This window comes from Lysobacter changpingensis (assembly GCF_017308985.1).
GTDB lineage: Bacteria > Pseudomonadota > Gammaproteobacteria > Xanthomonadales > Xanthomonadaceae > Lysobacter_J > Lysobacter_J changpingensis.
On record NZ_JADWPE010000008.1, the window covers coordinates 113,997 to 169,793 of the forward strand.

The 55,797-nt window shown below is 68.9% G+C and carries 56 protein-coding genes (2 of these 56 running past the window's edge); 31 read left to right on the forward strand and 25 right to left on the reverse strand.

Annotated features, from left to right (window positions below):
- Positions 1-85: the beginning of a DNA polymerase I gene (gene polA, locus I4U41_RS17890; protein WP_206862537.1), read on the reverse strand. 2,690 nt of this gene lie to the left of the window's left edge; the window shows 85 of its 2,775 coding nt (coding positions 1-85); the start codon lies at positions 83-85; its stop codon lies off the left edge, out of view.
- A 100-nt stretch (positions 86-185) separates the two neighbouring features.
- On the opposite strand from polA, the gene I4U41_RS17895 reads away from it, so the two are divergent.
- The 4 genes from I4U41_RS17895 to I4U41_RS17910 all read left to right on the forward strand — a co-directional run bounded on the left by I4U41_RS17895 (position 186) and on the right by I4U41_RS17910 (position 2,417).
- Positions 186-479, forward strand: coding sequence for a DUF2782 domain-containing protein (locus I4U41_RS17895; protein WP_206862538.1), 294 nt, complete (start codon positions 186-188; stop codon positions 477-479).
- A 91-nt stretch (positions 480-570) separates the two neighbouring features.
- Entirely contained in the window at positions 571-1,320 is a 750-nt protein-coding gene (locus I4U41_RS17900; protein WP_206862539.1) for a methylated-DNA--[protein]-cysteine S-methyltransferase, read from the forward strand.
- Entirely contained in the window at positions 1,317-2,057 is a 741-nt protein-coding gene (locus I4U41_RS17905; RefSeq protein ID WP_206862540.1) for a 2OG-Fe(II) oxygenase, read from the forward strand. Before I4U41_RS17900 ends, I4U41_RS17905 begins: the two co-directional genes overlap by 4 nt.
- Positions 2,058-2,174: 117 nt before the next feature.
- Positions 2,175-2,417, forward strand: coding sequence for a hypothetical protein (locus tag I4U41_RS17910; RefSeq protein WP_206862541.1), 243 nt, complete (start codon positions 2,175-2,177; stop codon positions 2,415-2,417).
- 144 nt (positions 2,418-2,561) lie between these two features.
- Here I4U41_RS17910 and uvrD read toward each other — a convergent pair whose 3' ends face one another.
- Entirely contained in the window at positions 2,562-4,754 is a 2,193-nt protein-coding gene (uvrD, locus tag I4U41_RS17915; protein WP_206862542.1) for a DNA helicase II, read from the reverse strand.
- 62 nt (positions 4,755-4,816) lie between these two features.
- Between uvrD and I4U41_RS17920 the strand changes: the two genes are divergently transcribed.
- Positions 4,817-5,797, forward strand: a complete 981-nt coding sequence (locus I4U41_RS17920; RefSeq protein WP_206862543.1) for a M61 family metallopeptidase — start codon at positions 4,817-4,819, stop codon at positions 5,795-5,797.
- 162 nt (positions 5,798-5,959) lie between these two features.
- On the opposite strand, the gene I4U41_RS17925 is transcribed toward I4U41_RS17920, so the two are convergent.
- Positions 5,960-6,514: a TIGR00645 family protein gene (locus I4U41_RS17925; protein ID WP_206862544.1), complete on the reverse strand. Its 555-nt coding sequence runs from the start codon at positions 6,512-6,514 to the stop codon at positions 5,960-5,962.
- Between the two features lie 166 nt (positions 6,515-6,680).
- Here I4U41_RS17925 and I4U41_RS17930 point away from each other — a divergent pair, with 166 nt between their 5' ends.
- From I4U41_RS17930 to I4U41_RS17955, 6 genes are all read left to right on the forward strand, one after another.
- Positions 6,681-7,379 carry a glutathione S-transferase N-terminal domain-containing protein gene (locus tag I4U41_RS17930; protein WP_206862545.1) on the forward strand — a complete coding sequence of 233 codons (699 nt, stop codon included), beginning with the start codon at positions 6,681-6,683 and terminating at the stop codon, positions 7,377-7,379.
- A 41-nt stretch (positions 7,380-7,420) separates the two neighbouring features.
- Positions 7,421-9,634: a S9 family peptidase gene (locus I4U41_RS17935; protein ID WP_206862595.1), complete on the forward strand. Its 2,214-nt coding sequence runs from the start codon at positions 7,421-7,423 to the stop codon at positions 9,632-9,634.
- A gap of 200 nt (positions 9,635-9,834) precedes the next feature.
- Positions 9,835-11,691 carry a DUF885 domain-containing protein gene (locus I4U41_RS17940; RefSeq protein WP_206862546.1) on the forward strand — a complete coding sequence of 619 codons (1,857 nt, stop codon included), beginning with the start codon at positions 9,835-9,837 and terminating at the stop codon, positions 11,689-11,691.
- 320 nt (positions 11,692-12,011) lie between these two features.
- A complete protein-coding gene (locus tag I4U41_RS17945; protein ID WP_206862596.1) occupies positions 12,012-13,205 on the forward strand; it encodes a beta-ketoacyl-[acyl-carrier-protein] synthase family protein in 1,194 nt (397 codons plus the stop codon).
- On the forward strand, positions 13,202-13,996 hold the full coding sequence (locus tag I4U41_RS17950) for a beta-ketoacyl synthase chain length factor (RefSeq protein ID WP_242525349.1): 795 nt from the start codon (positions 13,202-13,204) through the stop codon (positions 13,994-13,996). Before I4U41_RS17945 ends, I4U41_RS17950 begins: the two co-directional genes overlap by 4 nt.
- A gap of 23 nt (positions 13,997-14,019) precedes the next feature.
- A complete protein-coding gene (locus I4U41_RS17955) occupies positions 14,020-14,829 on the forward strand; it encodes a glycosyltransferase family 2 protein (RefSeq protein ID WP_206862547.1) in 810 nt (269 codons plus the stop codon).
- A gap of 143 nt (positions 14,830-14,972) precedes the next feature.
- Here the strand turns inward: I4U41_RS17955 and I4U41_RS17960 are convergent, their stop codons facing one another.
- The 9 genes from I4U41_RS17960 to I4U41_RS18000 form a co-directional block, all read right to left on the reverse strand.
- Complete coding sequence (locus tag I4U41_RS17960) at positions 14,973-15,476, reverse strand: DUF4156 domain-containing protein (protein WP_206862548.1); 504 nt, start codon at positions 15,474-15,476, stop codon at positions 14,973-14,975.
- Between the two features lie 77 nt (positions 15,477-15,553).
- On the reverse strand, positions 15,554-16,297 hold the full coding sequence (gene fabG / locus I4U41_RS17965) for a 3-oxoacyl-ACP reductase FabG (protein WP_206862549.1): 744 nt from the start codon (positions 16,295-16,297) through the stop codon (positions 15,554-15,556).
- Complete coding sequence (locus I4U41_RS17970) at positions 16,294-16,749, reverse strand: hotdog family protein (RefSeq protein ID WP_206862550.1); 456 nt, start codon at positions 16,747-16,749, stop codon at positions 16,294-16,296. Before I4U41_RS17970 ends, fabG begins: the two co-directional genes overlap by 4 nt.
- On the reverse strand, positions 16,746-19,118 hold the full coding sequence (locus I4U41_RS17975) for an MMPL family transporter (RefSeq protein WP_242525350.1): 2,373 nt from the start codon (positions 19,116-19,118) through the stop codon (positions 16,746-16,748). The genes I4U41_RS17970 and I4U41_RS17975 overlap by 4 nt, the downstream gene beginning before the upstream one ends.
- On the reverse strand, positions 19,115-19,777 hold the full coding sequence (locus I4U41_RS17980) for a LolA-related protein (RefSeq protein ID WP_425492644.1): 663 nt from the start codon (positions 19,775-19,777) through the stop codon (positions 19,115-19,117). The genes I4U41_RS17975 and I4U41_RS17980 overlap by 4 nt, the downstream gene beginning before the upstream one ends.
- Positions 19,695-20,687 (reverse strand): lysophospholipid acyltransferase family protein, encoded by a 993-nt coding sequence (locus tag I4U41_RS17985; RefSeq protein ID WP_206862551.1) that lies wholly within the window; start codon positions 20,685-20,687, stop codon positions 19,695-19,697. The genes I4U41_RS17980 and I4U41_RS17985 overlap by 83 nt, the downstream gene beginning before the upstream one ends.
- Positions 20,684-20,980, reverse strand: coding sequence for an ApeI family dehydratase (locus tag I4U41_RS17990; RefSeq protein WP_206862552.1), 297 nt, complete (start codon positions 20,978-20,980; stop codon positions 20,684-20,686). Before I4U41_RS17990 ends, I4U41_RS17985 begins: the two co-directional genes overlap by 4 nt.
- Before the next feature lie 108 nt (positions 20,981-21,088).
- A complete protein-coding gene (locus tag I4U41_RS17995; protein WP_206862553.1) occupies positions 21,089-21,790 on the reverse strand; it encodes a COG4648 family protein in 702 nt (233 codons plus the stop codon).
- 23 nt (positions 21,791-21,813) lie between these two features.
- Positions 21,814-22,083: a phosphopantetheine-binding protein gene (locus tag I4U41_RS18000; protein ID WP_115842728.1), complete on the reverse strand. Its 270-nt coding sequence runs from the start codon at positions 22,081-22,083 to the stop codon at positions 21,814-21,816.
- Positions 22,084-22,242: 159 nt separating this feature from the next.
- On the opposite strand from I4U41_RS18000, the gene I4U41_RS18005 reads away from it, so the two are divergent.
- From I4U41_RS18005 to I4U41_RS18065, 13 genes are all read left to right on the forward strand, one after another.
- Positions 22,243-23,694, forward strand: coding sequence for an NAD(P)/FAD-dependent oxidoreductase (locus tag I4U41_RS18005; RefSeq protein ID WP_206862554.1), 1,452 nt, complete (start codon positions 22,243-22,245; stop codon positions 23,692-23,694).
- A gap of 14 nt (positions 23,695-23,708) precedes the next feature.
- Positions 23,709-24,728: a chorismate transformation FkbO/Hyg5 family protein gene (locus tag I4U41_RS18010; RefSeq protein ID WP_206862600.1), complete on the forward strand. Its 1,020-nt coding sequence runs from the start codon at positions 23,709-23,711 to the stop codon at positions 24,726-24,728.
- Between the two features lie 552 nt (positions 24,729-25,280).
- Positions 25,281-25,529, forward strand: coding sequence for a hypothetical protein (locus I4U41_RS18015; protein WP_206862555.1), 249 nt, complete (start codon positions 25,281-25,283; stop codon positions 25,527-25,529).
- A 250-nt stretch (positions 25,530-25,779) separates the two neighbouring features.
- The gene (locus tag I4U41_RS18020; protein ID WP_206862556.1) at positions 25,780-26,217 is read left to right on the forward strand and encodes a post-PEP-CTERM-1 domain-containing protein; all 438 of its coding nucleotides are present in this window, start codon (positions 25,780-25,782) and stop codon (positions 26,215-26,217) included.
- Entirely contained in the window at positions 26,214-27,878 is a 1,665-nt protein-coding gene (locus I4U41_RS18025; protein WP_206862557.1) for a PA domain-containing protein, read from the forward strand. The genes I4U41_RS18020 and I4U41_RS18025 overlap by 4 nt, the downstream gene beginning before the upstream one ends.
- 355 nt (positions 27,879-28,233) lie before the next feature.
- A complete protein-coding gene (locus tag I4U41_RS18030) occupies positions 28,234-29,697 on the forward strand; it encodes an OprO/OprP family phosphate-selective porin (RefSeq protein ID WP_206862558.1) in 1,464 nt (487 codons plus the stop codon).
- Positions 29,698-29,719: 22 nt separating this feature from the next.
- Complete coding sequence (locus I4U41_RS18035) at positions 29,720-30,730, forward strand: sulfate ABC transporter substrate-binding protein (RefSeq protein WP_255542132.1); 1,011 nt, start codon at positions 29,720-29,722, stop codon at positions 30,728-30,730.
- Between the two features lie 28 nt (positions 30,731-30,758).
- Positions 30,759-31,628 carry a sulfate ABC transporter permease subunit CysT gene (gene cysT / locus I4U41_RS18040; RefSeq protein WP_206862559.1) on the forward strand — a complete coding sequence of 290 codons (870 nt, stop codon included), beginning with the start codon at positions 30,759-30,761 and terminating at the stop codon, positions 31,626-31,628.
- On the forward strand, positions 31,621-32,475 hold the full coding sequence (cysW, locus tag I4U41_RS18045) for a sulfate ABC transporter permease subunit CysW (RefSeq protein WP_242525351.1): 855 nt from the start codon (positions 31,621-31,623) through the stop codon (positions 32,473-32,475). The genes cysT and cysW overlap by 8 nt, the downstream gene beginning before the upstream one ends.
- 136 nt (positions 32,476-32,611) lie before the next feature.
- Positions 32,612-33,679: a sulfate/molybdate ABC transporter ATP-binding protein gene (locus tag I4U41_RS18050; RefSeq protein WP_206862602.1), complete on the forward strand. Its 1,068-nt coding sequence runs from the start codon at positions 32,612-32,614 to the stop codon at positions 33,677-33,679.
- A gap of 50 nt (positions 33,680-33,729) precedes the next feature.
- Complete coding sequence (gene hemB, locus I4U41_RS18055) at positions 33,730-34,728, forward strand: porphobilinogen synthase (RefSeq protein ID WP_206862561.1); 999 nt, start codon at positions 33,730-33,732, stop codon at positions 34,726-34,728.
- Positions 34,725-35,195, forward strand: coding sequence for a GNAT family N-acetyltransferase (locus I4U41_RS18060; RefSeq protein ID WP_206862562.1), 471 nt, complete (start codon positions 34,725-34,727; stop codon positions 35,193-35,195). The genes hemB and I4U41_RS18060 overlap by 4 nt, the downstream gene beginning before the upstream one ends.
- A 55-nt stretch (positions 35,196-35,250) precedes the next feature.
- The gene (locus I4U41_RS18065) at positions 35,251-36,003 is read left to right on the forward strand and encodes an SDR family oxidoreductase (RefSeq protein WP_206862563.1); all 753 of its coding nucleotides are present in this window, start codon (positions 35,251-35,253) and stop codon (positions 36,001-36,003) included.
- Positions 36,004-36,120: 117 nt separating this feature from the next.
- Here I4U41_RS18065 and I4U41_RS18070 read toward each other — a convergent pair whose 3' ends face one another.
- Complete coding sequence (locus I4U41_RS18070; RefSeq protein WP_206862564.1) at positions 36,121-37,053, reverse strand: TolB family protein; 933 nt, start codon at positions 37,051-37,053, stop codon at positions 36,121-36,123.
- A gap of 47 nt (positions 37,054-37,100) precedes the next feature.
- On the opposite strand from I4U41_RS18070, the gene aroE reads away from it, so the two are divergent.
- Together aroE and I4U41_RS18080 are read left to right on the forward strand one after the other, a co-directional pair.
- Positions 37,101-37,976, forward strand: a complete 876-nt coding sequence (gene aroE, locus I4U41_RS18075; protein WP_320415217.1) for a shikimate dehydrogenase — start codon at positions 37,101-37,103, stop codon at positions 37,974-37,976.
- Between the two features lie 10 nt (positions 37,977-37,986).
- Complete coding sequence (locus I4U41_RS18080) at positions 37,987-38,247, forward strand: YkgJ family cysteine cluster protein (RefSeq protein ID WP_206862566.1); 261 nt, start codon at positions 37,987-37,989, stop codon at positions 38,245-38,247.
- A gap of 248 nt (positions 38,248-38,495) precedes the next feature.
- Here I4U41_RS18080 and I4U41_RS18085 read toward each other — a convergent pair whose 3' ends face one another.
- The 9 genes from I4U41_RS18085 to I4U41_RS18125 all read right to left on the reverse strand — a co-directional run bounded on the left by I4U41_RS18085 (position 38,496) and on the right by I4U41_RS18125 (position 47,117).
- Positions 38,496-39,749, reverse strand: a complete 1,254-nt coding sequence (locus I4U41_RS18085; protein WP_206862603.1) for a DUF58 domain-containing protein — start codon at positions 39,747-39,749, stop codon at positions 38,496-38,498.
- A 50-nt stretch (positions 39,750-39,799) separates the two neighbouring features.
- The gene (locus I4U41_RS18090; RefSeq protein ID WP_320415218.1) at positions 39,800-40,234 is read right to left on the reverse strand and encodes a DUF2628 domain-containing protein; all 435 of its coding nucleotides are present in this window, start codon (positions 40,232-40,234) and stop codon (positions 39,800-39,802) included.
- Positions 40,235-40,267: 33 nt separating this feature from the next.
- Complete coding sequence (locus tag I4U41_RS18095; protein ID WP_206862567.1) at positions 40,268-41,263, reverse strand: AAA family ATPase; 996 nt, start codon at positions 41,261-41,263, stop codon at positions 40,268-40,270.
- A 22-nt stretch (positions 41,264-41,285) separates the two neighbouring features.
- Positions 41,286-42,422, reverse strand: coding sequence for a DUF4350 domain-containing protein (locus I4U41_RS18100; RefSeq protein WP_206862568.1), 1,137 nt, complete (start codon positions 42,420-42,422; stop codon positions 41,286-41,288).
- Complete coding sequence (locus tag I4U41_RS18105; protein ID WP_206862569.1) at positions 42,419-44,149, reverse strand: DUF4129 domain-containing protein; 1,731 nt, start codon at positions 44,147-44,149, stop codon at positions 42,419-42,421. The genes I4U41_RS18100 and I4U41_RS18105 overlap by 4 nt, the downstream gene beginning before the upstream one ends.
- Entirely contained in the window at positions 44,146-45,156 is a 1,011-nt protein-coding gene (locus I4U41_RS18110) for a stage II sporulation protein M (protein ID WP_206862570.1), read from the reverse strand. Before I4U41_RS18110 ends, I4U41_RS18105 begins: the two co-directional genes overlap by 4 nt.
- Before the next feature lie 148 nt (positions 45,157-45,304).
- Complete coding sequence (locus I4U41_RS18115; protein WP_206862571.1) at positions 45,305-45,985, reverse strand: RDD family protein; 681 nt, start codon at positions 45,983-45,985, stop codon at positions 45,305-45,307.
- On the reverse strand, positions 45,985-46,497 hold the full coding sequence (locus tag I4U41_RS18120; RefSeq protein WP_206862572.1) for an RDD family protein: 513 nt from the start codon (positions 46,495-46,497) through the stop codon (positions 45,985-45,987). Before I4U41_RS18120 ends, I4U41_RS18115 begins: the two co-directional genes overlap by 1 nt.
- Positions 46,498-46,577: 80 nt before the next feature.
- On the reverse strand, positions 46,578-47,117 hold the full coding sequence (locus tag I4U41_RS18125; protein ID WP_206862573.1) for a gamma carbonic anhydrase family protein: 540 nt from the start codon (positions 47,115-47,117) through the stop codon (positions 46,578-46,580).
- Positions 47,118-47,337: 220 nt separating this feature from the next.
- Between I4U41_RS18125 and I4U41_RS18130 the strand changes: the two genes are divergently transcribed.
- Positions 47,338-48,777, forward strand: a complete 1,440-nt coding sequence (locus tag I4U41_RS18130; protein WP_206862574.1) for a coniferyl aldehyde dehydrogenase — start codon at positions 47,338-47,340, stop codon at positions 48,775-48,777.
- A 132-nt stretch (positions 48,778-48,909) separates the two neighbouring features.
- Here the strand turns inward: I4U41_RS18130 and ltaE are convergent, their stop codons facing one another.
- The gene (ltaE, locus tag I4U41_RS18135) at positions 48,910-49,926 is read right to left on the reverse strand and encodes a low-specificity L-threonine aldolase (RefSeq protein ID WP_206862575.1); all 1,017 of its coding nucleotides are present in this window, start codon (positions 49,924-49,926) and stop codon (positions 48,910-48,912) included.
- Positions 49,927-50,226: 300 nt separating this feature from the next.
- On the opposite strand from ltaE, the gene I4U41_RS18140 reads away from it, so the two are divergent.
- From I4U41_RS18140 to I4U41_RS18155, 4 genes are all read left to right on the forward strand, one after another.
- The gene (locus I4U41_RS18140) at positions 50,227-51,504 is read left to right on the forward strand and encodes a tyrosine-type recombinase/integrase (protein WP_206862576.1); all 1,278 of its coding nucleotides are present in this window, start codon (positions 50,227-50,229) and stop codon (positions 51,502-51,504) included.
- A 48-nt stretch (positions 51,505-51,552) separates the two neighbouring features.
- The gene (locus tag I4U41_RS18145; protein WP_206862577.1) at positions 51,553-52,638 is read left to right on the forward strand and encodes a type ISP restriction/modification enzyme; all 1,086 of its coding nucleotides are present in this window, start codon (positions 51,553-51,555) and stop codon (positions 52,636-52,638) included.
- Positions 52,639-52,830: 192 nt separating this feature from the next.
- Positions 52,831-53,697 (forward strand): three-Cys-motif partner protein TcmP, encoded by an 867-nt coding sequence (gene tcmP, locus I4U41_RS18150; protein ID WP_206862578.1) that lies wholly within the window; start codon positions 52,831-52,833, stop codon positions 53,695-53,697.
- A gap of 49 nt (positions 53,698-53,746) precedes the next feature.
- Complete coding sequence (locus I4U41_RS18155; protein WP_206862579.1) at positions 53,747-54,493, forward strand: DUF5131 family protein; 747 nt, start codon at positions 53,747-53,749, stop codon at positions 54,491-54,493.
- A 2-nt stretch (positions 54,494-54,495) separates the two neighbouring features.
- Here the strand turns inward: I4U41_RS18155 and I4U41_RS18160 are convergent, their stop codons facing one another.
- Both I4U41_RS18160 and I4U41_RS18165 read right to left on the reverse strand, forming a co-directional pair.
- Entirely contained in the window at positions 54,496-55,086 is a 591-nt protein-coding gene (locus I4U41_RS18160) for a hypothetical protein (protein WP_206862580.1), read from the reverse strand.
- Positions 55,087-55,103: 17 nt separating this feature from the next.
- Positions 55,104-55,797, reverse strand: partial view of a hypothetical protein gene (locus I4U41_RS18165; protein ID WP_206862581.1) — the 3' portion only. The gene runs 179 nt beyond the window's last position; only the last 694 of its 873 coding nucleotides appear in the window; the start codon falls outside the window, past its right edge — the gene reads right to left on this strand; it ends in the stop codon at positions 55,104-55,106.

Here is a 55,797-nt window from a genome sequence, read left to right on the forward strand (position 1 = left end):
CGTTGGTGAGCGGCGGGAGCGCGTGGAAGGCGCGATAGAGATAACTGGAACCGTCGATGAGGACGAGGCGTGGCGTGTCGGTCATGTGGGAATTCTACGCTGCGCCCCTGCGGTAGCCGTCACCCCGGCCTGCGGCGGCGGCGCGTATCCTGTGGGCGACCCGCCCCGTCGGCCAGGAGACCGCCATGCGCCACGTTCTGTTCGCCCTGCTGCTCCCGTTGACCCTGTTCGGCTGCGCGACGATGGGCGGCGGCGATCCCACGGCCGGGCTGGAGAACCCCGAAGTGCGCTCGCGCACCGTCAGCGGCGGCGACACCATCGACGAGTACTACGTCGCCGGCCAGCTGCGCGTGGTGCGCATCACGCCGGCGCGCGGCCCGGTCTACTACCTGGTGGACAACAACGCCGACGGCATCCTCGACAGCAGCAAGGGCGAAGGCCCGATCTCGCCGGTGCAGTACAAGCTGCTGACCTGGTAAACGCCGCAGCGTGCTCGCCGCACGATCCGGATATCGGGCGCGCGGCACGGCGCGCAGACTCCATCGCGTTGCTTCCACGGGAGAAAACGCGATGACGCTTCCTCAGCTTTCCTTCGATACCGGACGCGACCCGCGCTGGGTCGCGTTGTGCGCGCGCGACCGCGCCAGCGATGGCCGCTTCGTCTATTCGGTGAAGACCACCGGCGTGTACTGCCGGCCCTCGTGCGCGGCGCGGCGTCCGCGTCCGGAGAACGTGCGCTTCCATGCCACGCCCGACGACGCCGAACGCGCCGGCTTCCGCGCGTGCCTGCGTTGCCATCCGCGACGTGAACCCGCGACCCGGCAGGCGGTCCGCTTCGCCATCGGCGAAAGCTCGCTGGGCCTGGTGCTGGTGGCCGAGAGCGACGCGGGCCTGCGCGCCGTGCTGTTCGGCGACGAGGCCGGCAAGCTGGTGCACGACCTGCAATCGCGGCTGCCGACGGCGGCGCTCGCGGTGGACGCGGGCGGCGTGCAGGCGGCGCTGGAGGCGGTGGTCGATTGCGTCGAGGCGCCGCATCTCGCGCTGGACCGGCCGCTCGATCTGCAGGGCACGCCATTCCAGACGAAGGTGTGGCGTGCATTGCGGCGAGTCCCGGCAGGAACGACGGTGAGTTACGGCGAACTGGCCCGGCGGCTGGGCGTGCCCGGGTCGGCCCGGGCGGTCGCGGCGGCCTGCGCGGCCAATCCGCTGGCGGTGGTGGTGCCATGCCATCGCGTGGTCGCGGCCGACGGCAGCCTGTCCGGCTACCGCTGGGGTGTTGGGCGAAAGCGCACGCTGCTGCAGCGCGAGGCACGCGCATGAGCGCCGCGTTGACCCTGCGACGGGACCGCAAGGCGCTCGCCGAGCGCATCGCCTGGCAGGACTGGGAAGGGACGGCCGCATCGCTCGACGCGTGCGGCCACGCGGTGCTGCCGGGCCTGCTCGACGAAGCCGAATGCCGCGCGATCGCCGCGCTGTACGACCGGCCCGACGGCTTCCGCAGCCGCGTGGTGATGGCGCGGCATGGGTTCGGCAGCGGCGAATACCGCTATTTCGCCTATCCGCTGCCGCCGACGGTCGCGCTGCTGCGCGAGGCGGTCTATCCGTATCTGGCGCCGGTCGCGAACCGATGGAACGCGGCGATGGGCATCGACGTGCGCTATCCCGACACGCACGACGATTTCCTGCAACGCTGCCATGAGGCCGGCCAGACGCGGCCCACGCCGCTGCTGCTGCGGTATCACGCCGGCGACTACAACTGCCTGCACCAGGACCTCTACGGCGAACACGTGTTCCCGCTGCAGGTAGCGATGCTGCTCTCGCAACCAGGCGAGGACTTCGACGGCGGCGAGTTCGTCCTCACCGAGCAGCGCCCGCGCATGCAGTCGCGCGCGGACGTCGTGCCGCTGCGCCGCGGCGATGCGGTCGTGTTCGCCGTGCATCGTCGCCCGGTGCGCGGGACGCGCGGCATCTATCGCGTGAACCTGCGCCACGGCGTGAGCCGCGTGCGTTCAGGCCGACGTCACGTCCTGGGCCTCGTGTTTCACGACGCGCAGTAGGCCTGCGTCCTAACCTGCGGCGTCAAGGCGATGGCCGTGGGTGCTCAGGTTTTCCCGCCGGATGCCGTTAACGAAACGCCGCACCGTCCCGCGCGGCGCAACGGAGGAAGCACCGGAGTGTCCGGGAAAGAAAGACGCAAGCCCAAGCCGCCGCTCGATGCCGCCGCGCTGCGGAAGGGCCTCACCGAGGAGCAGCGCCGCACGCTGGAGGAGCTGGAGCATTTCCAGTGGACGCTGGAGTTCGTGCGCCGCCCGCTGTTCCAGGACCCGATGCCGGTGCTGTTCGATCGCGACCGCAAGCGCTGCGTGGCGCTGCTGCCGGATGGATCGCTGGATGAGTCGGTGAAGCTGCGCGAGTAAGCACCGCGCCTGCTCTTGTAGCCCGGGTAAGCGAAGCGCACCCGGGGCTCTGCGCGGTGAACCCGGGTGCGCTTCGCTTACCCGGGCTACAAGAGCTACAAGGGCGATCCCGTCGTCCGACGAACGCCTGAACGACACGGGCACCTACGCCGGCTGCAGATTCGCATACGCCAGCACCAGCCACTTGCTGCCGGCATCGTCGAAGTTCACCTGCACGCGCGCGTGCGCGCCGCTGCCTTCGTAATCGGTGACGGTGCCCAGTCCGAACGACGGGTGCTTCACCTGCGAGCCCAACCGCACCGCCGGCTGTTCCAGCGGCGCATGCCCGCGACCGGCGCCCGGCACGCCACGCTGCACGCCGCCGCTGTACGGGCGCGAGACCTGCACCTTCGGGCGCACTTCGTTGAGCAGCGGCGCGGGGATCTCGCGCAGGAAGCGCGACGGCACGCCGTACATGTCGGCGCCGTGGATGCGGCGCGACTCGGCATAGCTGAGCACGAGCTTCTGCCGCGCGCGCGTGATGCCGACGTACGCGAGGCGGCGCTCCTCTTCGAGGCGACCGGACTCTTCCGTGGAGCGGCCGCTCGGGAACACGCCCTCTTCCATGCCGGCCAGGAACACCAGCGGGAATTCCAGTCCCTTGGCGCTGTGCAGCGTCATCAGCTGCACGCCCTCCTCGCCGGCCTGCGCCTGGCCTTCGCCGGCTTCCAGCGCGGCGTAGCTGAGGAACGCGACCAGTTCCGGCATCGCCGTCGCGTCCTCGTCGTCGCTGCGCGTGAAGCGCGAGGCGACCGACACGAGTTCATCGAGGTTGTCCACGCGCGAATCCAGCTGGCCGCGCGATTCGTTGAAGTAATGCTCGCGCAGGCCCGAGCGGATCAACACGTGGTCGATCTTCTCCGGCAGCGTCATCGACGCCAGTTCGTTGTCGAGGTCGTCGATCATCGCGAGGAAGCCCGCGACCGCATTGCGCGCGCGAGCCGCGAGGCCGTTCTCGCCGACGATCCGACGCGAGGCTTCCCATAGCGACACACCATCGGCACGTGCGCGACGGCGCACTTCGTCCAGCGTGCGCTCGCCGATGCCACGCGTCGGCGTGTTCACCGCGCGCTCGAATGCCGCGTCGTCCAGACGCGAAGCGATCAGGCGCAGGTACGCCAGCGTGTCCTTGATTTCGGCGCGCTCGAAGAAGCGCAGGCCACCGTACACGCGGTACGGCACCTGTTCGGACAGCAGCGATTCTTCGAACGCGCGCGACTGCGCGTTGCTGCGGTAGAGGATGGCGACTTCGCCGTAGCTGCCGCCATCGCGCACCCACTGGCGCAGGCGTTCGACGACGAAGCGCGCCTCGTCCATCTCGTTGTACGCGGCGTACAGGTCGATCGGCTCGCCCGTGCCGCTGTCGGTCCACAGGTTCTTGCCGAGGCGGTCGGGGTTGTGCGCGATGACCGCGTTGGCCGCTTCCAGGATGTTCGCGCTGGAGCGGTAGTTCTGCTCCAGGCGGATCGTGTGCGTGCCGGAGAAATCCTTCAGGAACCGCTGCATGTTCTCGACTTTTGCGCCACGCCAGCCATAGATCGACTGGTCGTCGTCACCGACGACGAACACGTGGCCGGTATCGCCCGCGAGCACGCGCACGAAGGCGTACTGGATCGCGTTGGTGTCCTGGAACTCGTCGACGAGGATCTCGCGGAAGCGATGCCGGTAATGCGCCAGCAGCGCCGGGTTGTCGCGCAGCAGTTCGTGCGCGCGCAGCAGCAGTTCGGCGAAATCGACCAAGCCCGCGCGTTCGCAGCGCTCCTGGTAGGCCTCATAGCATTTGTGCATGACGTCGGCCCACGGATCGCCGGACGTCGGTTGCAGGTTGTGGGGGCGGCGGCCTTCGTCCTTCTGCGCGTTGATCCACCACACGATCTGCCGCGGCGGAAAGCGCGTTTCGTCGAATTCCAGCGCCTGCACGACGCGCTTGACCAGGCGCAGCTGGTCGTCCGAATCGAGCACCTGGAAGCCTTCAGGCAACTTCGCTTCCTGCCAGTGCAGGCGCAGCAGGCGATGCGCGAGTCCGTGGAAGGTGCCGATCCACATGCCGCGCGCGCCGTGGCGCAGCTGGCCGTCGACGCGGTGGCGCATCTCGCCGGCGGCCTTGTTGGTGAAGGTCACCGCGAGGATGCCGTGGGTCGGCACGCCGTGGACTTCGTTCATCCAGGCGATGCGGTGCGTGAGCACGCGGGTCTTGCCGGAACCGGCGCCGGCGAGGACGAGGTAATGACCGGGCGGGGCGCTGACGGCCTCGCGCTGCGCTGGATTCAGCGCGTCGAGCAGGTGGGAGACATCCATGCGGGTATTGTAGCGGCGGCGGTCTCAACGCCCGCGTCGCGGGCCATCGCGGAGGGAGCTGAATGCGTCCGACGTCGAAAACGCTGCGGATCGCGGCCGGACTGGTGTTTGCCACCGCATCGGCCGGCAGCATCGCGCAGGATCCCGAGCCTGACGCCGAACGTACCCTGCGTGCCGGCGACAGCGCGCTGCAGGTCAGCGTCATCGGCGTGGACGACGCGCGCCGCCGCGCGCAGTTGCAGGACTGGCTGGCCGAAGTCGCCCAGGCCCAGCTCACGGCGTTCGGGCGCTATCCGCTGCACGACGCGCGCGTGCGCATCGAGCAGGTCGGGCGGGAGGCGGCGCGCGACGACGAAAGCCCGGTGCCGTGGGGCCAGACGCTGCGGCGCGGCGATACGGCGGTGCTGCTGTTCGTGCGCGACGACGCGACCCCGGCGGAACTTCGCGCGGACTGGACGGCGATCCACGAGCTCTCGCACCTGTTCCATCCGTACATGGGGCGCGACGGCCGCTGGCTGTCGGAAGGCCTCGCGAGCTACTACCAGAACGTGCTGCGCGCCCGAGCGGGGCTGCTGACGCCGGAGCGCGCGTGGGAGCTGCTCGACGCCGGCTTCGGTCGCGGCCGCCGCGAAACCAGCGGCACGCCGCTGGTCGAGCTCAGCCGCACGCACGCAGGCACGATGCGCGTCTACTGGGCGGGCGCGGCGTTCTGGCTGCAGGCCGACGTCGCGCTGCGACGCGACCACGGGTCCAGTCTCGACCGCGTGCTGTCGAAGTACTCGGACTGCTGCCTCAACGGCACCGGCGAAATGGCGCCGACGCAGTTCATCGCCGAACTCGACCGGCTCTCCGGTACGAAGGTGTTCTCGTCGCACTACGCGCGCTTCGCGCAGTCTCGCGAGTTCCCGTCGCTGGATGCGACCTACGCGGACCTGGCGATCACGCGCCGCAATGGCGAATTGCGATTCGGGCAGGACGGCTCCGGTGCCCGGCTGCGTCGCGCGATTACCGCACGCGACACGCCAGGACGCGCATCGCACTGACGTTCGACTCGCCGCCGGCGTGGCGGCCGGCATCTGCCTTTGTAGCCCGGGTAAGCGAAGCGCACCCGGGTTGGGCGATGACAGCCCCCGGGTGCGCTTCGCTTACCCGGGCTACGAGAGCGAGGATACCGGCTTCCCCGCAATGCCAACGATGCCTGGCCCTCAATGCGCCTTGTGCTTCACGCTGGCCTGGGCCATCAGCTTGTCCGTGTAGGCGATGCCGATGGCGGAGAGGATGAACACGCAGTGGATGATCGTCTGCCACATCACGCCTTGCGCGGTGTAGGTGCTGTTCGCCGAGCCGAGGCTGCCGATGGCGATGAAGGTCTTGAGCAGGTGGATCGAGGAGATGCCGATGATCGCCATCGCCAGCTTCACCTTCAGCACGCTCGCGTTGACGTGGCTCAGCCACTCGGGCTGGTCGGGATGGCCTTCCAGGCGCAGGCGCGAGACGAAGGTCTCGTAGCCGCCGACGATCACCATCACCAGCAGGTTGGAGATCATCACCACGTCGATCAGGCCCAGCACCATCAGCATGATCTGCTGCTCGGTCCACTCCGTGGCGTGCAGGATCAGGTGCCACAGTTCCTTCAGGAACAGCACCACGTACACGCCCTGCGCGACGATCAGCCCCAGGTACAGCGGCAGCTGCAGCCAGCGCGAGGAGAAGATCAGGCCGGGAAGCGGGTTCATCGGGGCGGGACGCGGATCGGACATGCGGCGGCGCTCGGGTCGGTGCGGGGCCGGCTAGGGTACCGGCGCGCCATGACAGCCGCCAATCCGGGGCTTCGAGTCGTTGGAAAACAGCATCGCGTTTCGCCGGACCGGGCACACCGCCCCTGCCCTTACACTGGGCGGCCCCCACCCCACCGGAGCCGCGCCCATGATCGACCTCCACTACTGGCCCACCCCCAACGGCCACAAGATCACGATCTTCCTGGAGGAAGCCGGGCTGGATTACACGATCCATCCGGTCGACATCGGCGCCGGCGACCAGTTCAAGGCGGAGTTCCTGAAGATCTCCCCCAACAACAAGATGCCGGCGATCGTCGACCGCGAACCCGGCGACGAGGGCATGCACATCAGCGTGTTCGAATCCGGCGCGATCCTCGCGTACCTGGCCAACAAGACCGGCCGCTTCGTGCCCCAGGACCTGCGCGGGCGCACCGAGGTCAGCCAGTGGCTGCACTGGCAGATCGGCGGCCTGGGCCCGATGACCGGCCAGTACGGCCACTTCCACGTCTACGCGCCGGAAGACATCGCCTACGCGAAGGACCGTTACCGGCGCGAGGTGCTGCGCCTGCTCGGCGTGCTCGACCGCCGGCTGGAAGGCCGCGAGTTCATCGCCGGCGGCATGTTCTCCATCGCCGACATGGCCGCACACCCGTGGGTCAATCCCTACACGAAGGCGCCGCTCGACCTGACCGAATTCGCCAACATCCGCCGATGGCACGAGGCCATCGCCGATCGTCCGGCTGTGAAGCGCGCCTACGCCCTGGCCGACCGCTACGGCGCCAAGCGCGAGATGACGCCGGAAATGCACAAGATCCTCTTCGGAACGCCGTCCAACACGAACGCATGAAGAACCTCACCGCCCGCGGCCTCGCCGCCTGCCTGATCGCCATGTCCGTCGCCAGCCTCCCGACCCTCGCCGCCCCCGCGCAACCTGCTTCCGCGCCGCTCAAGCTCACGCTCGAAGCGTTGGCCGGCGACGCGCCGCTCTCCGGTCCCAGCCTGATGAAGGCGAAGGTCTCGCCGGACGGCAAGCGCGTGACCTTCCTGCGCGGCAAGGACAGCAACCGCAACCGCCTGGACCTGTGGGCGTACGACATCGCCAGCGGCCAGACCGCGAAGCTGGTGGACGCCGACGACATCCTGCCGGGCGAGGAAGTGCTCAGCGACGAGGAGAAGGCGCGCCGCGAACGCCAGCGCATCGCCGCGCTCAGCGGCATCGTCGATTACCAGTGGGCGCCGGACGGCCGCTCGCTGCTGTTCCCGCTGGGCGGCGAGCTGTACCTGTACGACCTGTCCAAGAGCGGCAGGTCGGCGGTGCGCAAGCTCACCAACGGCGAAGGGTTCGCCACCGACCCGAAGCTGTCGCCGCGCGGCGGCTTCGTCAGCTTCGTGCGCAACCGCAACCTGTGGGCGATCGATCTGGCGAGCGGCAAGTCGATCCAGCTCACGCGCGATGGCGGCGACGTCATCGGCAACGGCGTGGCGGAATTCGTCGCCGACGAGGAAATGAACCGCCACACCGGCTACTGGTGGGCGCCGGACGATTCGGCCATCGCCTTCGCGCGCATCGACGAAACGCCGGTACCGGTGCAGAAGCGCTACGAGGTGTATCCGGACCGCACCGAAGTCGTCGAGCAGCGCTATCCCGCCGCGGGCGATCGCAACGTGCTGGTGAAGCTGGGCGTGATCCAGCCTGCCGCTAACGCCGCGCCGAAGTGGGTGGACCTGGGCAAGGAGCAGGACATCTACCTCGCGCGCGTGGACTGGCGCGATCCGCAGCGCCTGACGTTCCAGCGTCAATCGCGCGACCAGCACGTGCTGGAACTCATCGAAGCCGACCTCGCCACCGGCCGCCAGCGCGTGCTGCAGAAGGAAACCAGCAAAACGTGGGTGCCGCTGCACGACGATCTGCGTTTCCTCAAGGACGGCCGCATCCTGTGGAACAGCGAACGCAGCGGGTTCGAACATCTCTACGTATTGAGCGAAGACGGCTCGAAGGCGACCGCGCTCACCTCCGGCGACTGGCCGGTGGATGGCGTGCTCGCGGTCGATGAAGCCGCCGGCTTCGTGTACTTCGCCGCCGGCAAGGATTCGCCGCTGGACGCGCAGGTGTACCGCGTGCCGCTCGCCGGTGGCGCGATCGAGCGCCTGTCCAGGACCGACGGCACGCACGCGGCGAGCTTCGCCGCTAACGCGAGCGTGTACGTCGACAACTGGTCGAGCCCGACCACGCCGCCGCAGCTGGAGCTGTTCCGCAGCGACGGCACGCGCATCGCCGCGCTGCTGGAGAACGACGTCGCCGACCCGCAGCATCCGTACGCGAAGTACGCGGGCGCGCATCGCCCGATCGAGTTCGGCACGATCAAGGCGGCCGACGACGCGACCACGCTGCACTACAGCGTCATCAAGCCGGCCGGCTTCGATGCGAACAGGCGCTATCCCGTCGTGGTGATGGTGTACGGCGGCCCCGCTTCGCAGACGGTGAAGCGCACCTGGGCGCCGGACTTCAACCAGTACCTGGCGCAGCACGGCTTCGTGGTGTTCTCGCTCGACAACCGCGGCACGCCGCGTCGTGGCGCGGCGTTCGGCGGCGCGCTGTACGGCAGGCAGGGCACGGTGGAAGTCGCCGACCAGTTGCGTGGCGTGGAATGGCTGAAGTCGCAGCCGTGGGTCGACGGTTCGCGCATCGGCGTGTACGGCTGGTCGAACGGCGGCTACATGACGCTGATGCTGCTGGCGAAGGCATCGGACCAGTACGCCTGCGGCGTCGCCGGCGCGCCGGTCACCGATTGGGGCCTGTACGACACGCACTACACCGAGCGCTACATGGGCCTGCCGAAGGCGAACGTCGCCGGCTACCAGGAAGCGCGGGTGCTCGAACATATCGACGGCCTGACCTCGAAGCTGCTGCTGATCCACGGCATGGCCGACGACAACGTGCTGTTCACCAACTCCACCGCGCTGATGAGCGCGTTGCAGAAGCGCGGCCTGCCGTTCGAGCTGATGACCTACCCGGGCGCGAAGCACGGACTGAAGGGCGCGGACAACCTGCACCGCCTGCGCCTGACGGAGAATTTCTTCGACCGGTGTTTGAAGCCGTAAGCACGGCACGAAAGAAGGCCCGGCATTCGCCGGGCTTTCTTTTGCCCAGCTTTTGTAGCCCGGGTAAGGCCAAAGGCCGCACCCGGGGATGACGCGCATGAATCCCGGGGCGCTTCGCGCAGCCGGGCCGCGAAAGCGCGGCCGTCGGCCCCGAAGCAACGGTTACCTTCGGCGCATGGTGCGGCGCCGGCACAGCCGCCATGCTGCGTGTCGGACCCATCACCGCCGACGTCATGACCAAGCCGCTCACCCTCGCGATCGCTCTCTCCCTCACGCTGACCACCGGCGCCCCGCTGCTGGCGCAGGCCGCGCAGCCCGCCGCCAGGACCTCCGCGGCGAAGCCCGCCGCCAGGCCCGCGCCCGCATGGGTCGCGAAGAGCAACGAGTACGCCGACATCCTGGTCAGGGCGCAGGCCGGGTTCGCGCCGGAAGGCATGTCGTTCCTCGGCGTGCCGGGCTACGACGAGCGCGTCGCCGACTTCAAGCCGCAGAACGCCGAACGCTTCCGCGCCGCCACCGCGAAGGCGCGCGACGAACTGAAGGCCAAGCTCGCCACCGAGCGCGACCCGAACGTGCGCCAGGATCTTGAAATCATGATCCAGGCCGCCAACGACAACATCGTCACCAGCGAACTCACGCAGCGCCTGATGCTGCCGTGGAGCGACGTTGCGCAGACGATGTTCGGCGGCCTGCAATCGCTGCTGTCGGACCAGACGCCGCCCGAGCGCCGCGCGAAGGCGCTGGAGCGCCTGAAGAACTACGTCGGCCAGGGCACCGGGAAGACGCCGGTCACCGAACTGGCGATGGCGCGCTACACCGAAGCCGCGGCGAACGCGAAGCTCGTGCCGCCGACGAAGCTCGAAGTCGAGCAGGCGCTGACCAACATCGCCACCTACGCCGACGGCATCCGCAAGCTGTTCGCCAAGTACAAGGTCGACGGCGCCGAGCCCGCGCTCGCCGCCATGGACACGCAGCTGAAGGCCTACGGCGACTGGGCGCGCGCGAACGTGCTGCCCACCGCGCGCACCGACACCCGGCTGCCGCCGGAGATGTACGCCAACAGCCTCAAGCAGTACGGAATCGACATCGACCCGCAACTGCTGATCCGCCGCGCGCAGGTGGAGTTCATGGAGACGCGCGCGGCGATGCAGCAGCTCGCACCGCTGGTGGCGAAGGCGAACAACCTCGACGTCGCCGACCCGCACGATTACGTCGCCGTCATCAACGCGCTGAAGAAGCGCAACATGCCCAACGACCAGCTGGAAGCGCGCTATCGCACGGTGATCGACCAGATCGATCCGATCATCCGCAAGGAGAAGATCGTCGACGTGCCGAACCGGCCGATGGTGATGCGCCTGGGCACCGAAGCCGAATCGGCGCAGACCTCCGCGCCGCATTTCCTGCCGGCGCCGCTGATCGGCAACACCGGGCAGCAGGGCCAGTTCATTCTGCCGGTGTCGGTGCCCACCGCCGACGGCAAGGCGCTGCAGTACGACGACTTCAACTTCGATGCGGTGCGCTGGACGCTGTCGGCGCACGAGGGGCGTCCGGGCCATGAGCTGCAGTTCACCGCGATGGTCGAGCGCGGCATTTCGCTGGCGCGCACGATGTTCGCGTTCAACTCGGTGAACGTGGAGGGCTGGGCGCTGTACGCCGAAGCCGAAATGGTGCCGTACGAGCCGCTCGACGGACAGCTGATCGCGCTGCAGTTCCGCCTGATGCGCGCGGCGCGCGCGATGCTGGATCCGATGCTGAACCTGGGAATGATCGACCGCGAGGCCGCCGGGAAGATCCTGCGCGACAAGGTCGGGCTGTCGGAAGCGATGACCAAGCAGGAGCTGGATCGCTACACCTTCAATTCGCCGGGCCAGGCGGGCAGCTATTTCTACGGCTACAGCCGCATCCTCGAACTGCGCATGGAGACCGAACTCGCCCTGGGCGACAGGTTCGACCGGCTCGCGTTCAACAACTTCCTGCTGGACCAGGGCCTGCTGCCGCCGGATCTGCTGGCGAAGGCGGTGCGGGAGCAGTTCGTGCCGGTGCAGATGAAGAAGTGATGGGATAGCCCTCAGGAATCAGCCCCTCTCCCTGCGGGAGAGGGGTTGGGGTGAGGGGCGGGGGCGTGCGATGCGGTGATGGGCCGGTGCTGTCCTCGCCGGTACGGCGCTGTGCACTTCACCCCTCCCCATCCTTCCCAGCAGGCAGGGGAGAGGGCGCTGCTTTCACCCGATTCCGACATCCCCTCCACGCCCCCTGAATGACCCGGCCCGGCGGCGCTTCGCGCCGGGGCCGTCGCGACCCCGCTGGCTATACTTTCGCGACCTTTGTCCGGGAATCTTTCGTGCTGTCCACGCTTCCGCCGTCCACCGCCCGCCGCATGGCGCCCCTCGCGATCCGCGCGTGCACCGCGACCAGCGCCGTCGGGGCCGGACGCGAGGCGCTGGCGCAGGCGCTGCGGGACGGCCGCAGCGGACTGCGGCGCAACGACTTCGGCAATGCGTCGCCCGACAGCGCGCCGCTGGACTGCTGGATCGGCCGCGTCGACGGCCTGGAAACCCTCGCCCTGCCCGACACCCTGAAAGCCTGGGATTCGCGCAACAACCGCCTGGCCTGGCTCGCCCTGCAGCAGGACGGCCTGCGCGAGGCGATCGACGACGCGATCGAGCGCTTCGGCGCGCAGCGCATCGCGGTGATCGTCGGCACCTCGACCTCCAGCATCGGCAGTACCGAAGCGGCATACGCCGCGCTGGAAGACGGCGACTTCGCCGACGAGTACGCGCGTCCGTACGTGCACACGCCGCATTCGCTGGGCGAGTTCGTGCAGCAGGCGACGAACCTGCGCGGCCCGTGCATCACCGTGGCGACGGCGTGCTCGTCCAGCGCGAAGGTGTTCGCGCAGGCGGCGCGCATGATCGACGCGGGGCTCGTCGATGCCGCGCTGGTCGGCGGCGTGGACACGCTCTGCGGCAGCGTGCTGTTCGGCTTCAATTCGCTGCAGCTGGTGGCGGCCGAACCGTGCCGCCCGTTCGACGCGACGCGCAACGGACTCTCGCTCGGCGAGGCCGGCGGTTTCGCGCTGCTCGAACGCGCGCGCGACGGCGACACCGGCCTGCAACTGCGCGGCTACGGCGAATCCAGCGACGCGCACCACATGTCCTCGCCGCATCCGGACGGCCTGGGCGCACGTCTGGCGATGCGCGACGCGCTCGCGCGTGCGGGCATCGGCGCCGACGAGGTCGGCTACCTCAACCTGCACGGCACCGCGACGCCGGCCAACGATGCGATCGAAGCCGCGGCGGTGGCGGCGCTCTTTCCGGAAGCACTGCACGCCAGTTCGACCAAGGGCTGGACCGGCCACACGCTCGGCGCGGCGGGCATCGTCGAATCGACCATCGCGCTGATCGCGCTGGAACGCGGCGAACTGCCCGGCATGCTCGGCAGCACCACGCCCGATCCCGCGTGCGGTCCGCAGATCCGCTTCGCGCCGCAACGTGCCGACATCCGCTTTGCGATGAACAATTCGTTCGGATTCGGCGGCAACAACTGTTCGCTGGTGTTCGGTCGCGCATGAGCATGCTGGAACCGCGGACGTTGCAGGCACGGATCGAAGGCATCGGATTCTGGGCACGCGGACTGCCCTCGTGGGCGGCGGCGCGCGAGTACGCGCTCGGTGGCGCGCTTCCGGCCGATGCGCCGGCGCGTCCCTCGCCGCAGCTGCTGCCCGCGAACGAGCGACGCCGCGCGCCGGAAACGGTCGCCATCGCGCTTGACGTCGCCATGGCCGCATGCGAGGCCGCCGCGCGCGAGCCCGCATCGCTGCCGTCGGTGTTCGCCTCCACGCACGGCGAACTGGCGATCACCGACTACATGTGCGCGACGCTCGCGCAGGATCCGCGCACGCTTTCGCCGACGAAGTTCCACAACTCCGTGCACAACGCCGCCGCCGGCTACTGGACCATCGGCACCGGCGCGATGCAGCCGGCCAACGCGATCAGCGCGTACGCGGCCAGCTTCGCGCAGGGCCTGATCGAAGCGCTGACGCAGCTGCGCAGCGACGCCGACGCGGTGCTGCTGGTCGCCTACGACGGCCAGGCGGCGGGGCCGCTGGCGAAGATGGCGCCCAGCGAAGGCCTGCTCGGCGGCGCGCTGGTGCTGTCCAACGACGAGGCCGGTCCGCGCCTGCGCGCGCGGCTGGTGCCCACATCGACGCAGGCGCCCGCATCCGGTCCGCTCGCGCGCTTCGCATCGGCCAACGCGATGGCGCCGATGCTCCCCCTGTTCGACGTGCTCGCGCATGGCGAAGGCTCGGCGCTGCTGCCCGCCGGCGCCGCGCACGACCTGCTCGTGGAGGTGAACCCGTGACGCCCGTTGCTCCCCATTCCCTTTTGAGCCGCGACGATCTCGTCGTCGTGATTCCCGCGCTGAACGAAGCGCTGCGCATCCGCGACGTGGTCGAAGGCGCCTTGGCCGAATGCCCGCGCGTGCTGGTGATCGACGACGGCTCCGACGACGGCACCGCCGAACGCATCGCCGACCTGCCCGTCACCGTGATCCGGCACGAGCGGCGCATGGGCAAGGGCGCGAGCCTGCGCGACGGCTTCACGCATGCGCTGCGCATGGGAGCGCGCGCGATCGTCAGCATGGACGGCGACGGACAGCACCTGCCCGCCGACATTCCGCGCCTGCTCGCGGCGGCGAACCGCAATCCGGGGCACATCGTGATCGGCGCGCGCCTGCGGCGTCGTTCGCAACAGCCGATCTATCGCCGGCTCGCCAACGAATTCGCCGACTGGGGCATCGCCTGGGGCACGGGATACCAGCTTGCCGACAGCCAGAGCGGGCAGCGCCTGTATCCGGCGGCGGTCGCGGCGCTGAGCGACGTGCCGGGCGAGGACTTCGTGTTCGAGGCGCAGATCCTGATTTCCGCCGCGCAGCAGCTGGGCACGCGCGTCGTGTCGGTGCCGATCGAATCGCGCTACAAGTGCGTGCACAGCGACGAGCAGTTCCGCCCGAGCCATTTCAAGCCGCTGCGCGATTTCAGCCGCATCACCTCGCACGTGGTGCTGGGCGTGCTGCGGCGCGGCGGCATTGCCGAGATGTACCGCCGCATCCGCGCGAATCCCGCGTTGATCGACGATCCGAGCGGCGAGTTCGCGCCGGCGCCGATGGGCGTGGTGCAGACGCGGTCGCCCTAGCAACTTCCCTGGTAACTCTCTCCCCTGCTCGCAGGGGAGGGTTGGGGAGGGGTGAAGTCAGTTGCGGTCGCGCTTGATGGCGCCCACGTCACCCCTCCCAACCTGCATTCGCAGTGGGAGGAGCAGAAAACCAGGCATGGGGATCACTTCACCGGCTGCGCCGGGGGAACCGCCGGCGGCACCGCCTGCGTCTCCGTCACCGGCGGCGGATTCGGCACGTGGATCGCCACCCCGTGCGCGTACTTCTTGGTCGGCGAGATGTTCACGCCGATGCCGCCGGAGCTGAAGCTCCCGCCGTGGTAGCCGCCGTAGCTGCCGCCCCCCACGCCGACGCCCACGCTGCTGCCGCCGCCGCTGTCCTCGGTGCCGACGAACAGCACGCCGTTCGCGCCGAGCTTGGCGGCCTCCATGCGCAGGTTGTTGATCACATCGTTCAGCTTGTTCTGCTCGCCGTAGGTGAAGCTGCCGCTGGCGGTCTGCAGGCGCGCGATTTCCTCGTAGCCGCCCGGCGGCGGCGTGTAGTACACGCGCACCTGCGAGGGGTCGATCGGCGCGCGCGGCGTGCCGGTGACCAGCTGCGAGGTGGACGAACAGCCGGCCAGCCCGGCCAATGCGAGTGCGGCGAGGATCGATGCGATGCGGCGCATGGCGGCGCCTCCATGTTGGGATGCGGCGATCCTACGCCAGCGGCGGTCGCGCGGAAGCGAACGAAGTCGCCGTCCGTTCAGCTCATGCCGCCGTCGATGCCGATCACCTGCCCGTTGACGTAGCCGGCCGCGTCCGAGCACAGGAAGCCGATCAGCGCCGCCACTTCCTCCGGGCGTCCCGCGCGGCCGGCGGGCACCATCTGCCTGATGGTCTCCTCCGGGAACGCCGCCTCCGCCATGCGCCCCTCCACCACGCCTGGCGCGACGACATTGCAGGTGATGCCGCGGCTGCCCATCTCGCGCGCGAGCGACTTCGTGGCGCCGTGCAGCGCCGCCTTGGCCGCGGCGTAGTTCGCCTGCCCGCGATTTCCCAGCACCGCCGCCACCGATGACACGCTCACCACGCGACCCCACCGCGTGCGCGCCATCGGCAGCAGCAGCGGCTGGGTGACGTGGAAGAAACCGTGAAGCGACACGTCGATGACGCGCTTCCACTTCGCCTCGCTCATGCCGGCCATCGGGCCGTCGTCGTGCACGCCGGCATTGTTGACGACGACCTGGATCGGACCGGCTTCGAGCAACGCGGCGATCGCCGCCTGCGACGCGTCGAAATCGGCCACGTCGAACGCGACCGCCTGCGCGATGCCGCCGGCCGCGCGGATCGCCTCGACCACCGCCTGCGCGCGCTCGACGTTGCGGTTGGCGTGCACGATCACCTCGCAGCCGTCCGCGGCCAGCCGCGTGCAGATCGCGCTGCCGATGTCGCCGCTGCCACCGGTGACCAGCGCGCGACGGGGGCCGGTGTGCTTGCGTGCGCTCATGCGGACTCTCCCGGAAGCGAATGCAGCACGGCGGCGCGTCCGCTCGCGAGCGTCGTGCCGTCGTGCGTGATGAGGAAACGGTACTGGCTGCCCGATGCGTCCGCCATCAGGCACTGCGCCTGCGCTTCGAGCGCGCCAGGCAGGTCGTCGATGCGCGACACATGCAGCACCAGATCGCGCAGCGCGACCAGCATGCCCGGCTTCACGCCCCCGCCCGCCACGCGCGCGAGCAGGCCGCCATGCACGGCCATCGCCTGCGCGCCGTACTCGCCCAGATGCACCGCGTGCAGGCGGTCGCGATGCCGCAGCGGATGCACGGCGTCACGATGGTTGAACGCGCGCAACCGGATCGACCGCGCATCGAATTCCACCACTTCGTCCCACAGGCACATCGCGCCCTGGTGCGGCACCAGCGTGAGGATCTCCGCGCGCGGGATCGCCGTCGTCTTCATGCGGCGGCCTTCACCGGCGAACGCACGATCAGCAGTGCAAGCACGAAATTGAACGCGACGCCCAGCGCGACCGTGCCGCCGATCGCGCGCAGCACCGGGATGCTCGACGCGGCCAGCAGCGCGAACACCAGCAGCGTCGTCAGGCTGCACACGATCACCGCGTGCAACGTGCGCAGCTGTTCGGCGCGATCGTCGCCGGCGTGGTCGAAGAACAGCGCGTAGTCCAGGCCCAGGCCCGCGGCGAGGATCAGCGAAACGAGGTGGAACAGGTTGAGCTCCACGCCGATGCCGCGCAGCACCGCGAGGATCAGCAGCGTCGTCAGCGCCATCGGCGCGAGCACGCGCAACACGCGGCGCGGCGAACGCAGCGCGAACCACACCGCCGCCGCGAGCAGCACCGCGGCGAGCGCCAGCGCCCACAACACGCGCTCGCGGTATTGCGCGACCAGCGATTCGGAGGCCTGCTTAAGATCGAGCAGCTGCGCGCCGTGCGCCTGCGCGATGCGCGCGACGGCGCCATGATCACGAAGTCCGGAGAGCGCGACCAGCGCCGTCGCGTGGCCTTCGCGTTGCAGCAGCAGGCCTTCGATGCTGGCGGCGAGCGGCGTTCCCGCAAGATCCGGCGGCGTGAGTGGCGCCGCGCCGCGCGCGGTCGCGACGTCGCCAAGGAAGCCGTCGAAGGCATCGTCGTTGAACGCGCCATCGGCCATCGCCTCGCGCAGCGCGTCGCGCAGTTCATCGTCGGCCGGCAGCTTCGACTGGCGTGCGCGCTGCGTCGCGGCGCTTGGCAGGTAACGCGCGGCGAGATCGAAACCTGCGACCACGCCCTGCGCACGCAGGTCTTCGAGCGCCGTCGTCAGGCGTTCGGAGGCTTGCAGCGCGTGTTCGGCGTCGTTCGCCTGCAGGGCGATCACGTAGCGCACGTCCGGCGCGCCGAGTTCGCCACGCAGCTGCGCATCGCGCGCGAGCGCGTCCGGCGGCACCGGCGTCAGGCGCGCGAGGTCGTTCTGCCAGAACGCGCCGGGGGCGAAGGCGATGACCGCGACGGAGATGACCACGAGCACGCCACCGGCGACCGCATTCATGCGCGGCCAGCGCGCGAGCGCGTTCCAGCAGCGCGCGAGCCAAGCCGAATCGGCGGCATCGCGGGGCGTGGGATCGATCAGCGCCGGCAGCAGGAAGCGGGTCGCCAGCGCCGCCGTCGCCAGGCCCACGACCGTGAACACCGCGAGCTGTTGCAGGCCATCCACGCCCGAGACGAGGAACGTCGCATACGCGATGCACGTCGATGCCACGCCCGTGCCCAGGGTCGGCCACAGCGCGCGCGCACTCGCCCACGGCGAGACGCCGGCGCGCTGGTGGCTGAACAGATGGATCGGATAATCCTGCACCACGCCGATCAGCGTGAAGCCGAACGCGACGGTGATGCCGTGCACGCCGTCGAACGCGAGCGCCACCGCGCCCAGGCCCGCGAGGCCCGCGCTCGCCAGCGGCAGGCCGCCGAGCAGCGGCGCCTTCCAGCTGCGGTACGCGATCCACAGCAGCAGCACGAACACCAGCGAATCCAGCGTGCCGATCAGGCTCGCCTCGCGCGCGGTGCGGGTGCCGATCTCGACCGAGAACGCGCCGGGCCCGGTCAGCGTCAGGCGCGTCTTCGTGCCCGCGCTCACTGCGTCGAAGGCGGCGTGGATCGCATCGACCGCGGCCTGCTGGCCTTCCGGATCGAAGCCGGCCGCATGCGTTTCGATCGCGAGCAGCGCTTCCCGACCGGCGCGATCGAACCACACGCCGTGCAGCCGCTGCGGCGCGTTCGCCGGTTGCCACAGTTGCGCGAGCTTCAGCGTTTCAAGGGTCGGATCGGTCGGCAGCAGCGGCTCGATCATCGCGGCCGCGGGCGAGCCGAGATCCTGCACGCGCGCATCGAGTTCCGCGCGCAGGAATGCGGCGTCGAAGCGTTGCGTGTCGAGCGTCGGCGACAGCAGGTAGCGGTACGGGCGCAGGCGCGGCGGGATCGCGTCGAGCCCGGGATCGCCGCCGTTCGCGACGAGCTTGAACGGTGCGTCCACGCCGACGCGCGTCGCCAGCAGGCGTTCGCGCAGTGCCTGCGATTGCGCGGCCAGCGCCTGCGGCGCTTCGCCCGACAACGCGACCAGCAACAGGCGCGAACCCGGGCCTTCGCCGAGTTCGTCGATCAGCAGCTTCTGCGCCGGCGTCTGCGGCGCGGGCATGAACTTGCGCAGGTCGCCGCTGAGTTGCACGCGCGGCGCCACGAACAGCGCGAGCACCGCGAGCAGCACCAGCCACAGCAAGGCGAGCGCGAGTCGCCGAGTCGCGCCCATCGCGCGTCCGGCCGGTGCGCGTTCGCTCATCGCGCCGGCGCGCCGTCGCACAGCGCCGCCAGCGCGGCGGCGTCGGTGACGTTCGCGGCGTCCTGCGCCGCGCCGGCGAGCAGCGTGCGCTGCGCTTCGCCATTCCCGACAGGGCGGGCCTGGATGCAGCGCAGTTCCGCGCCGCGTCCGGTGAGCACGATGGCCTGCAACTTCGACGCCATCGCCGCGTCCTTTGGCGTCATCGTGAGCCGCCAGCGCTGGCGCGTGCCGTCGGCCTGCAGGCGGTAATGCGTTTCGAGCAGCGCGTGATCGCCGCCGAGCAGCGCGCCGAAGCCGTTCTGAAGGCCGGCGAGCTCCGGCACGCGCGACAGCGAGAACGTGCGTGGCGATTGCCCGGCGCGTTCGATCGTCGCCTCGCCCGCGCGCAGCGTGGTGGTTTCGACGTACGGCGTGCGCACTTCGCGCACGAGGGTGTCGGCGTCGGGGCGGCGGTATTCGCCGGTGAGCCGCAGCGGCTTCTTCAGGAGCCTGGAACCGCGCACTTCGACGAAGGGCGTGCGCGCCGGCGCGGGGCGCGCGATCTTCGCCAGGATCCAGCCCGCGTCGACCGCCGGCTCAGCCGGCGCGGCGCAGGTCGCGGTGCTCGCCAGCAGCAGCGCCGGCGCCAGCCGCACCGCCCAGGTGCGCGAGAGGGGAATCGTCCGCTGCGTCATCGCCATGCCAGAAATCGTAGAAGTTGAACCAGTTGTAGGGCGCGCGGCGCACGTGGTGCTGCAATCGCGCGGCATAGTCCCGCACGAGCGCGGCGATGCGTTCGCCGCGCTCGCGACGCGGGATGTCGAGGCCCGCGCTGAATTCCTCGAACACCAGCTCGTAGCGGTTGCCGCCGCGGTAGAGGCCGAACGCCAGCACCACCGGCACCTTCAGCGTCGCCGCGAGCGACCACGGCGCGACCGGGAACGCCGCATCGCGCCCCAGGAACGGCGCGCGCACGGAGGCGTCGCCGGACTCGGTGCGATCGACCAGCAGCGCGACGAGCTCGCCGCGCGCCAGCGCTTCCTGGATCGCCAGCACGATCGACACGCCATCCTGCCCGGCGTCGATGACGTCGCGCGCCAGCTGCGGATTGAGCGCGTCGAGCAGACGCGTGATCGCCGCGTTGTGCGCGACGTCGAGCACGATGCGCACGCGCAGCGACGGCCGCGTGAGCGACAGCACGCGCAGCGCGTCGAAACTGCCGTGGTGCGAGCCGAAGACCAGCACGCCTTCGCCGCGGTCCACGCGCGCGGCCAGCGCGGGCAGTCCGACGGTGGCGATGTCGAAGCGCGACAGCTGACCGCTGAGCAGGAACACGCGATCGAGGATGGTCGCGGCGAAGGTGTGGATGTGGCGCGCGACGTCCCACAGGCCCGGCCGGCGATCGAGCACGCGCGCGAGGTATGCGAGCGACGCGCGGCGTTCGGGGCCGCGCACGATCAGGAAATACAGCGTGATCGGATACAGGCACGCGCGCGCCACCGGGCGTCCGCCATAACGCGCGATGCTGCGGATCAGCCACAGCGCGAAATAGCCGCCGCCTTCGGGGCGCTGCTTCCAGTGCGCGTTCATGCGGCGCATGTTCCGTCGGTGGCGACGATTTCGCCACTCGCCAGCAGCGTCGCATCGCGCAGCACGCGGAAGCGCCAACGCGGCGTCGCGCCGTCGAGTTCGATGCGCGCGGTCTCGCCCGGCAGGAGCGGCTGCAGGAATTTCACCTGCGGCAGGCGCAACGCGGACATCGGCCCGTGCGCGGCTTCGATCGCCTCCACCACGCGCTCCAGCACGACCACGCCGGGCACCAGCGGCCGGCCGGGGAAATGCCCGGGCAGGCTGGGGTGGTCGGCGGGAATCGTGAAATCCATGCGTGGCGGCGGCTGCGCGGTGGTGGCGTCAGGATAGCTTCAAGACCAGTAACGAGTGGGAAGGAACGAGTAACGAGTGATTGGCCGCCCGTTCCTTCCTGCTTGTTCCTAATCGAACAGCCCGCGCCAGAACCGCGGGCCGAGCGCCGCCATCTGCCGCAGGAAATCGAAGAAGTGCCGGTACGGGCGATGCGGGAACAGCCAGCGCCGCAACGCGTATTCGCCGACGAAGAAGCCGCCGACGATGCCGTAGTTCAGCAGGTTCGCGAACAGCGACCACTCCTCCTGCCCGACGCTCACCGGCGGCACGTGGCCCAGCCGGGCGAGCACGCCATCGGGCACGGCGATCAGCGCGAGCAGGCCGTTCGCCAGCGCGAGCGCGGCCATGACGTAGGCCCAGGCGGCGGTCAGGTTGCGCGAATAGCGGTACAGCGGCGCCGGCAGGGTGGCCGGTTCGCAGCCTTCCATCGCCGCGACGATCCGGGTGATCAGCGGTTCGCGCGGCGGGCGCAGGCTGCGCCAGAACATCCACGCGACGAAACCGACGAACAGCATCGGCGGCGCGAGCAGCAGCATTTGCGCGTAGTGCGTCTGCGACAGCCAGGCCAGCGCGGCGCCGCTGGCGGCGAGCACCGCCCAGGCCCAGCCTTGGCCCTGCATCAGGGGGGCGACCAGGCACAGCGCGACCAGATCGGCCATCGCGATCGCCGCCGGCACGCCGCCGCCGTCATGCGTGGCCCAGTGCGCCAGCAGCGGATAGGCCACCGCCAGCGCCACGGCCGGGATCGCGCGGACGACGGCGCGGGCCATGCCGGTCGGCGCCGAGGCCGCGCTCACGCCGCGCGGCGCTGTTCGATGTGCGCGGCCAGCGCGCGCAGCGAGGCGAAGATGCGGCGGTTCTCGTCGCTGTCCGAACGCAGCTGGAAGCCGTATTTGCCGGAGATCGCCAGCGCCAGTTCCAGCGCGTCGATCGAATCCAGCCCCAGGCCCTCGCCGAACAGCGGGCTCTCCGGGTCGATGTCGCCGGGCGCCACGTCCTCGAGGTTCAGGCTTTCGACCAGCAGCTCCGCCAGTTCGCGTTCGACGGGACTTTGTTCAGACATCGGGGATTCCAGCGCAGGTATTTCGAGGGACGCCACGATCCGGCATCGGCGCGCCGTGCGCAACCGTCCGGGCCGCGCGGCGTGCCGATCCGGGCAGGCGGCCGGCCAGGCCCCGGGAATCCACCGGGCGGGCGCGGGCATTCCCTTATCATGCGCGGCATGACCGACACCGTCCCCGAGTCCGGCCCGGCCAGCGCCTCGCCGGCCGAGCTGAACACGCCTTCCGACGCCCCGACCGTACTGCAGGCCGACGTGCTGGTCGTCGGCGGCGGCCCCGCCGGCACCACCGCGGCGACGCTGCTGGCCCGCAAGGGCTGGAAGGTCCTGCTGCTGGAGAAGGACGCGCACCCGCGCTTCCACATCGGCGAATCGCTGCTGCCGATGAACCTGCCGATCCTCGAGCGGCTCGGCGTGCTGGAGCAGGTCAAGGCGATCGGCGTCTTCAAGCCCGGCGCGGAGTTCCCGATCGTCAACGACGACGGCACGCCCATGGCGCCCGACAACGAGGGCGCGGACCAGTACAACACCTTCCGCTTCGAACGCGCGCTCAACCCCGCGTTCGGCTACGCCTACCAGGTCAAGCGCGAGGAGTTCGACCAGTTGCTGTTCCGCCACGCGCAGGCCAACGGCGTGGATGCGCGCGAGAAGCACAAGGTCGAACGCGTGGAATTCGGCCGCGACGGCCGGCCTTCGATCGCGCACGCGCGCGACGCGCAGGGCAACGCATTCACGGTGCGCGCGCGCTACATCGTCGATGCGAGCGGTCGCGACACGCTCTTCGGCAACCAGCTCAAGCTGAAGAAGAAGAACCCGCTGCACCAGTCGGCGGCGATCTTCAGCCACTTCACCGGCGTGGAACGCCGCGACGGCGAGGACGCCGGCAACATCACCGTGCAGCGTTTCGCGCACGGCTGGATGTGGCTGATCCCGCTGCGCGATGGCGTGATGAGCGTGGGCGCGGTGTGCTTCCCCGAATACCTCAAGCAGCGCCGCGGCGAGAACGAAGCGTTCCTGATGAAGACGCTGGAGTCCGAGCCGCAGGTGAAAAAGCGCATGGAGAACGCGCAGCGCATCGCGCCCGTGCACGTCACCGGCAACTACTCGTACACGTGCGAGCGCATGCACGGCCCGGGCTGGGTGATGGTCGGCGATGCGTACGCGTTCGTCGATCCGGTGTTCTCCTCCGGCGTGTACCTGGGCATGAACAGCGCCGAGCAGGCCGCGCAGCTGGTCGACGGCGCGTTGCGCGATCCCTCGCGCGAAACCGCGCTGCAACGCGAGATGGACACGCGGCTCAAGCGCGGCCTCAAGCATTTCCAGTGGTTCATCTACCGCTTCACCACGCCGGTGATGCGCCATCTGTTCAACCATCCGCGCAACGTGTGGCAGGTGGAACAGGCGGTGATCTCGATGCTTGCCGGCGACGTGTTCGACAACCCGGAGGTGCTCAAGCGCCTGCGCCTGTTCCGGCTGGTCTACACGCTGACCGCGATCCGCATGGCGCCGCTGGCGCTGCGCGGCTGGCTGAAGCGGCGCCGGCAGGTGGGCGTGGACGTGGGACTGCACGGCGCGGCCGACACGCTGCAGCCCGGCCCGGAGCGCGCGCCGTGAGCGCGGTGAGCCCGATGCCGTGGCCGACGCCGCGCTGGACCGTGGAGTACGTGCACGACACGCCCGAATCGCGGCTCCTCGCGCCCGACACGCTGGCGGTGATCGGCTTCGGCGCGAAGGCGCCCCACAACGACGACCCGCGTTACCTGCGCGTCGCGCTGGAGCCGCATGGCGATGCGCCGCTGGAAGTCTGGCGCGCGGGCGGTCCGGTGCAGCGCGGGCGGGACGGCGACGTCGCGTGGGCGCACGATGGCGCGCTGCTGTTCGGCGCGCTCGAACTCGACGAGCGCGTGGACGACAGCGCCCCCGGCGCGAGCGACATCGAAGCCACCGCCGAGCGCCTGTACCGGCGGCTGATCGAATTCGTGCAGCAGCGCGGCTATCCGCACCTGCTGCGCGTTTGGAACTACCTGGACGGCATCACCATCGGCGAAGGCGACCTGGAGCGTTACCGGCAGTTCTGCGTCGGCCGCGCGCGCGGGCTCGGTCCGGTGGACCCGCATACGCTGCCGGCCGCGACGGCGATCGGCCAGGTGAACGCGCCCGATGCGTCAGGCGATGCGCCGCGTCGCCTGCAGGTGTACTGGCTCGCCTCGCGCGTGCCCGGCACGCCGCTGGAGAACCCGCGCCAGATCAGCGCGTACCGCTACCCGCGCCAGTACGGCCCGCAACCGCCGAGCTTCGCCCGCGCGATGCTGCCGCCGATGGGCGGCGCGATGCCGCTGATGATTTCCGGCACGGCCGCGATCGTCGGTCACGAATCGCGGCACGCGGATTCGGTGGCCACGCAACTGGACGAGACGCTGGCGAACTTCGACAGCCTCATCGCCGCCGCGCGCGCGCAGTGGCCGTCGCTGCCGGCGCATTTCGGCCCGCATTCGCCGCTGAAGGTGTACGTGCGCGATCGCGAGGAACTCGGCGTGGTCGCGCGCGCGCTGGACGAACGCCTGCCGCGCGAGGTGCCGCGCGTCGTGCTGCATGCCGCGGTGTGCCGGCGTGAGCTGCGGGTGGAGATCGATGGGGTGCATGGGTAATTGATTTGGGGATTCGTGATTCGGGATTCGTGATTCGTGATTCGTGATTCGTGATTCGTGATTCGTGATTCGGAAGAGCGGATCACGGGATCTCCTTTTTGCCGCCCCCCTCTCACCATCCTCCCGGCGAAGGCCGGATCCAGGCCGCGACATTCGGGCACTCCCGCACCGGTAAACCACATCACCGTCATTCCAGCGGAAGCTGGAACCCATTTTGATTTTTCGGCGCGGGGCGCGATCAAAGGCGAAGCATCGCAAGTGCGAACGTAGCCGCACGCCCCGCCCCTCACCCCAACCCCTCTCCCGGTGGGAGAGGGGCTCAAGGCGAAGCATGGCGAGCGTGAGCGTGATCGCACGCCCCGCCCCTCACCAACCCCTCTCCCGATCGGAGAGGGGCTCAAGCCAACCGCTCCACTCCCCACTTCCGCCCCTTCACGTCCGAAATCAGCCCTTTCATCGCACGCGGTTGTTGCCATGGCGCAACGCCCACTAAGCTCGACATCGCACCGCACGCCTTCGCGTGCGGACCGGCCAACCAAGGGAGTCGCCGCAATGGGTCTGATCAGCCTGCTCTGGGGCATCGTCGCCATGATCTGGATGGTCATCGCGCTGATTCCGCTGCTGGGATGGGGCAACTGGCTGCTCATCCCGTTCGCCGCGGTGGGCGCGATCATCGCCGCCATCGGCATCCTCTTCACCAGCCCCGGCAACCGCGGGCGCGCGAAGACCGGACTGGTGCTCAACGGCATCGTGATCGTGGTCGGCATCGTTCGTCTCGGTCTCGGCGGCGGGATCGTCTGAGCCGCCGCGGCGACGCGCGCGTGAGGGTCTCCTTCACGCGCGCCGTTCCATACGTGGCCGCATTTTCCTGCTGAATACGTGGGTCCGCGCGATGTTGCGGCGCGGGCTTGTCGCGTGCGTGGAAGCGGGCGCATAGTCGAAGCGGGCTGAAGGGGGAGCCCGTACGCATCCCCATGCTCGATTCTTCGCGATGGACGTCGCGAGGGCGGAATCGGCTGGGGTTCATTACCTTCAGATCGGGACGTGACCCATGAAAAGGATCGGATCCGCGCTTTGGTTGTCAGCAGTCGCGCTTGGGTTGTGCTTCAACGTACAGGCCGAAGATGGCCAGTCCTCCACCCACCAGGTAACCGTCGCCGGCGTGAAGGTCGGCATCGATGCGGAAACCGGGCGGCTTCGTCCGCTCACCGCGAGCGAGAGCGCGCAGCTCGACCAGGCGCTGACACAAGGAAAGCAGGCGAAGGTCGCGCCGGCGATGGCGAAGACGTTCGCCGCGCCGCGCGATGCGGCGGCGGCACGCGCCACCGCGCGCAAGTCCGCGCACGGCGGCGTGTCGGTAAAGGTGCCCGAATCGATGATGAGCTCGGTCGTCGCGCATCGCGATGCGTCGGGCCAGCTGGTCGTCGAGCACGCCGAACCCAACGGCGATTCCGTCGACACCCACGACAACGAGGAGCTGCTGAAATGAGAAAGCATCTTCTCGCCTGCGCGCTCGCCCTCGGCGGCGCATTCGCCTTCAACGCATCGGCCGCGCAGCTGGTACTGCTCAACGGCGATGCCGGCACCGGGCTCGGCCTGGACGATCCCACCGCCGCCACGCCGGTCGGCCTGAATCCGGGCACGACCGTCGGCCAGCAGCGCCAGATCGTCTACCGCTTCGCGATGGACCTGTGGGGCGCGGTGCTCAAGAGCGACGTGCCGATCAAGGTCGGCGCCTCGTTCCAACGACTGAACTGCACCGCCACCGGCGCGACGCTCGGTTCGGCCGGTGCGAACTGGATCGATCGCGATTTCCCGAACGCGCCGCGTCCGGGCATCTGGTACCACTCGGCGCTGGCCGATTCGCTCGCGGGCGTCGACCTGGATCCGGTACCGGACGATCCGGCCGACATCGTCTCGCGCTTCAACGGCGACCTCGGCAAGCCGGACTGCCTGGCCGGCACGACGTGGTACTACGGCCTGGACGGCAAGACGCCCGCGGGCTCGATCAACTTCCTCAACGTGGTGATGCACGAGATCGGCCACGGCCTGGGTTTCCAGGGCTTCCTCGACAAGTTCACCGGCCAGTTCGGCGACTTCGACGGCACCGGCCCGCGCTCGGACGTGTACACGCAGAACGCGTTCGACAACGTGCTGGGCATCGGCTTCAACGATCCGGCCAGCACGCCGGCGCAGCGTGCCGAAGTGATGAAGACCTCCGGGCGGCTGGTGTGGTCGGGCCAGCGCGTGAAGAACGAGGCGGCGCTGGTGCTCGACAACCGACAGTACTTCACCGTCACGGCGCCGGCGAACATCGCCGGACGTTACCTCTATGGCACGGCCAGCTTCGGCCCCGTGGCGTCGCCGGCGAACTTCACCGGGCAGGTGGTGCTCGGCGTGGACGAGGCCAATCCCGCCGGCCCGACCACCGGCGATGCGTGCACGCCGCTGACCAACGCGGCGGCGGTGGCCGGGAAGATCGTGCTGGTCGATCGCGGCACCTGCGGTTTCGTGGTGAAGGCCGCGAACGTGCAGGCCGCCGGCGGCATCGCGATGGTGGTGGCCGACAACGCCGCGGGCAGCCCGCCGCCGGACCTGGGCGGCAGCGATCCGAACATCGCCATCCCGGCGATCCGCATCACGCTCGACGACGGCAACACGTTCAAGGCGAACCTGCCGGTGAACGTGACCTTCGACGTCGATCCGGTGCTGCTGCAGGGCGCCGACGACACCGGCCGCGTGCGCCTGTACGCACCGTCCGTCGTTGCGGGCGGCTCGACGTTCTCGCACTACGACACCGCGCTGTCGCCGAATGCGCTGATGGAGCCGTTCGACACGCCGACGGTGCAGGCGCAGTACAACGTCGATCTCTCGCCGGCGCTGTATCGCGACATGGGCTGGAAGGTGAACAACGGCGACGCGCGCATCGGCAAGTGCAACACCACCGTCGACGTGCTCGAACCGGGCGGCTTCATCGTCGGCGCGAACGTGCAGGCCTGGAACAACCTGTGCAAGGTGTCCGCGAAGAACCCGGGCAAGTACGTGCAGTGCATGGTCGACCTGCAGCACCGCCTGCGCAGCGCGAAGCTGATCCATCCGTTGCAGGGGGCGGCGATCCTGGTGTGCACGGCGACGAATCTGCGTCCGTGACGGAAGCACTCGTTGCCTGATCCGGACCGGCGCCTTCGGGCGCCGGTTTTTTTGTGCCTGCTTTCGTCGCCCGGGGCAAGCGAAGCGCACCCCGAGCCCGTCGCGCTCATCCCGGATGCGCTTCGCTTACCCGGGCTACAAGCGCTTCACCCATCTCCTGCGCGCAGGGGAGCGGCCAGGAAGCACCGGGGACGCTTCACACCTTCTTGGCACCGTCCCCCCGCTCATACCGCTTCGGCATGACCGCATGACGCACGAGCCTTTGTCCGTTCACGGGGTGGAAGGCGACAGTCGCGCCGTGCCGCCGGAATCGCCGGCGCCGCTCCGCAAGCCTCCCCTTCCCCAGGAACCCGCCATGCCCAGCACCCGAACGCGACGATCGACCGTCCCCGCCTTCGCCGGCATCGCGCTGGCATGCGCGGCGGTGGCCTTTCCGGCGCATGCGCAATCGGACGCGCCGCTCACCGTGGAGGAACTCGCCCGCCGCCTGCAGGCCATCGAACAGCGCCTGGGCACCGCGCCGGCCGACGGCGCCGCGCCCGGCGACGCCAATGCGCTCGCCGACCTCGACCAGCGCCTGCGCGTGATCGAACGCAAACTCGACCTCCAGGCAGAGGAAGCGCAGGCCCGCGCCGCGAGCACGCCGGTGGTGAGCCTCAGCGCGAACAAGGGCCTGTCGATCAAATCGCCGCCGCCGGGCGATGTCGAACTGAAGTTCCGCGGCCTGGCGCAGGCCGACGGCCGCTTCTACATCGACGACGACGCCGACCCGCAGAACGACACCTTCCTGTGGCGGCGCGCGCAGCTCACGCTCGATGGCACGTGGGGCCCGCTGCTCGCGTTCCGCATCACGCCCGAACTGGCCGGCGACAGCGTCACCCTGCTCGACGCGTGGGCCGACCTGCGCTTCAGTCCGGCGGCGACGCTGCGCATCGGCAAGACCAAGAGTCCGGTCGGACTGGAGCGCCTGCAGTCCAGCAGCGCGATCGAAATGGTCGAACTCGGTTTCCCCAGCGAGCTGGCGCCGGGCCGCGAGATCGGCGTGCAGCTGCAGGGCGAGGTCGCGAACTCGACCGTGTCCTACGTTGCCGGCGTGTACAACGGCACCGTCGACGGCCGCGATTCGGCGACGACCAATCCCGACGACCACTTCGAGTTCGGCGCACGCGTGTTCGCCGAACCGTGGAAGAACGGCGCCGGCGCGCTGTCGGGCCTGGGCTTCGGCATCGGCGCGAGCACCGGCGACAAGGAAGGCGGCGGCAACGGCTTCCTGCCGCGCTATCGCACGCCGGGGCAGGTGCAGTTCTTCGGTTATCGCAGCGCGGTGCTCGCCGACGGCGAGAGCACGCGCTGGTCGCCGCAGGCGTACTGGTATCGCAACGCGTTCGGCGTGCTGGGCGAATACATCCGTTCCAGGCAGGACGTCGTGCTGCCCGCCACCGGCGAGCGCGAATCGCTCCAGCACAGCGCGTGGCAGCTGCTGGCAAGTTTCGTGCTCACCGGCGAGGACGCCGGTTACAAGGGCGTGGCGCGACCTAACCATCCTTTTACCGTCGGCGGTGCAGGCTGGGGGGCCTGGGAACTGGTGGGGCGCGTTGGCGCGCTCACCCTCGACGACGACGCCTTTCCGGTCTTCGCCGATCCCGCCGATTCGGCGCGCAAGGCGACCGCGTGGGCGCTGGGCGTGAACTGGTACCTCACCGCGAACTTCAAGCTCGTCGCCAACTACACGCAGACGGCCTTCGACGGCGGAGCCGCCGATGGCGCCGATCGCGAGGACGAGAAAGCGTTCTTCACGCGCGCGCAGTTCTCCTTCTGACCCTCTCCACGGAATCGAACCCATGAAGACCTTCTTCCGCAATGCGGTGCTCGGCCTGGCGATGGTGCTTGCCGGCGGCGTGGCGTCCGCGAAGGACGCGCAGCTGCTCAACGTGTCCTACGATCCCACGCGCGAGTTCTACGCCGAGGTCAACAGGACCTTCGCCGCGCAATGGAAGCAGCAGACCGGCGAAACGCTCGATATCCGCGCCTCGCACGGCGGTTCGGGCAAGCAGGCGCGCGCGGTGATCGATGGGCTGGAAGCGGACGTGGTGACGCTCGCGCTCGCCGCCGACATCGACGCCATCGCCACCAACGGCAAACTGCTGCCGACGAACTGGCAGACGCGCCTGCCGCACAACAGCGCGCCGTACACCTCGACGATCGTGTTCCTGGTGCGCAAGGGCAATCCGAAGCAGATCCGCGACTGGGCCGACCTGGTGAAGCCCGGCGTCGGCGTGATCACGCCCAACCCGAAGACGTCCGGCGGTGCGCGCTGGAACTATCTCGCGGCGTGGGCGTGGGCGTCGCAGCAGTATCGCGACGGCGACAAGGTCGTCGATTACCTCACCCGGTTGTTCAGGAACGTGCCCGTGCTCGACACGGGCGCGCGCGGCGCGACGACGACGTTCGTCGAACGCGGCATCGGCGACGTGCTGCTCGCGTGGGAGAACGAGGCGCTGCTCACGCTCAACGATGCGGGCACGCGCGGGAAGTTCGAGATCGTCGTCCCGAGCCTGAGCATCAAGGCCGAGCCGCCGGTGGCGTGGGTGGACAAGAACGTCGACCGGCATGGCACGCGCAAACAGGCCGAAGCGTACCTGCGCTTCCTGTACACGCCCGAAGGCCAGCGCCTCGCGGCGAAGCACGGCTATCGCCCGGCCGAGCCGGACAAGGTGCCGGCCGCGGAACGGTCGCGTTTCCCGCAGGTGAAGCAGGTGACCATCGACGCGGCGTTCGGCGGATGGAAGAAGGCGCAGGCGGAGCATTTCGCCGATGGCGGGTTCTTCGACCGGATCTATCGGCCACGGTAAGCCGATGCCTTCGAACGGCCGACACGCCATGTCCACACTCGCCCTTCCCCTCCCGCTTGCGCGCCGGGGCCGACGCCCGTTGCCGGGCTTCGGCCTGAGCCTCGGCCTCGGCCTGGCGTGGCTGAGCATCGTGGTGATGCTGCCGCTCGCGGCGTTGGCGATCCGCGCGGCGGGACTCGGCGCGGAAGGCTGGCTGCGCGCGATCCACGATCCGCGCGTGCAGGCCTCGCTGAAACTGAGCTTCACCGCGTCCTTCGCCGCCGCGCTGGTCGCCTCGGCCGCCGGCGTGCTGGTGGCGTGGGTGGTCGTGCGCTACCGCTTTCCAGGCCGGCGCCTGCTCGATGCGCTGGTCGACCTTCCGTTCGCGTTGCCCACGGCCGTCGCGGGCATCGCGCTCACCGCGATCTATTCGGCGAACGGCTGGGTCGGGCGCTTCACCGAACCGCTCGGGTTGAAGATCGCCTACACGCCGATCGGCATCGTCATCGCACTCGTCTTCATCGGCCTGCCCTTCGCCGTGCGCACCGTGCAGCCGGTGCTGGAAGCGCTGGGCCGCGAGCAGGAGGAAGCGGCGGCGTCGCTGGGCGCCTCGCGCCTCACCACCTTGCGCCGCGTGGTGCTGCCCGAACTGCTGCCGGCATTGCTCACCGGGTTCTCGCTCGCGTTCGCGCGTGCGCTGGGCGAGTACGGGTCGGTGATCTTCATCGCCGGCAACCTGCCGTACAAGACCGAGATCGCGCCGCTGCTCATCACGATCCGGCTGGAGGAATACGACTACCCCGGCGCGATCGCGATCGCCGCGCTGCTGCTGGTCGCGTCGTTCGTCTGCCTGCTGGCGATCAACGCCATCCCGCTGCTGTTCGCGCATGAACGACGCGGAGCCCGCCGCGATGCATGACGCCGCCCTCCGCGACCTGCAGGAACCGGCGTGGCTGCGCTGGTCGCTCATCGCGCTCGCCGTGCTGGTGATGGCGGCGCTGGTCGTCTTGCCACTGGTGATGGTGCTCGGCGCCGCGTTCGCAGAGGGCTTCGGCAGGTGGCTCGATTCGCTCACCCAGCCCGATGCGCTGTCGGCGCTGAAGCTCACCCTGTTCACCGTGGCGATCGTGGTGCCGGTGAACGCGGGGTTCGGCCTGTTCACCGCATGGGCCATCGCGCGGTTCGAATTCCGCGGCAAGCAGTTGCTGCTGTCGCTGATCGATCTTCCGTTCGCGGTGTCGCCCGTGGTCGCCGGCCTGTGCCTGGTGCTGCTGTTCGGTTCGCACGGCTGGTTCGCCGACCTGCTGCAACGCTTCGACATCAAGATCCTGTTCGCGCGGCCGGGCATCGTGCTGGCGACGTTGTTCATCACCTTCCCGTTCGTGGTGCGCGAGCTGATCCCGCTGATGCAGCAGCAGGGCGCGGACGAGGAACTGGCGGCGCGCTCGCTCGGTGCAGGCGGCTGGACGATGTTCCGTCGCGTCACGCTGCCCAACATCAAATGGGGCCTGCTGTACGGCGTGCTGCTGTGTTCGGCGCGCGCGATGGGCGAGTTCGGCGCGGTGTCGGTGGTGTCCGGCCACATCCGCGGGCTCACCAACACGCTGCCGCTGCACATCGAGATCCTCTACAACGAGTTCGACAGCACCGGCGCCTTCGCCGCCGCCTCGCTGCTGGCCGGGCTCGCGCTCATCACCCTCATCCTGAAGTTCTGGCTGGAGTCCCGCCATGGCGACGCCCTTGCGAAATCCCATCGCCGACACTGACATCGCCGCGCCGGTGAACGCCTCCGGCAACGGCCTGCGCATCGCGCATGCGGCCGTGACGACGGCGCATTCGACCGCGTCGGCGGAACCTGTCACCCTCGGCGCCGACGGCCCCGCACGCCAGCCCCGGAGCGGCATGGACCTGCACCTGCGCCAGCTCAGCAAACGCTACACCGGCGTGGCGGCGCTCGACGGCGTGGACCTCGACGTCGCCGCCGGCGAGCTGGTCGCATTGCTGGGGCCGTCGGGTTCGGGCAAGACCACGTTGCTGCGCGTGATCGCCGGATTGCTGCATCCCGATTCCGGCCGGGTGCTGTTCGGCCGCGACGACGCGACGCGACTGAGCCTGCGCGAACGCAACGTCGGTTTCGTGTTCCAGCACTATGCGCTGTTCAAGCACATGACCGTCGCGGAGAACATCGCGTTCGGGCTGCGCAGCCGTCCGCGCCGCAAGCGCCCGGACAAGGCGACGATCACGCGTCGCGTGGAAGAACTGCTCGGGCTGATCCAGCTGCCGGGCTTCGGCGACCGCTATCCGGAACAGCTCTCCGGCGGGCAGAAGCAGCGCGTGGCGCTCGCGCGTGCGCTGGCGATCGATCCCACGGTGCTGCTGCTCGACGAACCGTTCGGCGCGCTGGATGCGAAGGTGCGCGTCGAACTGCGCCGCTGGCTGCGCCAGCTGCACGAACGCACCGGGCAGACGACGCTGTTCGTCACCCACGACCAGGAAGAAGCGCTGGAACTGGCCGACCGCATCGTCGTGCTGCGCGAAGGCCGCATCGAGCAGGTCGGCACACCGGACGAGATCTACAGCGATCCGGCGTCGGCGTACGTGTTCGATTTCATCGGCCGCGCGAACGTGCTGGAAGGCGAGGTGCGCGACGGCCGTTTCCACCTGCCGGGCCATGCGCGCACGTTCAGCGCCGACGGCGTGGCGGACGGCGCGGCGCGGCTGTATGCGCGCGCCCACGACATCGCGCCGGGCGAAGGCGATGAGGGCATCGGCGTGCGCGTGGTCGCGGCGCATCGCCTCGCCGATCGGATCACGCTGGAGCTGCACGTCGAAGGGCAGGCGCGGCCGGTCGAACTGGATTTCGCGGCGACGCCGGGCCTGACGACGCCGGCGCCGGGCAGCGAGCTGAGGCTGGTGCCTTTGCGGTATCGGGTGTATGGCTCGTCCCCCTGCCCGCAGGGGAGGGAGTAGCGCCATCGCCTGCGGAGGGTCGGCCTTCTGATGAGGCGTACAATGCCCGCATGAGCACCTACCCCCACGCACGTCCGCGGCGGATGCGCCGCGATGAGTTCTCGCGCCGCCTGATGCGCGAGTCGGTCCTCACCGCCAACGACCTCATCTATCCGGTCTTCGTGCACGAGCGCGACGGCCGCGAGGCGGTCGCGTCGATGCCGGGCGTCGAGCGCCTCTCCATCGACGAACTGCTGCGCGTCGCCGAGCAGTGCAGCGAACTGCGCGTTCCCGCGATCACGCTGTTCGGCGTGCCGGACATCGAGAAGAAGACGCACGACGGCGCGATCGCCTGGGCCGACGACGGCATCGTGCAGCGCGCCGTGCGCGCGTTGAAGCAGCGCTTCCCGGAGCTGGGCGTGATCACCGACGTCGCGCTCGATCCCTACACCACGCACGGGCAGGACGGCCTGCTCGACCAGAGCGGCTACATCCTCAACGACGACACCGTGGAGGCGCTGGTGCGCCAGTCGCTCTCGCACGCGCAGGCCGGTGCCGACGTGGTCGCGCCCAGCGACATGATGGACGGCCGCATCGGCTCGATCCGCGGCGCGCTCGAGGACGCGGGCCAGGTCAACACGCGCATCCTCGCCTACAGCGCGAAGTACGCCAGCGCGTTCTACGGCCCGTTCCGCGCCGCCGTCGGTTCGGCCGCCGCGCTGGGCAAGGGCAACAAGTACACCTACCAGATGGACCCGGCGAACGGCGAGGAAGCGTTGCACGAAGTGGCGCTCGACCTGGACGAAGGCGCCGACATGGTGATGGTGAAGCCGGGCATGCCGTACCTGGACATCGTGCGTCGCGTGAAGGACGAGTTCCGCGTGCCGACGTACGTGTACCAGGTGAGCGGCGAGTACGCGATGCTCAAGGCCGCCGCGCAGAACGGCTGGCTCGACGAGCGCGCGACCGCGATGGAAGCGCTGCTCGCGTTCAAGCGCGCCGGCGCGGATGGCGTGCTGACGTACTACGCGCTCGACGCGGCGCGCTGGCTGCGCGAAGAGCAGGCGTGAGCGAGGTCGCCAACGCGGCGACGCTGCGGCGTGCGCGCATCGGCGATGCCGCCGAACTCGCGCGGCTCTCCGCGCAGTTGGGCTATCCGCAGGACGCGGACGCGTTCGCGCGCCGCCTGCGCCGGCTGCTGATTTCCGCCGATCATCCGGTGATCGTCGCCACCGACGACGACATCCGCCTGCTCGGCTTCGTCGCGATCGAGCGCCGCCTGATGCTGGAAACCGGCGATCGCGTGGAGATCGTCGGCCTCGTCGTGGACGATGCGGCGCGCCGTCGTGGCATCGGCCAGGGGCTGGTGCGCGCGGCCGAGGACTGGGCGCGCGCGATCGGCATCGGCGAGGTGCTCGTTCGATCCAACGTGGTGCGGGCGGAATCGCATCCGTTCTATGAAGGCGCCGGATTTGTCCGGATCAAGTCGCAGCATGTTTACCTGAAGCAGACAAGCCACGGCGGACGTGAGGAGTGAGCGCGCACTGACGCGCACTTCTCGCTATTCACTCCTTTCCTCACGGCGGGTGGCCATGCAACCCAAACGAATCGCCATCGTCACCGGCGGCAGCCGCGGCATCGGCGCTGCGACCGCGAAGCTCGCGGCGGGCGCCGGTTACCGCGTGTGCATCGCGTATCGCCATCGCGAGCAGGACGCGAACGACGTGGTCGCCGCGATCGCGCGCGAAGGCGGCGAAGCGATGGCGGTGTGCGTCGACGTCGGCCGCGAGGCGGACGTGATGCGGTTGTTCGAAGAGGTCGACCGCCGTTTCGGCGAAGTCACGGCGCTGGTGAACAACGCGGGCATCCTCGAACGGCAGATGCGCGTGGAAGAGATGGACGCGGAGCGCCTCACGCGTGTGTTCAACGCGAACGTCGTCGGCAGCTTCCTGTGCGCGCGCGAAGCGGTGCGGCGCATGTCGACGCGGCATGGCGGTCACGGCGGCGCGATCGTCAACGTGTCCTCGGTCGCCGCGCGGCTGGGATCGCCGAACGAGTACACCGACTACGCCGCGTCGAAGGCGGCGATCGACACGCTTACGGTCGGGCTGGCGAAGGAAGTCGCGGCCGAGGGCATCCGCGTCAACTGCGTGCGCCCGGGCTCGATCTACACCGAGATCCACGCCAGCGGCGGCGAGCCGGGCCGCGTGGATCGCGTGAAGGCGCGCATCCCGATGCAGCGCGGCGGCGAAGCGGAGGAGATCGCGCGCGCGATCGTGTGGCTGCTGTCGGACGAGGCGTCGTACATGACGGGCAGCCTGGTGGATGTGGCGGGCGGGCTTTAGCTCCCAGCCACGTCCGACGAAAACGCTTTTTGTAGCCCGGGTAAGCGAAGCGCACCCGGGGCCCGGCGCGCTACCCGGGTGCGCTTCGCTTACCCGGGCCACAAGAGCGCCTGGACATCACTCCACGCACCCCGCCTTCCCTTCCACCGCCGGCGCCTTCATCCGGTAAACATCCAGTTTCCCCGCGCGCGGCGACTTCGCGGTGCCACTGACGAGCAACTCGCCCGGCTTGTTCCAGTCCACCGCGGGACCCAGCGTCGTCGCGTCCGGCGTGTTGAACGACAGCGCCAGCGGCCCCGCGTCGGCGTAACGCGCGCCATCGCAATGCGCGAGGAACAACCGCACCGGCTTCGTCGCCGGGTCCTGCGAGCGCGCAATCACCAGCGTGCGGCCGTCGCCGAGCCATGCGGCGTCGAACTCGTCGGCCTTCGTGTTCACGCCAGGCACGGGCTTCGCATCGACGAACGCGTTGCCATCCCACCGCGCGACGAACAGATCGTGCCCGCCCGCGCCGCCGTGGCCATCGCTTGCGAACAGGAGCGACCGGCCGTCGCGCGCCGGCGTCGGCGCCCATTCGTCGCCGCGCGTGTTGACGCCGCGACCGAGGTTCCGTGGCGTGCCGAAACTGCCGTCGGCGTTCACCGCCGCGCGATACAGGTCGTCGCCGCCCACGCCACCGGGGCGGTTGGAGAAGAAGTACAGCCAGCGACCGTCCGCGCTGAACAGCGGGTCGAAGTCGTTCGCCTTCGAATTGAGCGGCAGCGGACGGGCGTCCTGCCAGCGGCCGTCCTTCAGGCGCGCCTGCCACAGATCCCAGCCGCCCGCGCCGCCTTCACGATCGGTGCTGCCCCAGACGATATGCTGGCCGTCCGGGCTGACGCTGCCGCGGATCTCGCTGGCCCTGGTCGACACCACGCCCATGCCTTCGATGCCGAACTCGGACAGGAAGGCCGCAGCCGGCCCGGACAGCGCGATCGCGCACGCCACGCCGGGCGCCAGGATGTGCCGGAACCGGCGGCGCCTTCGAACCAAGGCCGGGACGTGTGGCATCGTGCGTCTCCTGAGTGTGTGAACTCCAGTCTATGCGAGGGTCCCCCGTGTCCAACTTCGCCTCCGTCGCAAATCCGGCCGCGGTCAAGCGCTTCGCCGTCATCGGCCATCCGGTCGCGCATTCGCTGTCGCCGCGCATCCACGCGGCGTTCGGCCGGCAGGCGGGCATCGCGCTGGAATACACCGCGATGGACGCGCCGCCGGAGTTGTTCGACGCGATCGTCGCGGAGTTCGCGGCCGAAGGCGGCCTCGGCGCCAACGTCACGCTTCCGCACAAGAACCGCGCGGTCCCGGTCTGCACGACGCTGACCGAACGCGCGCGCCGCGCCGGCGCGGTGAACACGCTGGTGCGCACCGCCACCGGCTGGGAAGGCGACAACACCGACGGCGTCGGCCTGGTGCGCGACCTCACCGAACGCCAGGGCCTGGACCTGCGCTCGCGCCGCACGCTGCTGATCGGCGCCGGCGGGGCCGCGCGTGGCGTCGCGCCGGCGTTGCTGGATGCGGGGATCGGCGATCTCTACATCGTCAACCGCACGCCCGAGCGCGCCGATGCGCTGGCCGACGCGCTGGCGATGCCCGGCCGCGTGCACCCGCGTTACCTGCGCGACGTCGACACGCTGGGCACGTTCGACCTGATCGTGAACGCGACCTCCGCCGCGCGCGCCGACGGCCTGCCGTCGCTGCCGATCGCGCTGGCGAATCCGCGCACCGCGGCGGTGGACCTGAGCTATGGCGAGGTGGCGATTCCGTTCCTCGCCTGGGCGCGCGCGGCCGGCGCGCACGACTGCATCGACGGCCTGGGCATGCTGGTGGAACAGGCGGCGGAAAGCTTCCTGCGCTGGCACGGCGTGCGTCCGGAAACGGACGAGGTGTACGAGATCCTGCGCGAACATCGCGCCGAACTCGTCACCGCCGACTGAGCAAACCGTCATGGACTGTCGCGCCGGCTGCGGCGCGTGCTGCATCGCGCCGTCGATCAGCTCGCCGATTCCGGGAATGCCGCATGGCAAACCCGCCGGCATGCCGTGCGTGCAGCTGGACGACGAGTATCGCTGCCGCTTGTTCGGCTCGCCCGAACGGCCGGCGTTCTGCGCGTCGCTGCGGCCCCAGGCGGAGATGTGCGGGGGGTCGCGTGAGGCGGCGATGGAGACGTTGCTGGAGCTGGAGCGGTTGACGCGGCCGGCGGGGTGATTGGGCGAGATCGGGGCTGTGCGAATTTCACCGCACCCGTTTTTGTAGCCGGGTAAGCGAAGCGCACCCGGGTTCGAAGCACCGGAGCGCTACGGAGCGCTGTACGGCTCCCCGGGTGCGCTCCGCTTACCCGGGCTACAAGAGCGGCACCGTCTTCCCGAGAAGATCGTGGAGCCGTCGATGGAGTGCCCCGAAGCGGGAGCGCAAGCGGAAACAAAACCCCCATCGCCCCACACCACGGACAACCCCTACAACAACCCGTCCCGCTTCACCGCCAGATACCGCTCCACCAGCGACGCCGCAAGCTCGTTGCACGCCACGTCCAGCACCATCACGCCATGGTTGCGCAGCGCCTCGTGCGCCGCGTTGCGCTGTTCCAGGTACTGCGCCGTCGCGCCCGCGCGGATCGCGCCCGGGAGGTCCTGCACCGGTTCGGCCAGCGCCGCGTCGAGCGAGCCTTCGCGCAGACTCGCCACGCAGACCAGGTGCCGCTTGCGCAGCATCGTCACCGCCGCGAGCAGGTCGTCCATGTCCTCGTCGCGCAGGTTCGTCACCAGCATCACCAGCGAACGCCGCCGCTGCCGCACCGACAGATCCGTCGCCGCGGCGAGGAAGTCCGTCGCCACCGGCTGCGGCTGCAACGCGTAGGTCGCGCGCAGCAGTTCGTCGATCGCGCCCACGCCGCGGCGCGGCGGCACCCACGCGCCGGCGCCGCCGCTGGCGAGCAGGCCCACCGCATCGCCCTGCCGCAGCGCGAGATACGCCACCACCAGCGCCGCATCGAGCACGTGGTCGAAATGCGCCAGCTCGCCGTCGCGCGCGAGCAGGCGGCGGCCGGTGTCGAGCAGCAGCACCAGTTGCTGGTTCTTCTCGTCCTGGTACTCGCGCGAGATCAACCGGCGCGCCCGCGCCGTCGCCTTCCAGTCGATCTGCCGCAGGCTGTCGCCGATGCGGTATTCGCGCATCTGGTGGAAATCGGTGCCTTCACCGCGCCGCCGCCGCAGATGCGCGCCCACCAGCCGCGACGCCTGCTCCGCGCTGAACATCGCGAACTTCGCCAGCGGCGCGAAGTTGGGGAACACCCGCACGTCCTGCGCATCGCCCGCCACGCGCGACTGCCACCATAGCCGCAGCGGCGAATGCAGGCGCAGTTGCACGCCGTCGAAGCGGAAATCGCCGCGCGCATTGGCGCGCAGGTGGTAGTCGAAGCTCGCCTGTTCGCCGCGACGCAGCGACAGGCGACGCGGCAATCCCTGCATGCGCCAGCCGCCGGGATGCAGGTCGAACACGTCCAGGCGCTGGCGTCCGGCGCCTTCGAGCACAAGCGTCACCGGCCGCTCGATGCCGATCGGCCAGGTATCGGCGAGACGCCGTTCGACATGCGGCGTCGGCGCGCGCCAGAGCAGCGCGAGATCGAGCAGCAGCAGGCCCAGCAGCGCAAGGCCGGCGAGCGTCCACGAATGCGCCGTCGCCACGCCGAACGCCACCGCAAGCCCGTGCATCGACCACAGCACGAACAGTGCGAGCGCGACCGGCGCGGGGCGAGGCAATGCTAGAACCACGGCTCCTCCCCGAGCACCTTCTTGCGGTAGTACAGGATGCCGGCGCGCATCGCGTACACGGCCGCGCTGCCGTAGCCGGCCGCCTTGCCCAGGAAGTCCAGCCCGGCCAGCGCGGCGATGAACGCGATGAGGAACGCGACGCCGAAGTAGGCGATCGCCGGCCGCCACAAACCCTTGCACAGGTAATAGATCGGGCCGAAGAAGAAGCCCAGGACACTGAAGTTGATCGACATGCGCTCGCCGAACGTGAGATCGCGCAGGTGCGGCAGCTCGGGGCCGCCGGCCTTGTCGATCAGCCGGAAGCGGCGCTTCCACGTGGCCGACACGCGCAGCGCGTCGATCGCGTCGCGTTCCGGGCGCGGCGCCGCGGCGGCGTCCGCGCGGGACATCGGCGCGACTTCATACGGGTTGTAGGACTCGTTCACGCGTTCGCTCCTTCGATCGGTGGGTGGATGCGCTTACTTCCGCGGCGCCTCGACCTTCGCCAGCAACGCGTGCAGCACGTCGTCCGGCGACTGGCCTTCGATCTGCAGCTCCGGCGCCAGCGCGATGCGATGGCGCAGCGCGGGCTTGGCGATCTCACGGACGTCGTCGGGCGTGACGAAATCCCGGCCCGACAACACGGCCTGCGCGCGTGCCGCACGCACCAGCGCGAGGCTGCCGCGCGGGCCGGCGCCGAGCGCGATGCCGGCCCAGTCGCGCGTCGCGGCGACGATGCGCACCGCGTAGTCGATCACCGCATCGTCCACGGCGACCCGCGCGGTGCCGGCCTGCATGGCGACGATCTCCTGCGGCCCGAGCACGCGCGCCACCTGCGACAGGTCGAAGTCCGACGCCGCGCGGCCCTGGCTCACCGCGGCGACCATGCGCTTCTCGTCGGCGCGCGTGGGATAGCCGATCAGCACCTTCAGCAGGAAGCGGTCCAGCTGCGCTTCGGGCAGCGGGTACGTGCCCTCCTGCTCGACCGGGTTCTGCGTGGCGAGCGTGAGGAACGGCGGCGTCAGCTGGAAGCTGTGGCCTTCGATGGTGACCTGCAGTTCCTGCATCGCCTCCAGCAGCGCCGACTGCGTCTTCGCCGGCGCGCGGTTGATTTCGTCGGCCAGCAGCAGGTGGGTGAACACCGGGCCGCGACGGATGTTGAACGTCTCGGTCTTCGGGTTCCACACGGCGTGGCCGCTGATGTCGCTGGGCATCAGGTCCGGCGTGAACTGCACGCGCGCGAAGCTGCAATCGATCGCTCGCGACAGCGCGCGCACCAGCAGCGTCTTGCCCAGGCCCGGCACGCCTTCGATCAGCACGTGGCCGCCGGCGAGCAGCGCGATCAGGATCTGGTCGAGCGCCGCTTCCTGTCCGATGAAGGCCTTGCCGACCTCGTCGCGCACCGCGGCCGCACGCGCGGCCAGGGCTTCGCCGGTGATCGGAACGAGGGGAGCGGGAGCGGCGTCGGCGTTCATGGTGTGGTTTCCCGGTCGAAAGTCAGAGTGAGTTGCGCATGCGCATCAGCAGCGCGATGCGGCTGCGGAACGCGGCGTGGTCGCGCGCGATGGGCGTGGAGAGGGCGTCGCGGATCTCGCCCGGCGACAGGCCGAAGCGTTCGGACAGCATCGCCGCCTGCGCATCGCCTTCCAGCGCGGCGGCCTGCGGATCGCGACGGCGAAGGCGCGCGAGGAAGGCCTTGCGCGCGGCTTCGTGCAGCAGGTGCGCGTAGCCGTAGCGGTAGACGTGTTCGCCGCTGGCGGTGACGTGCTCCAGCAGCGAGCGCCGCTCCACCGCGGGCGAGGCCAGCAGCGGGCCGAAGCGCTGCGAGCGCCGCCACAGCCACGCCAGCAGCGCGAGCAGCAACGGCAGCCAGATGCGCCAGTGGTCGCGCGCCAGCGTCATCCAGAACGACGGCATCCGCGCTTCGTAGATGAGGTGCACGGTGCCGGCGCGGTAGTTCGGATCGAGCAGCTGCCGCGTCAGCGCGATGTGCGGACCGTCCTTCAGCGAATCGTTGTCGAGGAAATCGAAGTCGGACAGCACGTCGAGCGTGCCGCGCCCGTGCGGAACGCGTACGAAGACGTAGCCGATGTCCGGCTCGCCCCAATGCAGCGACGCGGTCGATTCGAGGTCCTCGACGTCGAGGCGACGGCCGCGGCAGAACTCGACGTGCGGATCCTCGCCTTGCACGTCCAGGCCGGCGCAGAGCTGGTCGGAACGCGGATACACCCCGAACGCCTCGAGCACCGGCAGCGGTTGCTCCAGGTCCAGCGGTCCCGGCGGTGGCGTGCGCAGCAGCAGGTGGCCGCCGCGCTCGACCCATTCCAGCAGCGCGGCCGAGTCCTTCGCGGTGAGCGTGCGCGGGTCGTTGTAGAGCAGCACGGTGTCGCGCGGTCCGAGCGTCACGCCGTCCAGCTGCAGGCGCGCGCGCGCCTGCGCCTTCACGCCGTCGGCGATCAGCGCCAGCTTGAGCACGTACAGCGGATTGCGCCTGGCCTCGCCGGTGCGCGGCAGGTCGACCCATTCCTCGGTGCGTTCGTAATTGTGCTGCCACCACGCGTAGCCGGCCGCCAGCGCCGCGAGGACGGCGACGGCGAGGAGCGCGATCAGTCCGTGCCTGCGCGTGAGCCTCATGCGGGCACGCTCGCATCAGGACGTGCGGAGGCGCTCCAGCCGAAACGCGCGGCGAGCTCGCCCAGCAGTACCTCGAAATCCTCGCCCGCCGGGAAGCTGTGCGCGTATGCCGCGTACTGCCACGTGCGCACCGCGCGCGCGAAGGCGTCGCGATCCTCGCCGAGCGGCAGCTTGCGCGAGGCGCGCAGCACTTCGGCCTCGGTCGCGCCGGGTACCAGCACGGCCTGCGTGCGCGCGACCATGGTCTCGACGCTGGCGCGGTACAGCATCGCGAGCGCCTCGCGCTGGCGACCTTCGCGCCACAGGCGGCGGATGGCGGAGGGAATGTCTTCCGGCAGCGGCGGCGGTGGTTCGTCGGCGCGATCGCGGCGGACTTCGTCGGGCTCGCGGCCTTCGCGCGCGAGGCCGCCGCGGAACCACGCCAGCCAGCGCGGCGCGGTCACCGCGAGCACGACCGCCAGCGCGGCGAAGACGATCCACAGGCCGTACTCGCCGATCATCGCGAGGAATTCGCCCAATGCGCGCAGCGGCGGCGCATCCGGCGTCTTCTTCGGCTCGTCCTTCTTCGCGTTGCGCTTCTTCCACGACACGACCTTGCGCTTGGGCGTGACGGTCGGGTCCGCGTACGCCCGCTTCACCGCGCGACGCAGGCTGGCGTCGCCGGCGAGCGCGCGTCCGCTGCCGTTCGCGACGCCCTGCCCGCCGGCGGTGCCGACGCCACCGGGCGAGGCGATCGTCGGCGGCGGTGCGGGCTGCGGCGTCATCTGCGCGTGCACGCCCTCGCGCAGGCCGGTTTCGTCGGCGACCTGGCCGAAGACCTGTTCGAGCGTGACGCGCGGCGCTTCGTCCGAGTCGTCGGCCTGGGCGACGACGCGTTCGCCGTCGCGCACCTCGCCTGCATCCTGCGCGTGTGCGCCGCCCGGCGCGAATGCAACGGCCAGCGCGAGCAGCAGCACCATCGGCGTCGCGCCGCGCAGCAGGCGATCGCGCAGGCGGCGCAGGGCGAGTTCGATGTCCCACGCCTCCACTTCGGTGCGGCGGTTGAGGTACAGGCCGAAGCCCGCGCCGACGTAGAACGGTTCGATCAGCGTCGCGGCGATCCACGCGAGCGCGTTGGAAAGCAGGCCGATCCACGGCGGCGATTCGCGCAGCACGGCCCAGGCGCGCGTCATCGTCTGCTGCACGTAGTCGTCGGGCACGAACACCACCGCGAGCGTCGCCACGCCCACGTACACCGCCAGTTCGAAATGCAGGCACACCAGCGTGACCAGCATGCCGACGCCGTTGACCGGCGCACCGAGCGCGCGGCGGCGTTCGCGCGCGTCCTGGCCGCGCGCGCCTTCGAGCAGGTCCACCGGCAGGTTGATCGAACGCAATGGGCTCAACCGCCGCCACAGCAGGTATGCGGGCAGCCACGACCGGCCCCAGCTACGCTGCGCCGCGAGCGTCTGCCGGGTCGTCGGCACGTCGCCGAACACCGCGCGCGACAGCACGAACAGCGGGATGCGGTCGAACGCCGGCTTCAGCCACCACATCAGCAATCCGCCCAGCCACAACGCATCGAGCGACCACGCCAGCGCGTTGCACAGCGCGAACAACGGCAGCGTGAGCAGCAGCCACGGTTTCCAAATGGCCGCCGCATGGCGGCGCACCAGCGCGGTGCCGAGCTCGACCGCCTCCCACGGCGTGCGCGGACGCAGCGCGACGGTGAGCGATTCGATCCTCATGCGCCCGCGTCCTCCACCGGAAGGTGCCGGCCGCCGAGCAGCAGCCACGCGAGGGTGAGCGTCCACAGCGCGCCGCCGACGCTGTACTTGATCCACGCCGGCATCCACGCGATCGACGACCAGAACGCTTCCACGAACGCGGCGAACACCAGCATCGCGAACACGCCCACGCACAGCAGCGCGCCGCGTCGTCCACTGGCGACCAGCGCGTCCACGCGCCGGAGCTGGCCGGGCGCGATCAGCGACAGTCCGAGCCGCAGGCCGGCACCGCCGGCGATGACTATCGCGGTCAGTTCCGGTGCCGAATGCGCGGCGACGAAGCGCCAGAACGGATCGCCATGTCCCACCGCCTGCAGGTGCCCGGCGACGCCGCCCATCATCACGCCGTTGGTCAGCAGGACGACGATCGCGCCGATGCCCGCGAGCAGCCCGCTGGCGAAGGTGCGGAAACCGATGCTGACGTTGTTCCACACGTAGTGGCCGAACATCGCGACGTCCGTGCCCGAATCGCGCCCGAGCTTGCGCGCGGGATCGGCCGGGTCGTACATGCGTTCGAACTGCATCAGCTGCACGGGATCGAACAGCGAGGACGACAGCTCCGGCTGGTGCTGGATCGCGGCGAAGATGATCACCGCCGGCAGCCACAGCAGCACGAACGCGGCGAGCATGCAGCCGCGTTCGGCGCGCACCAGGCGCGGGAAGCCGGCGATCAGGAATTCCGCGGCGCGGCGCCAGCGCGGCACCGGGGTGCGGTACAGCAGTCCGTGGCCGCGATGCATCAGCGCCTGCAGCCGGTCGGTCACCACCGGGCTGTAGCCGCGACGACGCGCGAGCGCGAGCTGCTGGCACAGGCGGCGATACCGCGATGGCATGTCGGCGTCGTGCAGGCCGTGCCAGTTGCGCCGCTCCGTGCGCGCCTTGCGCGCGCTCTCGCCGCGCGCGTCGAGCCAGTGCTCGAAGGCGATCCATTCGGCCTGATGGCGCTGGACGAAGTGTTCCTGCTTCATGGCGGTTGAAGCCGGGATTCGGGATTTGGGTTTCGGGATGCGATGTCGCGATCTGCGGGACAGCCGGATTCCGTTGCGTCGCGCAGCAGCCCGCAGCCACGCGACGGCGCATTGCGAATCCCGAATCCCCGATCCCGGATCACGGCTCTCACCTCCGCCCCAGCAACCAGTTCGCCATGCGATACAGCCGCGTGACCGCGAGCGTGCCGCGCGCGCCGGTGAGCGGTTCGGCGAGGTCCGCCAGTTCCGCCTGGCGCGCTTCGCTCAGGCGCGGGCCGCGTTCTGCGAAGGCGACCAGCGCCGCCTGTTCGTACGGACGCAGCGCGATCGACGGCGCCATCGCGGCATCGACGGCCGCCGGCTGCGGTTCGCGCGGGCGGGCCTCGTGCACGACCAGCGTGCCGGCGACCATGTCGCCCAGGCGTCGGCCCCAGGGATCGAGCAGGCTCGACACCAGCCCGGTGGCGTAGGCGAGCGGCAGCATGTCGACCACGCGGAGCAGGTTGCGCGTGAACGCCGCGAGCCAGCCCACCGGCGCGCCGTTGGCGGCGATCACGCGCAGGCCGAGCGAGCGCTTGCCCGGCGTGCGGCCGTCCCACATCGCCTCGAACACGATCGGATAGAACCAGTACACCAGGAACATCCCCACCGCGTAGAAGCCCATGCCGCCGCGGCCGAACGCGCCCAGGAACATGCCCATCACCATCATCACGGCCATGCGTATGAGGAAGTCGACCAGCCACGCCAGCGCGCGCGGCACCGGGCCGGCGGCGGGCAGGTGGAGGGCCACGCCCTCCGGCGTCACGACTTTCCGGTACGTGTCGAGCATCAGACGTTGACGACCATCGTGTCGCAGATGAGGTCGTGCAGGCAGCGGCGTTCCTCGCCGAAGATCCACAGCACGTTGGCCAGCGAGAACACCCAGCCCACGTACGGAATGCCGCCGATCAGGCCGGGCACGAAATAGCGCAGCACGATCATGCGACGCAGGCCCGCGCGGCTGCCGTCGGTGCGCACCACGCGCATGCCCATCGCGCGCTTGCCGATGCTCTGGCCTTCGCGGTGCATCAGCACGCACCAGTAAACGAAGAGCGCGATCACGCACACCACCGAGAACATGATCAGCGAGCCACCCAGCGCACCGATGCCGCGCTCGGGCTTGTACCGCAGCAGGCCGATGAAGGCCGGCAGCAGCAGCGCGAGATAGATGCCCAGGTCGATCAGGTAGGCGACCAGGCGACGGCCGCGATCGGCGGGTTCCAGCCCTGCCTCGTGATCGGCCGGCGCGACGACCTGCGCGGCGGGCGCCGCATAGGGATTGCGATACTCGAAACCTTCCATGTAGTCCCCATTGCGTTCGCGATGCCGTCCCGGCACCGGTGGATGCGGCGATCGCGGCCCCCTGCCCGACCTGCCGCCCGCTACCCGGTCATGCCGAGGTAGCGGTCCTTCAATCGTACATAGTGCGCGGCGCTGTAGTGCAACTGTTCGATCTCGCGGTCGTCCAGCCGGCGGACGAAGCGCGCCGGACTGCCCAGCCACAGCTCGCCCTCGCCGACCTGCTTGCCCGGTGCGATCACCGCGCCCGCGCCGACGAAACCGTGCCGGTGCACGCGCGCCCCGTCGAGGATGCGCGCGCCCATGCCGACCAGGCAGAAGTCGTCGAGCGTGCAGGCGTGCAGGATCACGCCGTGGCCGATGGTGACGTCGTTGCCGACCACCGTCGGCAGCCCGCCCGGCCGCGTGTACGGCCCCTCGTGGGTGACGTGGACGATCGTCCCGTCCTGCACGCTGGTGCGCGCCCCGATGTGGATGGAATTGACGTCGCCGCGGATCACGCAACCCGGCCAGACGGACACGTCGTCGCCGAGCGTCACGTCGCCGATCACCGTCGCCGCCGGGTCGATGTAGACGCGTTCGCCGAGGGTGGGAAAGGCGTCGAGGTAGGGGCGCAGGGTCATGCGGGGAAGTCTAGCGCGGGGTTGGGGATTCGGGATTCGACAACAGCTTTCAGACGTCATTCCTGCGCTGCGGGGAGCCAGTGACTCGTACGGCCAAGGACACGCCGGTTTTGCGAATCCCGAATCCGGCATCCCCATTCACAACCCGACCGTCCCGCCCCCCGCCGTGCGCCGCTTTCGCCCCTCCGGAGCGCCATGGCGCGGGACTACACTCGTCCGCATGGACATCACCGCCGACACGCCGCTGGACGAACTCGCCGCCACCCGCGAACGCCTTCGCGCCGCGTGGCAGGCCCGCAAGCCCGACCGCGCGCAGCGTCGCGCCGACCTGCTGCGCCTTCGCGACGAGTTCCGCGCGCGCATCGATTCGATGGACGCGGCGATCCGGGCCGACTTCGGCCATCGCAGCCAGCACGAGAACCTGCTGTCGGAGGCGATGATCGTGCTGGCGGAAATCGACCACGCGCTCGGGCGCCTGCGCCGCTGGATGAAGCCGCGCCGCGCCACGGTGGGCTGGCGATTCTGGCCGGCGAGCGCGCGCATCGTGCCCGAGCCGGTGGGCGTGGTCGGCATCCTGTCGCCGTGGAATTACCCGGTGAACCTCGCACTGGTGCCGCTGGTGTCGGCGATCGCCGCCGGCAACCACGTCTATCTCAAGCCATCCGAACACACGCCGCGCACCGGCCAGTGGCTGCGCGACCTGCTCGCGCAGGTGTTCCCGCCAGATCGCGTCGCCGTCGCGCTCGGCGGCCCGGAGGTGGGCGCCGCGTTCGCCGCGCTGCCGTTCGACCATCTGCTGTTCACCGGTTCCACCGCGGTCGGCCGCAAGGTGATGGCCGCCGCCGCGCCGAACCTCACGCCGGTGACGCTGGAGCTGGGCGGCAAGGCACCGGCGGTCGTGTGCCCGGATTTCGACCTCGCCAAGGCCGCCGCGCGCATCGCCACCGGCAAGTGGTTCAACGCCGGGCAGACCTGCATCGGCGTGGATTACGTGCTGGTCGACGAAGCGCGCGCGGGCGCGTTCGTGGAGGCGCTGACGTCCGAACTGCGCGCGCGCTATCCGGACTTCGATGCGACGGCGCCGGATTACACCCGCATCATCAACGACGCGCAGTACGCACGGCTTCGCGGCTACGTGGACGATGCGCGCGCACGCGGCACGATCGTGCTCGAGCCGCTGACCGCGGGGCTCGACGCACAGGCGCGCGCACGGTTCGAACGCGAACGCGTGTTCCCGCCCACGCTGCTGGCCGAACCGCCGGCCGACAGCGAGGTGATGCGTCATGAGATCTTCGGGCCGATCCTGCCGGTGCTCTCGTACCGCACGCTGGACGAGGCGATCGAACGCATCCGCTCGATGGATCGCCCGCTTGCGTTATACCCCTTCAGCAACGATGCGCGCAGCATCGACGCGATCGTGTCCGGCACGCTCGCCGGCGGCGTCACGGTGAACGACACGCTGCTGCACTTCGGCGCGCACGACCTGCCGTTCGGCGGCATCGGCCCGAGCGGCATCGGCGCGATCCACGGCCGCACCGGCTTCGACACGTTCAGCAAGCTGCTGCCGGTGTTCCGCCAGCGCGGCTTCGCGGGGAGCGATCTTCTGAAGCCGCCGTATCGGGGTTTCGTCGATCGGATGGTGCGGGTGCTGTCGAAGTAGCGGCTACGCCGCACGAACGCGTCCAGCTGTGTAGCTCTTGTAGCCCGGGTAAGCGAAGCGCACCCGGGGAGGCGCCCGCGATCCCGGGTGCGCTTCGCTTACCCGGGCTGCAGAAGCGGACGCGTGGCCACGTCAGCGCGAAGCGAACGCCCGCAACGCCTCGACGGTTCGCGCCACACCTTCGTCATCCACGTCCAGATGCGTGACCAGCCGGATCGCCGGCGTGTAGCCGATCGAAACACGAACGTGCGCATCGTCCAGCGCGCGGCGCAGCGCGTCGTGACGCTCCACCGGCACGTCGATGAACACCATGTTGGTGTGCTGCGCGACGACCTGGATGTCGTTCAATCCCTGCAATCCTTCGGCAAGGCGCGCGGCACGCGCGTGGTCGTCGGCGAGTCGCGCCACGTGATGGTCCAGCGCGAACGAGGCCGCAGCCGCCAGCATGCCCGCCTGCCGCATGCCGCCGCCGACGACCTTGCGCCAACGCTTCGCCGATTCGATCAGCGCGTGCGTGCCGAGCAGCACCGATCCGACCGGCGCGCCGAGGCCCTTCGACAGGCACACCGAGACGCTGTCGAAATGCCGCGTGATCTCGCGCGGCGCGACCCCCAGCGCGACGGCCGCGTTGAACATGCGCGCGCCGTCCAGGTGCAGGGCAAGGCCCCGGCGATCGCACAGCGCACGCGCATCGGCCAGGTACTGCAGCGGCAGCGCGCGGCCGTGCCAGGTGTTCTCCAGGCACAGCAGGCGCGTGCGCGCGAAATGCGGATCGATCGGCTTGATCGCACGCTCCACGGCGTCCAGCGGCAGCGTGCCGTCGGGCGCATGGACGATCGGCTGCGGCTGGATCGAGCCCAGCACCGCCGCGCCGCCGCCTTCGTATTTGTAGGTGTGCGCGTCCATGCCGACGATGTATTCGTCGCCGCGCTGGCAATGCGCCATCAGGCCGATCAGGTTGGACTGCGTGCCGCTGGGCACGAACAGGCCGGCCTCGAAGCCCAGTTCGTCGGCGAGCCGCGCCTGCAACGCGTTGACGGAAGGATCCTCGCCGTACACGTCGTCGCCGACGGGCGAGCGCATCATCGCCTCGCGCATGGCGTCGGTGGGCCGGGTGACGGTGTCGCTGCGAAGATCGATCCAGTGCATGGCGGCGGCTTGCTCGGAAGTGATGCCCGAGTATGCCGCGCCGCGCGGCCGCGGGCATCGCGCGAAGTGTGCCGGACGCATCGGCTCGCTACACTGCGCGCCATGAAGATCGCCAGCTGGAATTTTTATTAGCGTTCCACGTCCGTTCCCGTCGTTGCGCCATTACCTCTAGGTAATTGTTTTAGCCGGAAAAAGGGCTTCACAACGTGTCCCGTCGTTGCGTAACGTTGCAACGAAGCCGGGTAGCTAGCTGGGTAGCCAGCCGCCTAGCTACCCAGCAAACACCAAGGGCACGACACCATGGCAAAGACGACCCACCTTCTCAGCGACATCCAGATCAAGCGCTGGATCGCGAAGGGAGAGCCCGTAGCAAAGTCCGACGGCGATGGCCTGACATTCACCCTCTCCGCAAGCGGCACCGCCGCATGGGTGCTCCGATTCCGCATCGGCGGTCGCCGTAAGGAACTCACCCTCGGGAGCTATCCCGACATTGGACTCGCCGCCGCGCGTGAAAAGGCTCGCGCTCACCGTGCCGCTATCGACGAAGGACGCGACCCTGCTGCCGAGAAGCAGGAGCGGAAGACCCGCGCCATGGCGGCATGGACCATGCGCGATCTGGTGGACGACTACCGGGAGAAGTGCCTGACGGACGCAAGCCTCGCGCCGGGGACGCGCAAGTACCGGGAATACGACCTCAAAGGAGTTGTGCTGCCCCGCCTCGGATCACGCGAGGTCCAGCGCATCACCACCACCGACATCGTGTCGGTCCTGATCGACATCAGGCGCACGTGGACGATCACCCGGCGGGTCAAGACCACCCTCTCCCAGCTATTCGATCACGCCATCGCCCTGAGCATCGTTTCGTCCAACCCCTGCGCCGGCATCAAGCTGAACGCGCTCAAGGGAAACCGCCCCCCAGTGCGGAAGCGCGTGATGCTGTCGGAGGACGAGCTGCGGACGCTCCTGCCGAGCATTGAAGAAACCATCGGGTTGGAGAACGCCCTCGCCTTCCGCATTTTGCTGGCCACCTGTGTCCGTACCGCCGAGCTGGTGAAGGCGAAGAAGGCCGACATCGATCTTGATCGCGAGGAATGGTGGGTGCCGGATGAGAACGTGAAGACCCGCACCGGCTTTCTGGTGCCGCTCACCCCCACCGTCGCCGGCTGGTTCCGCGAGCTGATCGAACTCTCCGGCGGATCGGAATACCTGCTGCCGGCTCGTCAGGAACGGCGCAGGCGCAACGTGGGCGGGGACACGCATGTGGCCGGAACAACCTTGTGGGCGGCGATCACCCGCGCCTTCGGCCGCAAGGAAATCGAAATCCGCAAATTCACCCCCCACGACACCCGCTCCACGGCCAAGGGCCACATGCGAAGCATGGGCGTCTCTCAGGAAATCTCCGAGGTCGCCCTGAATCACGTCCTGAAGGGCATGGATCGGGTTTATGACGTGCGCTCGGAAATCCCCGAACGCCGCGAAGCACTGGAGAAGTGGGCCAATTTCATCGTCGCCTGCGAGAAGGGCGAACCCAGCCCGGCGGCGACATCCAACGTCATCGCCTTCCGTCCCGCCGCCTGACCCGAACCGATCACCATGGGAAACCCCACAGAACCCCGTCGCATCCGGTTGGCCGACTACTTCATCGAGCAACGCTTGGGCGCTAGCCGGGAAGCAGCAATCGACCTCTACGCGCGGATATACAGCGGCGAGTTGAGAGCCTTCTACACTCCGCCGCCGCCGGCTCCGGTCGATTTGGACTGGAAGATGAGGCTGTTACGACATGGCCTTAATGATCCCCCGCCGACGCCTATGCCCGCCGAAATCCCGGCGCTGGATCGACCCAAGATCAAGACCGAGATTGGAAAGGCCGCGAGGGGCATGGATGCAGATATGGCGCTACTGGATTCCCTCGTGCTGGAAATCCCCATTGCCATACCCGCGAGCAACGAACCGGAGGCTCGTGAAGTGGTAGTAGACAATGCGGAGGCCGTCGCGACCGCTGAAGAAGTGTTCGCCTATATCGCCGGCATCGCTGCGCATCCTGCGTATACGGCGAAGTTCCAAGGTGACCTGACCACGCCCGGCTTGCGCATCCCGTTCACTGCCGATGGGGACACCTTTGCTGCCGTCGCCAGTACCGGCCGGCGCGTAATCTGGCTGCATACCTACGGCGAGCGCATGCCCGATGCGGGACAGGGACGGCCCGAAGGCGCACCGCGTGTGTCTGCCGACGCGCGCCCGACGGTTCCGAAGGACGGCGCCATTCCGCCCCACGCGGCCCTGCCGGAGGAGTTGCGCTACGACGCGGAAAAGCAGCGCCTACACCTCGGGAGCGATGGCTACATCGATCATGTATTGCCGGCGGTCTGGGCCTACGAGGTCGATGGAAAGCAGGTGATAACCCAGTGGTTTAGCTATCGGAAACGCGACCGTAGCAAACCGCAAATGGGAGATAAGCGCCCGCCGTCGCCTCTGCAGGCAATCCAGCCCGACCACTGGCTGGCCGAATACACGACCGACCTACTGGACTTGCTCAACGTGTTGACCCTACTGGTCGAGTTGGAACCAGAACAGGCGAGTTTGCTAGACAAGGTCTGTAATGGCCCGCTGGTTTCCGAAGCTGAGTTGCAGGCTGAGGGGGCTCTCGGAGCGCCGCCGGCTGGGATCGTTGTCGAAGACTCGAACGAAAAAGTGCAGCAGGGTCTGTTCTAGGGGCCAGAGGCAACCTAGGCATTTCCGCTGCTGCCTAGTAAGCCAAGACTTTCTTACTGTCTTCACAGGGGAAGGCTCGACGCCAACGCGAGCCCTTCCCGTTACCCCTCTGCGGCCTCGGCGCCAGTATCTCGGTCGCCCCCGTGGATTCCTTGATACCCTCAGGGCAAGGGTCATAGCCAAGGGGGCGCAGTGACACAGCACAGGTTCGGCGGACACTGGACAGAGGCCAAGCTCTCCGTCTTGGGGCACTACCTAGGAGCCTTCTCAACTGCGCTAAAGGGGAAAGGCTTCCAACTCCGCTATATCGATGCGTTTGCTGGTTCCGGGAAGTTTGTACCTATTAGAGGCGACGGGCGCGAACGCCTTGGATCAGCGCAGATCGCTTTGACCGTCTCTGGCTTCCATCGTTATCACTTCATTGAGATGAAGCCCCGTCGCTGCAAGGCACTCCGTCAATTGGCGGAGATGCAGCCGCACAAGGGAATCGAAGTCCACGAGGGCGACGCAAATCAGCATTTGGCAGAAATCTGTCGAAGCACGGGCTGGAGGGGAACCCGGGCTGTCCTGTTTCTCGATCCCTATGGCATGCAGGTGGAATGGCAGACACTTGAGGCTGTAGCCAGCACTGGTGCTATCGACGTTTGGTACCTGTTTCCACTAAGCGGTGTGACACGCCAGTTGGCGCTGAACCAAGACAAACTCGACGACGACAAACGGCGCTCGCTGGATCGCGTCCTAGGTACGCGCACATGGCGTGAAGCTTTCTACGCTGAAGAGCCAACTGGCGATCTCTTTGGCGCTGCGCCAGCCGTGGAGCGACACGCCGACTCTCTTGCAATAGAGACATGGGTTACCGCCCGCCTTAGAACGCTATTTCCACTTGTGGAAGGACCGCTCGTCCTCCGACTTGGGCGTCACGGGAAGTTAGATAGCGGCCCACCACTATTCGGACTGTACTTTCTGGCAGCGAACAAGAGCCCAGCTGCCCAGCGAGCAGCCAGAAGCATAGCCACTGACATAATGGGTCGGCTCAAGAAGCAGGCCGGAATCCGGTAAGCCGTGCACGGCGCTAGAATTTGACGGACAGGTCCATGGAGGCAGCCCCATGACTACCAAATCGCGCATCGAATGGACTGAGAGTACATGGAATCCGGTTGTAGGCTGCACCAAGCTGTCTGCTGGGTGTAAGCACTGTTACGCCGAAGTCATGGCCCGCCGCCTGCAGGCGATTGGCGTACCCGGCTACGAACAGGGCTTCCGTAAGGTACGCACGCTACCTGAGCGACTTGGCGAGCCGCTTCAGCGTAGAAAGCCTACGGTCTATTTCGTCAATTCTATGAGCGATCTTTTCCACGAGCAGGTGCCCGACTCGTTCATCGATCGTGTGTTTCAAACCATGCGATCCGCGCATTGGCACACTTTCCAAGTGCTCACCAAGCGCGCGGACCGAATGGCGGAGTTCACTTCCGAGCACTCAATCCCGGACAACGTTTGGATGGGAGTATCGGTGGAGAACAAGCGGCACGGCGTTCCCCGCATCGACCACCTACGTCAGGTTCCGGCGAAGACGCGCTTCCTTAGCGTCGAGCCCCTCCTAGAGGACGTAGGCGACCTGAACCTCGCCGGCATTCACTGGGTCATCGTTGGCGGCGAGTCCGGTCACGGAGCACGTCCGATGAAAGCCGAATGGGTACGGCGTGTCCATCGCGCTTGCGATGCACAAGGTGTGCACTTCTTCTTTAAGCAGTGGGGCGCCCATGGCGCCGATGGGGTGCGTCGTTCCAAGAAGGCCAACGGTCGCGAACTGGACGGATCGAGCTTCAACGCTATGCCTGTCCTCGCAGGTTCGTAGCCTCAATCGCGGCGGTACTTTTCCTGTTCCTGCTTGATGCGATCGGCCACTGCGTCGTCGAGAGTAGCCTCGTGGATCTCATAAATCTGCAACGGAACAAGAATGCACCGCAGCAGCGCCACAGCAGTAAATCCAAAGCAGACGGCACCAACTATGCGCTGCGCAGCTACGTCAAGACTGAGCGCAAAGAAGCACAGCCACACAATGGCAAAGACGGCGCTCAACACCGCAGCAAATAGCGTCTGAGCCTGTGAAGAAAGCAAGAACTTTATCCGCCTCGCGTAAGCCTGAAGCTCTTCTAAGGTCAATGCCGATGCCTGTTCGATCCGCCCTGTGAACAGCATCAAGGTCACCATGAACCCCGCGAGCAGGCTACCCAACGCAATGACACCAGCGAGCAACGCAAAGAGCGTGTTCTCTCGCTGAGCGGACATGAAAGCTGGGGCGACATGCCAACCGACCCAAGCCCCCACGGACAGAGGCACTGCAAATGCAATTAAGTGGCGAGCGCTGAATCCAGCGCCCGCCGTCAACCCGCCCATTGCTCTAAGGGCTGACCAACTCGCCGTCCATTCTTCCGGCAGAAGTCGCATCGAAGTGCTCACGTCACTCAGTCATCATCTTGATCGATCAATCGCGCCCCAGCCGGCCGACCTTCACTGTCAATAATGCGCCACCCGTCGTTATCGGGGCGTCGCAACTCGTCTAGGTAGTTCCACATGGTGTCCTCAATGTCAGCCATGTTGTACGCGCCTGACGGGTTCAACTGAATGTCCATGCGACGCTTTTCAACAAACTTCCGCAATCCCGTAATCTTCTGCCCGTCGCGCAGATGCACGGCGACGGAATCTAGACCGTTATCGGCAGCGTATTCGTCCAGAGCGGCGATCCCTTTATTGGTGTTCTCGCCATCGGGAAACTCAATATCCGCATGTACGACTGCGCGACCGCCGGCCCATTGCTTCAGCCTACTCAATCGGAAAGACAGTGGACGCCTTCTGTTCGTTGTGGACGTTGCAAGCCGCGCGCTGATTCTTTCCACGCCACCAGCGGCGGCGATTGATCTGCGCAAGTCCGCACCTACAACATCCATCAGTTCGATACCCGGAAGCGTAGGATCGACGTGTGCGCGCAGCAGGTTCGTCAGCGCAAGTGCTAGCGTCGCCGTACCTCCACCTCCCTTCTCGACTTCGATGATCGCGCTCTGCCCGAAGAACAACGCGCGGTAGCTATGAATAACTTGCCGCGTCTGACCCGTAGCGGGATCGACAATCGGATTCGCGTTGATTGGCAGCGAGTTGGCG

Excerpts from the sequence above, each read along its gene's own strand:
- I4U41_RS17905 (WP_206862540.1), top strand. The coding sequence starts at position 1,317 with ATGAGCGCCGCGTTGACCCTGCGACGGGACCGCAAGGCGCTCGCCGAG.
- I4U41_RS17945 (WP_206862596.1), top strand. The coding sequence starts at position 12,012 with ATGGCGCCCCTCGCGATCCGCGCGTGCACCGCGACCAGCGCCGTCGGG.
- I4U41_RS18050 (WP_206862602.1), top strand. The coding sequence starts at position 32,612 with ATGGACCTGCACCTGCGCCAGCTCAGCAAACGCTACACCGGCGTGGCG.
- I4U41_RS18155 (WP_206862579.1), top strand. The coding sequence starts at position 53,747 with ATGACTACCAAATCGCGCATCGAATGGACTGAGAGTACATGGAATCCG.
- I4U41_RS17995 (WP_206862553.1), bottom strand. The coding sequence starts at position 21,790 with ATGGCCCGCGCCGTCGTCCGCGCGATCCCGGCCGTGGCGCTGGCGGTG.
- I4U41_RS18010 (WP_206862600.1), top strand. The coding sequence starts at position 23,709 with ATGCCGTGGCCGACGCCGCGCTGGACCGTGGAGTACGTGCACGACACG.
- I4U41_RS18080 (WP_206862566.1), top strand. The coding sequence starts at position 37,987 with ATGGACTGTCGCGCCGGCTGCGGCGCGTGCTGCATCGCGCCGTCGATC.
- cysT (WP_206862559.1), top strand. The coding sequence starts at position 30,759 with ATGTCCACACTCGCCCTTCCCCTCCCGCTTGCGCGCCGGGGCCGACGC.
- I4U41_RS17930 (WP_206862545.1), top strand. The coding sequence starts at position 6,681 with ATGATCGACCTCCACTACTGGCCCACCCCCAACGGCCACAAGATCACG.
- I4U41_RS18015 (WP_206862555.1), top strand. The coding sequence starts at position 25,281 with ATGGGTCTGATCAGCCTGCTCTGGGGCATCGTCGCCATGATCTGGATG.
- uvrD (WP_206862542.1), bottom strand. The coding sequence starts at position 4,754 with ATGGATGTCTCCCACCTGCTCGACGCGCTGAATCCAGCGCAGCGCGAG.
- I4U41_RS18030 (WP_206862558.1), top strand. The coding sequence starts at position 28,234 with ATGCCCAGCACCCGAACGCGACGATCGACCGTCCCCGCCTTCGCCGGC.
- I4U41_RS18000 (WP_115842728.1), bottom strand. The coding sequence starts at position 22,083 with ATGTCTGAACAAAGTCCCGTCGAACGCGAACTGGCGGAGCTGCTGGTC.
- I4U41_RS18095 (WP_206862567.1), bottom strand. The coding sequence starts at position 41,263 with ATGAACGCCGACGCCGCTCCCGCTCCCCTCGTTCCGATCACCGGCGAA.
- I4U41_RS18110 (WP_206862570.1), bottom strand. The coding sequence starts at position 45,156 with ATGAAGCAGGAACACTTCGTCCAGCGCCATCAGGCCGAATGGATCGCC.
- I4U41_RS18070 (WP_206862564.1), bottom strand. The coding sequence starts at position 37,053 with ATGCCACACGTCCCGGCCTTGGTTCGAAGGCGCCGCCGGTTCCGGCAC.
- I4U41_RS17960 (WP_206862548.1), bottom strand. The coding sequence starts at position 15,476 with ATGCGCCGCATCGCATCGATCCTCGCCGCACTCGCATTGGCCGGGCTG.
- I4U41_RS18035 (WP_255542132.1), top strand. The coding sequence starts at position 29,720 with ATGAAGACCTTCTTCCGCAATGCGGTGCTCGGCCTGGCGATGGTGCTT.
- cysW (WP_242525351.1), top strand. The coding sequence starts at position 31,621 with ATGCATGACGCCGCCCTCCGCGACCTGCAGGAACCGGCGTGGCTGCGC.
- I4U41_RS18065 (WP_206862563.1), top strand. The coding sequence starts at position 35,251 with ATGCAACCCAAACGAATCGCCATCGTCACCGGCGGCAGCCGCGGCATC.
- I4U41_RS18160 (WP_206862580.1), bottom strand. The coding sequence starts at position 55,086 with ATGCGACTTCTGCCGGAAGAATGGACGGCGAGTTGGTCAGCCCTTAGA.
- I4U41_RS17895 (WP_206862538.1), top strand. The coding sequence starts at position 186 with ATGCGCCACGTTCTGTTCGCCCTGCTGCTCCCGTTGACCCTGTTCGGC.
- I4U41_RS17975 (WP_242525350.1), bottom strand. The coding sequence starts at position 19,118 with ATGAGCGAACGCGCACCGGCCGGACGCGCGATGGGCGCGACTCGGCGA.
- I4U41_RS18130 (WP_206862574.1), top strand. The coding sequence starts at position 47,338 with ATGGACATCACCGCCGACACGCCGCTGGACGAACTCGCCGCCACCCGC.
- I4U41_RS18120 (WP_206862572.1), bottom strand. The coding sequence starts at position 46,497 with ATGGAAGGTTTCGAGTATCGCAATCCCTATGCGGCGCCCGCCGCGCAG.
- fabG (WP_206862549.1), bottom strand. The coding sequence starts at position 16,297 with ATGAGCGCACGCAAGCACACCGGCCCCCGTCGCGCGCTGGTCACCGGT.
- I4U41_RS18005 (WP_206862554.1), top strand. The coding sequence starts at position 22,243 with ATGACCGACACCGTCCCCGAGTCCGGCCCGGCCAGCGCCTCGCCGGCC.
- I4U41_RS17920 (WP_206862543.1), top strand. The coding sequence starts at position 4,817 with ATGCGTCCGACGTCGAAAACGCTGCGGATCGCGGCCGGACTGGTGTTT.
- I4U41_RS17940 (WP_206862546.1), top strand. The coding sequence starts at position 9,835 with ATGCTGCGTGTCGGACCCATCACCGCCGACGTCATGACCAAGCCGCTC.
- hemB (WP_206862561.1), top strand. The coding sequence starts at position 33,730 with ATGAGCACCTACCCCCACGCACGTCCGCGGCGGATGCGCCGCGATGAG.
- I4U41_RS17985 (WP_206862551.1), bottom strand. The coding sequence starts at position 20,687 with ATGAACGCGCACTGGAAGCAGCGCCCCGAAGGCGGCGGCTATTTCGCG.
- I4U41_RS17900 (WP_206862539.1), top strand. The coding sequence starts at position 571 with ATGACGCTTCCTCAGCTTTCCTTCGATACCGGACGCGACCCGCGCTGG.
- I4U41_RS17950 (WP_242525349.1), top strand. The coding sequence starts at position 13,202 with ATGAGCATGCTGGAACCGCGGACGTTGCAGGCACGGATCGAAGGCATC.
- I4U41_RS17970 (WP_206862550.1), bottom strand. The coding sequence starts at position 16,749 with ATGAAGACGACGGCGATCCCGCGCGCGGAGATCCTCACGCTGGTGCCG.
- I4U41_RS18100 (WP_206862568.1), bottom strand. The coding sequence starts at position 42,422 with ATGAGGCTCACGCGCAGGCACGGACTGATCGCGCTCCTCGCCGTCGCC.
- I4U41_RS18115 (WP_206862571.1), bottom strand. The coding sequence starts at position 45,985 with ATGCTCGACACGTACCGGAAAGTCGTGACGCCGGAGGGCGTGGCCCTC.
- I4U41_RS18025 (WP_206862557.1), top strand. The coding sequence starts at position 26,214 with ATGAGAAAGCATCTTCTCGCCTGCGCGCTCGCCCTCGGCGGCGCATTC.
- I4U41_RS17990 (WP_206862552.1), bottom strand. The coding sequence starts at position 20,980 with ATGGATTTCACGATTCCCGCCGACCACCCCAGCCTGCCCGGGCATTTC.
- I4U41_RS18125 (WP_206862573.1), bottom strand. The coding sequence starts at position 47,117 with ATGACCCTGCGCCCCTACCTCGACGCCTTTCCCACCCTCGGCGAACGC.
- I4U41_RS17925 (WP_206862544.1), bottom strand. The coding sequence starts at position 6,514 with ATGTCCGATCCGCGTCCCGCCCCGATGAACCCGCTTCCCGGCCTGATC.
- I4U41_RS18020 (WP_206862556.1), top strand. The coding sequence starts at position 25,780 with ATGAAAAGGATCGGATCCGCGCTTTGGTTGTCAGCAGTCGCGCTTGGG.
- I4U41_RS18105 (WP_206862569.1), bottom strand. The coding sequence starts at position 44,149 with ATGAGGATCGAATCGCTCACCGTCGCGCTGCGTCCGCGCACGCCGTGG.
- I4U41_RS17935 (WP_206862595.1), top strand. The coding sequence starts at position 7,421 with ATGTCCGTCGCCAGCCTCCCGACCCTCGCCGCCCCCGCGCAACCTGCT.
- I4U41_RS18140 (WP_206862576.1), top strand. The coding sequence starts at position 50,227 with ATGGCAAAGACGACCCACCTTCTCAGCGACATCCAGATCAAGCGCTGG.
- I4U41_RS18085 (WP_206862603.1), bottom strand. The coding sequence starts at position 39,749 with ATGCACGGGCTTGCGGTGGCGTTCGGCGTGGCGACGGCGCATTCGTGG.
- ltaE (WP_206862575.1), bottom strand. The coding sequence starts at position 49,926 with ATGCACTGGATCGATCTTCGCAGCGACACCGTCACCCGGCCCACCGAC.